General features: G+C 43.7%; 49 protein-coding genes, 6 tRNA genes and 1 pseudogene (2 of these 56 only partly in view). 51 read left to right on the top strand and 5 right to left on the bottom strand.

Annotation, left to right across the window (positions count from 1 at the left end; all coding sequences use genetic code 11):
- The 5 genes in view from HXT33_RS00755 to HXT33_RS00775 are tightly spaced (at most 55 nt apart) and all read left to right on the top strand, a layout consistent with a single transcriptional unit that may run on beyond the window.
- Window positions 1-842: the 3' portion of an ABC transporter substrate-binding protein gene (locus HXT33_RS00755; protein ID WP_004135811.1), read on the top strand. 439 nt of this gene lie to the left of the window's left edge; 842 of the gene's 1281 nt are visible here — the last part of the coding sequence; its start codon lies beyond the left edge, outside the window; its stop codon occupies window positions 840-842.
- A gap of 2 nt (window positions 843-844) precedes the next feature.
- Window positions 845-1810 carry a carbohydrate ABC transporter permease gene (locus HXT33_RS00760; RefSeq protein WP_116794367.1) on the top strand — a complete coding sequence of 322 codons (966 nt, stop codon included), beginning with the start codon at window positions 845-847 and terminating at the stop codon, window positions 1808-1810.
- Window positions 1794-2636 carry a carbohydrate ABC transporter permease gene (locus HXT33_RS00765; protein ID WP_004135807.1) on the top strand — a complete coding sequence of 281 codons (843 nt, stop codon included), beginning with the start codon at window positions 1794-1796 and terminating at the stop codon, window positions 2634-2636. The genes HXT33_RS00760 and HXT33_RS00765 overlap by 17 nt, the downstream gene beginning before the upstream one ends.
- Window positions 2637-2691: 55 nt before the next feature.
- On the top strand, window positions 2692-4086 hold the full coding sequence (locus HXT33_RS00770) for a glycoside hydrolase family 13 protein (protein ID WP_419389003.1): 1395 nt from the start codon (window positions 2692-2694) through the stop codon (window positions 4084-4086).
- Entirely contained in the window at window positions 4083-5147 is a 1065-nt protein-coding gene (locus HXT33_RS00775) for a LacI family DNA-binding transcriptional regulator (protein ID WP_004134179.1), read from the top strand. Before HXT33_RS00770 ends, HXT33_RS00775 begins: the two co-directional genes overlap by 4 nt.
- Window positions 5148-5176: 29 nt before the next feature.
- On the opposite strand, the gene HXT33_RS00780 is transcribed toward HXT33_RS00775, so the two are convergent.
- Window positions 5177-5524: a phenylpyruvate tautomerase MIF-related protein gene (locus tag HXT33_RS00780; protein WP_419389004.1), complete on the bottom strand. Its 348-nt coding sequence runs from the start codon at window positions 5522-5524 to the stop codon at window positions 5177-5179.
- Window positions 5525-5608: 84 nt separating this feature from the next.
- Here HXT33_RS00780 and HXT33_RS00785 point away from each other — a divergent pair, with 84 nt between their 5' ends.
- The 10 genes from HXT33_RS00785 (at window position 5609) to HXT33_RS00830 (ending at window position 17709) form a co-directional block, all read left to right on the top strand.
- On the top strand, window positions 5609-6118 hold the full coding sequence (locus HXT33_RS00785) for a GtrA family protein (RefSeq protein WP_419389024.1): 510 nt from the start codon (window positions 5609-5611) through the stop codon (window positions 6116-6118).
- A 15-nt stretch (window positions 6119-6133) separates the two neighbouring features.
- Window positions 6134-6850, top strand: coding sequence for a histidine phosphatase family protein (locus tag HXT33_RS00790; RefSeq protein WP_421787142.1), 717 nt, complete (start codon window positions 6134-6136; stop codon window positions 6848-6850).
- Between the two features lie 44 nt (window positions 6851-6894).
- Complete coding sequence (locus HXT33_RS00795) at window positions 6895-7875, top strand: hypothetical protein (RefSeq protein WP_421787144.1); 981 nt, start codon at window positions 6895-6897, stop codon at window positions 7873-7875.
- 27 nt (window positions 7876-7902) lie between these two features.
- Entirely contained in the window at window positions 7903-9465 is a 1563-nt protein-coding gene (gene gltX / locus HXT33_RS00800; protein ID WP_004135799.1) for a glutamate--tRNA ligase, read from the top strand.
- 185 nt (window positions 9466-9650) lie between these two features.
- Window positions 9651-9723: transfer RNA gene (locus HXT33_RS00805), tRNA-Glu, on the top strand.
- A gap of 40 nt (window positions 9724-9763) precedes the next feature.
- Window positions 9764-9835: transfer RNA gene (locus HXT33_RS00810), tRNA-Gln, on the top strand.
- Window positions 9836-10338: 503 nt separating this feature from the next.
- Window positions 10339-11631, top strand: a complete 1293-nt coding sequence (locus tag HXT33_RS00815) for a metallophosphoesterase (RefSeq protein ID WP_004129597.1) — start codon at window positions 10339-10341, stop codon at window positions 11629-11631.
- Between the two features lie 110 nt (window positions 11632-11741).
- On the top strand, window positions 11742-13103 hold the full coding sequence (gene murA, locus HXT33_RS00820; protein WP_050543282.1) for a UDP-N-acetylglucosamine 1-carboxyvinyltransferase: 1362 nt from the start codon (window positions 11742-11744) through the stop codon (window positions 13101-13103).
- A gap of 167 nt (window positions 13104-13270) precedes the next feature.
- Complete coding sequence (locus tag HXT33_RS00825; protein WP_421787146.1) at window positions 13271-15196, top strand: serine/threonine protein kinase; 1926 nt, start codon at window positions 13271-13273, stop codon at window positions 15194-15196.
- A 92-nt stretch (window positions 15197-15288) separates the two neighbouring features.
- Complete coding sequence (locus HXT33_RS00830) at window positions 15289-17709, top strand: hypothetical protein (RefSeq protein ID WP_421787148.1); 2421 nt, start codon at window positions 15289-15291, stop codon at window positions 17707-17709.
- A 63-nt stretch (window positions 17710-17772) separates the two neighbouring features.
- Here HXT33_RS00830 and HXT33_RS00835 read toward each other — a convergent pair.
- A tRNA-Ala gene (locus HXT33_RS00835) sits at window positions 17773-17845 on the bottom strand.
- A 106-nt stretch (window positions 17846-17951) separates the two neighbouring features.
- The gene (locus HXT33_RS00840; protein WP_308581913.1) at window positions 17952-18620 is read right to left on the bottom strand and encodes a DedA family protein; all 669 of its coding nucleotides are present in this window, start codon (window positions 18618-18620) and stop codon (window positions 17952-17954) included.
- A gap of 240 nt (window positions 18621-18860) precedes the next feature.
- On the opposite strand from HXT33_RS00840, the gene HXT33_RS00845 reads away from it, so the two are divergent.
- The 20 genes from HXT33_RS00845 to HXT33_RS00940 all read left to right on the top strand — a co-directional run bounded on the left by HXT33_RS00845 (window position 18861) and on the right by HXT33_RS00940 (window position 40991).
- Window positions 18861-19649 carry a hydrolase gene (locus HXT33_RS00845; RefSeq protein ID WP_165844179.1) on the top strand — a complete coding sequence of 263 codons (789 nt, stop codon included), beginning with the start codon at window positions 18861-18863 and terminating at the stop codon, window positions 19647-19649.
- Between the two features lie 259 nt (window positions 19650-19908).
- Window positions 19909-20349, top strand: a complete 441-nt coding sequence (locus HXT33_RS00850; protein ID WP_421787151.1) for a hypothetical protein — start codon at window positions 19909-19911, stop codon at window positions 20347-20349.
- A 132-nt stretch (window positions 20350-20481) separates the two neighbouring features.
- A complete protein-coding gene (gene rpsO / locus HXT33_RS00855; RefSeq protein ID WP_004135787.1) occupies window positions 20482-20751 on the top strand; it encodes a 30S ribosomal protein S15 in 270 nt (89 codons plus the stop codon).
- Between the two features lie 288 nt (window positions 20752-21039).
- Window positions 21040-23832, top strand: a complete 2793-nt coding sequence (locus HXT33_RS00860) for a polyribonucleotide nucleotidyltransferase (protein WP_421787153.1) — start codon at window positions 21040-21042, stop codon at window positions 23830-23832.
- A gap of 122 nt (window positions 23833-23954) precedes the next feature.
- Window positions 23955-24818: an aldo/keto reductase gene (locus tag HXT33_RS00865; RefSeq protein ID WP_421787155.1), complete on the top strand. Its 864-nt coding sequence runs from the start codon at window positions 23955-23957 to the stop codon at window positions 24816-24818.
- Window positions 24819-24831: 13 nt separating this feature from the next.
- Window positions 24832-25797, top strand: coding sequence for a polyphenol oxidase family protein (locus HXT33_RS00870; protein WP_421787157.1), 966 nt, complete (start codon window positions 24832-24834; stop codon window positions 25795-25797).
- Between the two features lie 29 nt (window positions 25798-25826).
- Complete coding sequence (locus HXT33_RS00875; RefSeq protein ID WP_116794354.1) at window positions 25827-26498, top strand: pyroglutamyl-peptidase I; 672 nt, start codon at window positions 25827-25829, stop codon at window positions 26496-26498.
- A 169-nt stretch (window positions 26499-26667) separates the two neighbouring features.
- Window positions 26668-28101: a cell division protein gene (locus HXT33_RS00880; RefSeq protein ID WP_421787159.1), complete on the top strand. Its 1434-nt coding sequence runs from the start codon at window positions 26668-26670 to the stop codon at window positions 28099-28101.
- A 69-nt stretch (window positions 28102-28170) separates the two neighbouring features.
- Window positions 28171-29505: a C1 family peptidase gene (locus tag HXT33_RS00885; RefSeq protein ID WP_375169115.1), complete on the top strand. Its 1335-nt coding sequence runs from the start codon at window positions 28171-28173 to the stop codon at window positions 29503-29505.
- Between the two features lie 148 nt (window positions 29506-29653).
- Complete coding sequence (locus tag HXT33_RS00890) at window positions 29654-30835, top strand: 3-deoxy-7-phosphoheptulonate synthase (protein WP_421787161.1); 1182 nt, start codon at window positions 29654-29656, stop codon at window positions 30833-30835.
- Window positions 30836-30968: 133 nt separating this feature from the next.
- On the top strand, window positions 30969-31466 hold the full coding sequence (locus HXT33_RS00895; RefSeq protein WP_421787163.1) for a hypothetical protein: 498 nt from the start codon (window positions 30969-30971) through the stop codon (window positions 31464-31466).
- The gene (mtnN, locus tag HXT33_RS00900; protein WP_116794349.1) at window positions 31459-32184 is read left to right on the top strand and encodes a 5'-methylthioadenosine/S-adenosylhomocysteine nucleosidase; all 726 of its coding nucleotides are present in this window, start codon (window positions 31459-31461) and stop codon (window positions 32182-32184) included. The genes HXT33_RS00895 and mtnN overlap by 8 nt, the downstream gene beginning before the upstream one ends.
- Before the next feature lie 207 nt (window positions 32185-32391).
- Complete coding sequence (pstS, locus tag HXT33_RS00905; RefSeq protein ID WP_116794348.1) at window positions 32392-33618, top strand: phosphate ABC transporter substrate-binding protein PstS; 1227 nt, start codon at window positions 32392-32394, stop codon at window positions 33616-33618.
- A gap of 99 nt (window positions 33619-33717) precedes the next feature.
- A complete protein-coding gene (pstC, locus tag HXT33_RS00910) occupies window positions 33718-34722 on the top strand; it encodes a phosphate ABC transporter permease subunit PstC (RefSeq protein ID WP_116794347.1) in 1005 nt (334 codons plus the stop codon).
- Window positions 34723-35784, top strand: coding sequence for a phosphate ABC transporter permease PstA (pstA, locus tag HXT33_RS00915; RefSeq protein WP_116794346.1), 1062 nt, complete (start codon window positions 34723-34725; stop codon window positions 35782-35784).
- A gap of 51 nt (window positions 35785-35835) precedes the next feature.
- Window positions 35836-36615, top strand: a complete 780-nt coding sequence (gene pstB / locus HXT33_RS00920) for a phosphate ABC transporter ATP-binding protein PstB (protein WP_004129551.1) — start codon at window positions 35836-35838, stop codon at window positions 36613-36615.
- Between the two features lie 253 nt (window positions 36616-36868).
- Window positions 36869-38263, top strand: a complete 1395-nt coding sequence (locus HXT33_RS00925; RefSeq protein WP_308583281.1) for an NCS2 family permease — start codon at window positions 36869-36871, stop codon at window positions 38261-38263.
- A 380-nt stretch (window positions 38264-38643) separates the two neighbouring features.
- Window positions 38644-39165 (top strand): 50S ribosomal protein L10, encoded by a 522-nt coding sequence (rplJ, locus tag HXT33_RS00930; RefSeq protein ID WP_004129547.1) that lies wholly within the window; start codon window positions 38644-38646, stop codon window positions 39163-39165.
- A gap of 97 nt (window positions 39166-39262) precedes the next feature.
- Window positions 39263-39643, top strand: a complete 381-nt coding sequence (rplL, locus tag HXT33_RS00935) for a 50S ribosomal protein L7/L12 (protein WP_004134236.1) — start codon at window positions 39263-39265, stop codon at window positions 39641-39643.
- A gap of 589 nt (window positions 39644-40232) precedes the next feature.
- Complete coding sequence (locus tag HXT33_RS00940) at window positions 40233-40991, top strand: hypothetical protein (protein ID WP_421787167.1); 759 nt, start codon at window positions 40233-40235, stop codon at window positions 40989-40991.
- A gap of 338 nt (window positions 40992-41329) precedes the next feature.
- Here the strand turns inward: HXT33_RS00940 and HXT33_RS00945 are convergent.
- Window positions 41330-41494, bottom strand: a pseudogene (locus tag HXT33_RS00945) (ATPase); the annotation flags it as partial.
- Window positions 41495-41868: 374 nt separating this feature from the next.
- On the opposite strand from HXT33_RS00945, the gene HXT33_RS00950 reads away from it, so the two are divergent.
- The 15 genes from HXT33_RS00950 (at window position 41869) to fdxA (ending at window position 55892) form a co-directional block, all read left to right on the top strand.
- Window positions 41869-43299, top strand: coding sequence for an FHA domain-containing protein (locus HXT33_RS00950; protein WP_421787169.1), 1431 nt, complete (start codon window positions 41869-41871; stop codon window positions 43297-43299).
- A gap of 16 nt (window positions 43300-43315) precedes the next feature.
- On the top strand, window positions 43316-47065 hold the full coding sequence (locus tag HXT33_RS00955; protein ID WP_421787171.1) for a helicase: 3750 nt from the start codon (window positions 43316-43318) through the stop codon (window positions 47063-47065).
- Window positions 47062-47268, top strand: coding sequence for a hypothetical protein (locus HXT33_RS00960; protein WP_004127727.1), 207 nt, complete (start codon window positions 47062-47064; stop codon window positions 47266-47268). Before HXT33_RS00955 ends, HXT33_RS00960 begins: the two co-directional genes overlap by 4 nt.
- A gap of 120 nt (window positions 47269-47388) precedes the next feature.
- Window positions 47389-47565: an FmdB family zinc ribbon protein gene (locus HXT33_RS00965; protein WP_029600038.1), complete on the top strand. Its 177-nt coding sequence runs from the start codon at window positions 47389-47391 to the stop codon at window positions 47563-47565.
- A gap of 197 nt (window positions 47566-47762) precedes the next feature.
- Window positions 47763-48521, top strand: a complete 759-nt coding sequence (locus HXT33_RS00970; RefSeq protein WP_419389096.1) for a hypothetical protein — start codon at window positions 47763-47765, stop codon at window positions 48519-48521.
- Between the two features lie 316 nt (window positions 48522-48837).
- On the top strand, window positions 48838-49809 hold the full coding sequence (locus HXT33_RS00975; RefSeq protein ID WP_419389126.1) for a hypothetical protein: 972 nt from the start codon (window positions 48838-48840) through the stop codon (window positions 49807-49809).
- Between the two features lie 175 nt (window positions 49810-49984).
- Window positions 49985-50278, top strand: a complete 294-nt coding sequence (gene groES / locus HXT33_RS00980; RefSeq protein WP_004127748.1) for a co-chaperone GroES — start codon at window positions 49985-49987, stop codon at window positions 50276-50278.
- Between the two features lie 134 nt (window positions 50279-50412).
- Window positions 50413-51510 carry a histidinol-phosphate transaminase gene (gene hisC, locus HXT33_RS00985; protein ID WP_004135754.1) on the top strand — a complete coding sequence of 366 codons (1098 nt, stop codon included), beginning with the start codon at window positions 50413-50415 and terminating at the stop codon, window positions 51508-51510.
- A 111-nt stretch (window positions 51511-51621) separates the two neighbouring features.
- Window positions 51622-51703 (top strand) — tRNA-Tyr (locus tag HXT33_RS00990).
- A gap of 1 nt (window position 51704) precedes the next feature.
- A tRNA-Thr gene (locus HXT33_RS00995) sits at window positions 51705-51776 on the top strand.
- 4 nt (window positions 51777-51780) lie between these two features.
- Window positions 51781-51854, top strand: a tRNA-Met gene (locus HXT33_RS01000).
- A 53-nt stretch (window positions 51855-51907) separates the two neighbouring features.
- Window positions 51908-52078, top strand: a complete 171-nt coding sequence (gene rpmG, locus HXT33_RS01005; protein ID WP_004105548.1) for a 50S ribosomal protein L33 — start codon at window positions 51908-51910, stop codon at window positions 52076-52078.
- Window positions 52079-52202: 124 nt separating this feature from the next.
- Window positions 52203-53483 carry an FAD-binding protein gene (locus tag HXT33_RS01010; protein WP_421787174.1) on the top strand — a complete coding sequence of 427 codons (1281 nt, stop codon included), beginning with the start codon at window positions 52203-52205 and terminating at the stop codon, window positions 53481-53483.
- Between the two features lie 279 nt (window positions 53484-53762).
- Entirely contained in the window at window positions 53763-55391 is a 1629-nt protein-coding gene (locus HXT33_RS01015; RefSeq protein WP_421787176.1) for an APC family permease, read from the top strand.
- Between the two features lie 168 nt (window positions 55392-55559).
- Window positions 55560-55892, top strand: a complete 333-nt coding sequence (fdxA, locus tag HXT33_RS01020; RefSeq protein WP_116794334.1) for a ferredoxin — start codon at window positions 55560-55562, stop codon at window positions 55890-55892.
- A 51-nt stretch (window positions 55893-55943) separates the two neighbouring features.
- Here fdxA and dinB read toward each other — a convergent pair whose 3' ends face one another.
- Entirely contained in the window at window positions 55944-57254 is a 1311-nt protein-coding gene (dinB, locus tag HXT33_RS01025) for a DNA polymerase IV (protein WP_421787178.1), read from the bottom strand.
- Between the two features lie 97 nt (window positions 57255-57351).
- On the opposite strand from dinB, the gene HXT33_RS01030 reads away from it, so the two are divergent.
- Window positions 57352-57671 carry the 5' portion of an EamA family transporter gene (locus tag HXT33_RS01030; RefSeq protein ID WP_421787181.1) on the top strand. Its footprint extends 613 nt past the window's final position, so the window shows 320 of its 933 coding nt (coding positions 1-320); the start codon lies at window positions 57352-57354; its stop codon lies beyond the right edge, outside the window.

Below are 57671 nucleotides of genomic sequence, written 5' to 3' on the forward strand. Positions count from 1 at the left end.
CAGCCAATAATCTTGCGTACATGTACAATCGCACAGTATTTAAGAAGGCTGGTTTAGATCCAGATAAGCCGCCAAAAACTTGGGATGAATTAAAGCAAATGGCCAAGCAGATTAAAGATAAGACTGGTCTTCCAGGTTACGATTTGCCAACTGAAGCAGGAGACAGCGGTGAGGCTCTTACCTGGAACTTCCAAGTCAATCTTTGGCAAGCTGGTGGCGAATTCTTAAAGAAAGATAACTCTGCTGCAGCATTTAACACTCCTGCAGGTAAGAAAGCTGCAAACTTCTGGATGGATCTTATTAAAAGTGGAGTGAGCCCATATGCTGGATGGGGCAAGTTTGAAAAAGGTCAAGGTGGTTCTGCGCAGGAAGGTTCATGGATGGTAGGTATTTGGGCTGCTGATCCGCCGTTTGATTTTGCTGCAGCGCCATTGCCAACCCCTGAAGGTGGTAAGCCATCTACCAACCTTGGCGGAGAACAGGCAATGCTATTTAATAATGATGATGCAAAAGTAAAAGCCGCTGCTGAATTTGTGACTTGGTTCTTGCAAGATAAACAAGTTCTTGATTGGTGTGAATCTACCGGCTTCCTGCCTGCAACAAAGAGTGCAGCTAGCAACGCAGAGTATCGTTCTTGGGTTGAGAAGAAAGAGCCTCGCTTGCTGCCATACATTGAACAAATGGCAACTGCTCATACTCGCCCGAACACCAAACTATATCCACAGATTTCGTTGGCATTCGCAAAGGAAATGGAAAAAGCATTTTCTGGCGAAGTAAATGTTGATACTGCATTAAAGAATGCAGAAAAAGCAGTCAACGACGTAATAGCGCAAGGTAAGTAATCATGCGTAACCCGATAACACAGCTAAAAAATAAGCAGACAGATGCTATTGACAACGTAAAAAGTGGCAGTAGTAAGCTGATGCGAAATGGTCGTAAAACTGTAGGAAAATGGGAGCAAATTCTCACAGCATGGGGATTGTTGCTTCCGGGATTAGTGATTCTCGTCATCTTCACTTTTTATCCAATTGTTTCTGCAGCGTACACGAGCTTAACGAACTGGAACGGTTTTTCTGCAAATCCAGATTTTATTGGATTGAAGAATTATGTAAAACTATCTCAAGATCCAGAATTTTGGAATAGTCTAACTGTGACTGTTATATATGCGTTTGGCGTAGCTGTGTTATCGGTTGTTTCCGGCTTGATTTTTGCGGTATTACTAGATGCGCCAATTCGCGCTCGCGGATTGTATCGCACCATATATTTCCTTCCTGTCGTTACCTCCTCGGTGGCTGTAGCAATTGTGTGGAAATATATGTTGGATCCATCGGGTCTTGTAAATTCTGTACTCTCATCCCTAGGCATTGCAGGACCCGACTGGCTCCACGATAAGTGGCTAGCATTATTTGCTACTATATTTCTTACGGTTTGGAAGAACCTCGGTTTTAATATCATTCTATATTTGACTGCTTTGCAATCTCTTTCTAAGTCAACTTATGAAGCTGCAAGTCTTGATGGTGCTACGAGCTGGCAACAGCTGCGTTATATTACAGTTCCTCTGTTAAGACCAATGACATTCTTCGTGGTTGTGCAAGCGCTGATTAGTAGTTTCCAATCATTTGATTTAATTTACGTGTTTACTGAAGGTGGTCCTCGAGGGGGCACTGACGTACTAGGAATGTTTATGTATCGTCAAGCATTTAGGTTAGGCAATTTTGGTTATGGCACAGCAATCGCAATAGCGTCGCTGGTATTGGTACTTATCGTAACTCTTGTGCAATGGAAGGTAAGCAATGCAGAAAATAAGTAAAGTCTTTACGAGATTGCGTTCATTGCATCTTGCTCGACATATTGTGCTCATTATTGGTGCAGCTTCGGTACTTATTCCATTTATGTGGATGTTTACAACCTCGTTGCAAACAAAAGCCGAAACGTATGCTGTTCAATCAGTAATTCCAACATCATGGCATTGGGAAAATTATTTGCATGCTTGGCAAAGCGCTCCATTTGCAAACTATTATATTAATAGCTTGATTATGTCGGCAATTATTGTAATTGGTCACCTTGCGTTTGATGCTATGGCAGCTTTTGCTTTTGCGCGATTAGAGTTTCCTGGAAAGAAAATATTATTCGTGCTGCTACTTTCTGCTTTCATGGTTCCAGCCTTCGTAACAGTTATACCTATGTACGGTATTATCGCTCAGTTGCGTTGGATTGATACTATGGCAGCCTTAACAGTTCCACGTTTGGCTGATGTATTCGGCATTATTTTGCTGCGACAGCATTTTACTACTATCCCGCGTGAGTTGGATGAAGCTGCACGAATTGATGGATGTTCAAGTCTTGGTATTTTTATTAAAGTTATTCTGCCGCTTTCTAAGCCTGCTCTTGCAACTCTTGGTGTATTCTCATTCCTATTTGCATGGAATGATTTCTTGTGGCCTCTGCTGGTTACAAATGCAGAAGAAATGCGTACTATTCAAATCGGATTAAGCGGTTTTGTTGGACGTTATGGTACTTCATGGAACTATTTAATGGCTGGAACTTTGACGTCAACTTTGCCATCAATTATTATTTTCTTCTTCTTCCAAAAAGCTCTTGAACGAGGAATAGCTTCTACGGGTCTTAAAGATTGAAGAAGTGATAAAACTTTCGTAATTTGTAAAATTAATTATTTGTTAGGAACAAGTCATGCAACCTGAGTGGGTAAAATCAAGTGTATTTTATCAGATTTTTCCGGAGCGTTTCGCAAATGCAAATGCTTCTATCAACCCTAATCCTGTAGAATCATGGGATAAATCTCCAACTAGAGATAATTTTTTCGGTGGTGATTTGAAAGGGATTGGGGAGCATCTGTCATATCTTGCGGATATGGGTGTCAATGCTTTATACCTCACTCCAATTTTCCAAGCAGATACGAATCATCGCTATGACGCTACTGATTATTTCAAAATTGATTCTCGACTTGGGAATGACGCAGATTTTGATGAATTTATTAAGCGCGCTCATGAATTGCAGATTCGTGTAGTTTTAGATGGTGTATTCAATCATTGTGGAATAGGCCACTGGGCTTTCCAAGATGTTGTGCGTAATGGCGAACAATCGCAATATGTTAATTGGTTTTCGGTAGAGGGATTTCCTGTAGTGTCTCATCCGGAACCGAATTATAAAACATGTTCAGGTTGCTACTATTTGCCAAAATGGAATGTATATAATCCAGAAGTTCGTAGACATCACTATAACGTTGCTAAATATTGGTTGAATCGTGGTATTGATGGTTGGCGTTTAGATGTTCCATATTTCGTAAATAAAACATTTTGGAAAGGTTTCCATAATATAGTGAAATCTTTTGGAGATGATAAATACTTAGTAGCTGAAGAATGGCGTAACCCTTCTCAATGGCTTACTCCTGAACTTATGGATGGAACCATGAATTATACTGTTCGTGATTTAGTCCTAGGTTTTTGCGCTGATGAAACTTTGGATGCTTATGATTTTGCAGATGGCATGAATGCTTTGTATAACGATATTCCGGAAGAGCATCGCTCTTGTATGTTGAATTTGCTTGGTAGTCATGATACTGAGCGCTTGCTTACGCGCACAAAGGCTCATGAATATGCTTGGGATACACCTGCTGAAGACGCTGAGAATTTAGCTTACGTTCTGCTATTTGCTGCTGATGGAGCTCCTATGGTGTATTACGGCGATGAAAATGGCATGGAAGGAGAAAATGATCCGGGTTGTCGTGCTCCTATGATTTGGGATGAGAATGCTTGGAATTTATCTGTTCGTAAAACAGTTTGCAAATTAATGCGTCTGCGTAGAGAAAATGCTGCTCTCCAATATGGCAGGCAGCATGTAGCTGCTTTAGGTAAACATACTGTGTGTGTTACGCGTACTTTGCCTTCAGGGCGTGCGTGCTTATGCTTAGTGCATCGCGGATCTGGAGCTTACATCAATTGTGATGATTTGCCAGTGCGTATGGATCGTGCGCTATTTGGTGTGCCAAGTATAATAGGTAATCAATACCGTATGGGAGAAAAATCCATCATAATGTATGAAGGTGAAGCAGTGGGGAAGCTATGAATGTTCGTAGAGTGACTATTAAAGATGTTGCAAAGAAAGCTAATGTTTCCAAGTCTGCAGTATCTTTTGCATATAATGATCCGTCAAAACTGTCTGAGGCGACGGTTGAGCATATTATGCAAACTGCTGAAGAAATGGGATATGTGCGAAGTGCAACAGCTAGAGCGTTGCGTACAAATTCTTCGAATGCTTTGGGCTTGTTGCTTCCGCAAGGTATTGATACGATTTTGCAAAATCCTTATTATTCACTTTTGATTCAAGGCATTGGGCAGGTTTGCCAGTCGGAAGGCTACACTTTGATGCTTGTCCCTCCATTAAGAGGTTCAATGTTAAAAGCTATTCCTACAGCTGCAGTAAGCGGTTTTATAATTTGCGGCTTGGAAGCTGAGCGTGCAGAAGTTGTTGAAATTTTGAATAAGCATGTTCCTGTAGTGATTGTTGATCCTGCTCAACCTATTAACGTTCCAACTGTAGAAGTCGACGACGAGCATGATTTTGAAGATTTAGTAGATCGACTTATTGATTTAGGTCATAGGAATATTGGTATTGCAGCAATTGAAACGAAATCGCATACTGATTATCCGGGATGGCAAGGAATAGTTGGTAGACGCATGGCAAGTGTTGTGCGTGCGCTTAGAAAGCACAACTTATCGCCGGAAGATAAAGAGATTACCGTTATAGAAACGCCTTGCACATATCAGGGTGGGGCTGATGTTTTCAACAAAATGTGGAATGACATTGATATTGAATGTAGGCCTACTGCGATTGTGTCGTTTAGTGACATTATTGCGCTAGGCGTGCTTGGAGCAGCTCAAGCGCAAGGATTACGCGTTCCTGAAGATCTTTCTATTACTGGTTATGATGATTTGCCTTTGTCTACAATTTGCACGCCTAGATTAACTACGGTTCATCAGCCAATTACTTCGAAAGGACGTTTGGCTGCAGAAAGTTTGATTGATCAAATACGTTTTAATGAAGAAGCTTTGCCTGTTTCGCATAAAAAACTAGGAACTGCCCTCATCGTGCGTGAATCTGTTGGGGCAGCTCCTACTAAGAAGTAATTGGCTTTAATATATTTTGCAGTTTTTACCTAGAAGTTGCCGCCGTTCCAACCCCAGTCGGTGGTTGCAGTGTAACGAATGTAAGTGCGGTCTTGTGGCACTCCAAGCTCGCTCTCCAAAGCCGCCATAATTTGCTCAGTTAACTTTTCCCAAGCCGAACCAGGCACGCTAGAGCCAAAAACGTTCACTTCAACGTAAGCTGCAGGTTTGGAATCGTCTCCTGCAAAATAAATCGGCATATTATCTTCGAACGGGCACATAAGCCAATGCTCACTTTTGCCTGGAACTGCGTTAATCGCCTTGCCGTAAGCAGCTTTTAATGCGTCGCGCTGGGCAGGTGTTGTGCTTACGGAAACATGAGTATGAATAACTGGCATAATTGCTCCCTTGCTAAATTTAGTAAGTTTTATTACGTAACAATTATATGTTAATTGTTAGCCGTCGCGTGTTTAATGGAATATATGAAAAAGCTTATTGAACAGGTTGTTAAATTCGGAATTGTAGGAATTATCGCGCTTATTATTGATGTTGCGCTTCTGAATTTGTTGCTTCTTGTGCACTTAAATAATGTTGCTGCAGGCACTATTTCGTTTATTATTTCGCTTATTTTTAACTACATTGCCAGCATGAAATACGTGTTTAAGCACCGCGAAGACATGGCTCGTTGGCTGGAATTGCTGATTTTCGTTATTTCCGCGGTTATTGGCTTGCTTATTAACGACGCGATTATTTGGGCTAGCACTTTTGGAATGGCACAAACTTTGCGCGGCACTGCAATTTACATGCTTCGCACAAACATTGGCAAGCTTATTGCAACAGTAGTTGTAGCTATATGGAATTTTGTTATTAGAAAGTGGCTTTTAGACGATACAAAGTCGCAAAAACCTGGTTATGATGCCGCTAAAGACAATACTTTTGCGCATAAGTTGGGTGAGTGGTCGCTGAATCATACGCCAAAAGGTTGGAAGTAAAAGTAGGAGTTAGTAATGCCGGCTACAACAATTCATTTTGTGCGTCACGGGGAAGTTGATAATCCGAATCATGTGCTGTACGAGCGTCTGCCGGGATTCCATCTTTCTGTGCGAGGCGTGCGAATGGCAAGAGCTACTGCGCAATATATTGCAACTGTGCCGCAAATGCGTGGGATTAGCGCAATCTACTCGTCTCCTCTTGATCGCACTCGCGAAACAGCGCGCGAAATCGAGGATGCTTTGCGTGCTGTTCCTGATTCTTGCTATGTAAAAGCGCACTGCGGTGAGGATTCTGCGCAATCTTCTGTGCAATCTTCTGTGCAATCTCATGAAAGCGACATTATTTTAGATAAGCGCTTGATTGAAGCTGGTAATAATTTCCGCGGAAAACGCATCGGCTATGGTGAAGGTGCATTGTGGAAAAACAATAATTGGAAGCTTGTTGCGAATTTGTGGAAGCCAAGTTGGGGAGAAAGCTACCGCAGTATTGCTACTCGTGTTGGTGATTTTGCGCGCGAGCAGGTTCGTAAGCATCCTGGCGAGCAAATTGTGGCTGTAACGCATGAGTCGCCGATTTGGTCTTACCGCCATCTGCTGGAAACTGGCCATGCTGAGCACAATATGCTTCTTCGCCACACGGCGTTGGCGTCAATTACTTCTATTACTTACGATTGCAAGACTTTGCGCGTACTTTCTATTACGTATGTAGATCCTGCAGCAAACGTTAAGTAATATAAAGGAATTGTAAGTAAGCGATGAAGGTAAAGGGACGTTCGATGGTAGATTCTTTTGAAAGCGCGGAAGTTGAAACCGCAAAAAATGAAAGCGCGGAAAATCTAAAGAACGCAGCTCAATCTGCCGCAAATTTGACCGCATTGTGGCCGTTAACAGAAGCGCGACACTTAGATAACGACGCAAAATACGCGGAAAATCTGGAAGTGCGCTCAATGCGAGCAATAGCGCGAATGCTTACGAATCTTGACGTTACTGTGCCGGATGCTGAATTTGTGTACGAAGGTGCGGATGAAATTCCGGGCAGACCTCAAGAAATTGTTGACGCTTTGCTCGCGGCTGCGGACGCCTACGATGAAATGGATTCGTGCTACGAGCCTAATTACGATGAAGCGGAAGCGGAAATTTTAGAAAACGACGTCAATAATAACGTCAATAATATAGAAACTATTTTTAATAAACTTGCCTCTCACTCTTCTGCGGATGCTGATGCAATTAATAGCGCTGCAGATACGCTGGGAGTGCAAGGAAATTGGGTTGCTGAAGATTTGCAAAACGCTATCGAATACGCAAAAAAGCAATCTTCTGAATACATGGAATCTGTAGAGTCGCAAAAAATTATTCTGGTTTTGTGTATTCTTATCAAGCTAGTTTCAAAAACTAGTGATATTAAAGAAACTTTACCGATTTTCCTTTATATTAACGAAGTATGCGAGTGTGCTGGAGTGCCTCGCATGATGTTTAAAGATACTCAGTGGTGCGAGCTTGTTGATTACGTGCGCAATTCGCAAGTAGATTGCAACGAAAGTAACGAAAGTAACGAAAATAGTATTAGCGCTTTAATTAATTTTGCGTCGCCTTTGTTAGCTGCTGAATGGCAAAAGCATCGTGAAGATGTGTTGTGGGATCCAGAAGTTGCGAAGAAGCTTGCAAAAGAAGAGGACGATAGAAAGTCTCGCGAAGCGTTAGCAGCAAAATTTGCGCATGTAGAAGGAAATAAGGAATCTACGCAAGCTTTGGACTGATGTAATCCGTCCGTAACGCGCGGCACAATGGAACTTATGACTGATACAGAGGAAACTCAAAACGCTGCGCAAGTTGCAGCAAAATCCGAAAAGCCTGAACTTCCAAAGAATGTTCGTGTGCGTTTTTGCCCTTCGCCAACCGGCACACCTCACGTTGGTATGGTTCGTACCGCGCTGTTTAATTGGGCAGAGGCTCGCCATACTCACGGCAAATTGCTGTTCCGTATTGAAGATACCGATAATGAGCGCGATAGTGAGGAAAGCTACCAGCAGATTATTGAGGCTCTTCGTTGGCTAAATATTGATTGGGACGAGGGTATTGATGTTGGTGGAGATAACGGCCCATACCGCCAGTCCCAGCGCATGGAGATTTATAAAGACGTAGCAAAAAAGCTTTTTGAAGCAGGATACGCTTACGAATCCTTCTCTACTCCTGAAGAAATTAAGGAGCGTAATATTGCTGCTGGTCGTCCAGCTGAGTTTGGCTACGATGGCTACGATCGCAATCTTACTGAAGAGCAGAAGCAAGCTTTCCGCGACGAAGGCCGTAAGCCTGCGCTTCGTTTGAAGATGCCAAATGAAGACATTACTTTTAACGATTTAATTCGTGGCGAAATCACTTTTAAGGCTGGTTCTGTTCCAGATTATGTGATTGTGCGCCCGAATGGCGATCCGCTTTACACGCTTACGAACCCTGTTGACGACGCGTTAATGGACGTGAACGTGGTTTTGCGCGGTGAGGATATTCTTAGCTCCACACCTCGCCAGATTGTGCTTTACCGTTACCTTATGGAAATGGGTATTGCTAAGGAAACTCCGCTTTACGGACACATGCCTTACGTTATGGGCGAAGGTAAGAAGAAGCTTTCTAAGCGAGATCCAGAGTCCAACTTGTTCTTGCATAGAGATAACGGCTTTATTCCAGAAGGCTTGCTGAACTACTTGGCTTTGCTTGGCTGGTCGATTGCGCCTGATCGTGACGTGTTCACTATGGACGAAATGATTGAAAAGTTTGATGTGCGAGACGTTAAAGCAAATCCTGCACACTTTGACTTGGATAAAGCAATTTCGATTAACGCTGAGCATATTCGTATGCTCGATCCGCAAGATTTCTTGAACCGTTCCGTGCCATACTTGCATAAGGATGGCGTAGTTAGTGCGGATAATTGGGATGCCTTAACTGACCGCGAACGTGAAGTGCTAACTGCTGCAGCTCCACTCGTGCAGCCTCGCGTGCGTTTGCTTGGTGAGGTTGCTGGAATGGTTGGAAGCCTTCTTAGTGAAGATGGCTACATTGCTCCAGATGACGACGCTCGTAAGCAGTTGAAGGAATCTGCAGGCGAGGTTCTTGACGCTGCGCTCGCTGCCTTGAAGGACGTTGATGCTTCTGATTGGCATACTGATTCCTTGCATGAGCTTTTGAACAAGAAGCTTGTTGAGGAAGCTGATTACAAGCCGCGCTTGGCGTTTGGCCCTGTGCGAGTTGCTCTTTCTGGCCGTCGCGTTTCGCCTCCACTGTTTGAGTCCATGGAAATTGTGGGCAAAGACGTGACTCTGGCGCGTTTGGCTGGATTGCGTGAGCATTTGTAAATCACAAATAATTTATAATCGCAAATAAAATTTTAATAAGGCGGGAGTGTGGCACTATTGCTACGTTTCCGCCTTTTTATTTGTTTTATGTTTTAATATATTTTCGACACGCCGCGGTTGCATGTATTTGCTTTATGTTGTAAAGTCGCTATTTGTTGCGTCAAGAGGCGTAGCGATAAATGAAAGCCCCCGTCGTCTAGCGGCCTAGGACTACGCCCTCTCACGGCGCCAACACCGGTTCAAATCCGGTCGGGGGTACGAAGACGGAACGGTTCCAAGAGCCGCGAAGCCTGCCAATTGGGGTATGGTGTAATTGGCAACACAGGTGATTCTGGTTCATCCATTCTTGGTTCGAGTCCAGGTACCCCAGCGAATAGCTCTCGTAGAACGAGGGCTTTTTTGTTATCTATCTGCATCTCTGCGTATTTTGTCATCGCGCGGCATAAACTACTCACGATTGAGTAGTTTTGGTCGATTACCACGATTGTATTGCTTTTGGCAGTCCAAAAATCAAAAACCCCGGCGCGTGACCGGGGTTAGAGAAAAGAGAAGAAGAGAGGTTAAGTTCTTTAAGGTTTCGTAACTACTTGTTTGTAGTTCGTTTTCCTTTTGATGTATCTATAATAAACACATTATGCTGAGTGCAATAATGCGATTGCCTGTAAGTTTCCTGTGAATTTGTAACTATTTTGCTGATTTTTGCTGATTTCTACCCATTCTTCACCAGTTTGCACCTGTTTTTTCGTTGGATCAACGAGTTTTGCGAATCTCAATCATTTTGCAAGCAAACAGATTTTTACAAGAATTAGCGAATTTTTGAAAACACTGCAAAAAATTTAGTGAGTCGTTTCGTATCTGCCGTATGCTTAAAGTATGAGTGATTCTGCACAATCTGAAGTTACTGCAAACGCAGAGCTTCCTTTATCAATTTCAGCGCGATTGGGACGCTTACAGTTCCATCTTTCTGGTAAGTTTCGCGTACTTCAATGTGCAGATGTTCAAGATGTTCCTAAAGTGTCGTCGGATACTATTCGACTAATTGAATCTGCTTGCAGCGCCGTGCGTCCCGATTTGGTTGTGTTTACAGGTAATCAGATTGCTGGCTACGAAAAAGTTTTTTCAAGCACTTTTACGCGCAGACGTTGGCAGAAGTCTGAAAATATGCCTGACTGTGATAGGAAGCAGCTACTTCAGCAGGTTAAAAACGGAATATCTCGCTTAGTTGAACCATTAGAAAAGCGCAAAATTCCATGGGTTGTAACATATGGTAATCATGATTTTCAGTGTGGATTAAGTAACGAGGAGCTTGACTCACTGTATCGTGAATTTTCTTGCTGCATGAATCGTGTTTCTAACTATACGTCTTCATCAAGCGCAATGCAGTCAACGAATTGTATTTTACACAAGCAGATTATATTGCCTTGTGAGCCTGGTACTTTCGCTCTTCCAGTTATGGACGAAAGTCAAGAAAATGTTGTTTTTTCAATTGTTTTAATAGATTCAGGAGATTATTCTCAATCGGGCGGCTACGGCCAGCCTTCTAAAAAGGCTCTTAATTTTGTAGAAAAGCTTCCGGATTCTTTGCCGCCTCGTTTCTGCGTGTTTCAGCATTTTCCGTTGCAACAGTATTATCGTGTTCTTCGTGAGGTTTCTAAAGATTCTGCTGCACAAGAAAGCGCAATTGAAGGGTATCGTACTTTTTCTGGACGTTACTACGCTCTTGACGAGAATCGTGTTCTTCCGGACGGCTATTTGGGCGAGGGTATTAGTTGCCCAGATGTTGACAGCGGCGAGTTTGCGCTTTTAGCTAAAGTTGGCGCGTTTGCTGTTGTTGCTGGTCACGATCATCTAAATGCTTTTGCTGGTAAAGAGCCTGAAAAGAATATGCTTCTTATTGCAACTCCTACTTGTGGATTTAGTTCATACGGCCCGGAGCCTGCAAAGCGTGGTGTGCGTTTGCTTGAATTTGATATTCGTCACCCATTTGAACCGCGCACGCAAATGCTAGAATTTGGCAATCTTGTTGGCAAACCATCAACTAAAAAGGCTTATACGTATGGTCTTACCGCAGAATCTGAGCATGATTTACCTGAGGTTGATTTATTGCGAAAACCATCATTGCTAACTAAGTTAATTCGCAGATGGCGTCAGCATCAAACCCATTAAAATGCGAGTTTAGCGGAGTTAGTATTTTATTAAGCAATATATCTGAGCGCGTTGGCAAGTATGCCGGTATGATAGTTAATAGTTTTTTAGCGCGAACGAAAGAGGTAAACGTGTCCGCACATAATACGGCTGAACAGAACAACAATAGTGGCATTGATGCTGCAGACGTGTTGCATGTAGAAGGTGGTAAGCCGCTTAATGGCACTATTAAAGTGCGTGGTGCGAAGAATTTTGTAAGCAAGGCAATGGTTGCTGCTCTTTTAGCACCTGGAAAGTCTGTGCTTAAAAATGTTCCAGAAATTCGTGACGTGCATGTTGTTTCAGATTTATTGCGTTTGCATGGTGTTTCTGTAGACGTAAATGGTCCGGAAGGAATCGTTACAATCGACGCAACAAAAGTGCAGCTCGCAGATGTTGCAGACGTCGATACTCTTTCCGGCTCTTCGCGTATTCCTATTCTTTTCTCTGGTCCTCTTCTTCATCGTCTTGGAGAAGCGTTTATTCCAGCGCTTGGAGGCTGTAATATTGGCGGTCGCCCAATTGATTTCCATCTTGAAACCTTGCGAAAGCTTGGTGCAAATGTAGATAAAGATCATGAGGATGGCATTCATATTACTGCGCCTAACGGTTTGCACGGCACTAAAATTCATCTGCCGTATCCTTCTGTTGGAGCAACGGAGCAGACTTTACTTGCAGCAGTTCTTGCAGAAGGTCGAACTGAGCTTTCGGGTGCTGCAATTGAGCCTGAAATTATGGATTTGGTAGCTGTTTTGCAAAAAATGGGTGCGATTATTTCTGTAGACGTTGACCGTACTTTCCGAATTGAAGGCGTAAAAGAATTACAAGGCTATACGCATACTTCACTAACCGATCGAATTGAAGCTGCTTCTTGGGCTTCGGCGGCTCTTGCTACTCACGGAGACGTGTTTATTAAGGGCGCAACTCAGCCGGAAATGATGACTTTCTTAAACGTGTTCCGTAAAGTTGGCGGACAATTCGACGTTACGGATAAAGGTATTAGATTCTGGCATCCGGGTGGAGATTTGCATCCTGTTGCTATTGAAACCGACGTGCATCCTGGTTTTATGACGGATTGGCAGCAGCCGCTTGTTGTTGCGCTTACTCAGGCGAAGGGCTTGAGTATTGTGCATGAAACGGTTTACGAGAATCGTTTTGGTTTCACTAAGCCTCTTGTTCAAATGGGTGCTATGGTTCAGCTGTATCGTGAGTGCCTGGGTTCTCTTCCTTGCCGCTTCCAGCAGCGCAATTACAAGCATTCTGCCGTGATTTTTGGACCTACTCCTTTAACCGGTCAAGATATTGACGTTCCGGATTTGCGAGGCGGTTTTAGTCATTTGATTGCAGCTCTTACTGCTAAAGGTCCATCTAATGTTCGTGGTATTTCGCTAATTGATCGTGGTTACGCTGATTTTCGCGGAAAACTTCTTGCACTTGGCGCGGATATTGACTAATTAATCCAAGTATTTTGTAGGATTCTAAGCTTTTAACCACAATAGGTAAAAAAGCTTTTTTATGCACGAAATTATCGATACAGTAGTCGCAATTGTAATTTAATTGCTCAGTAAATTAACCAAATTTTGCCGAGCAATTTACATTATTTAGATTGCGAGGCTTAACGATGGTTTGTGTAGGAGGGCGATACCAGTTACTAGGAGAGCTGGGTTGCGGTGGTACTTCAACCGTATTTCTTGCGGTTGATACCGTGCTGCACAAACAGTGGGCTGTAAAAGAAACCTTGCTTCAAGGTGACGAATCGTATCGCAAAAATATAGTCCAATCTTTACGTGCTGAAGTTGATGTATTAAAAGAGTGCGATCACCCTGCAATACCTAGAATCGTCGATTTTTTTGAAGAAAATGGTCGAGCTTATGCCGTACGAGATTATGTAAAAGGACGTTCTCTTAAATCAATTGTTGACGAAGAAGGTTTACAAAACCCTGCAACGGTTAAAAACTGGGGAGTGCAATTATGCTCGGTTTTAGCTTACTTGCACTCGCATTATCCTCCAATTATTTATGGTGATCTTAAACCTTCAAACGTTATTATTTCGCAAGACGGAACAGTTCGTCTAATTGACTTTGGTGCCGCAAGCAAATTGTATACTCGCGAAGGAGCTGTTGATTTTCAATCTGCTAGTATGAGAGGTTTTGAGAAATCAGATTTGCGTTTTGCAACTCCACGTTTTTCAGCGCCTGAAGTTTTAGATGGTAGTGAGGAAATAACTCCTGCTAGTGACGTTTATTCTCTTGGAATGACATTGAGATACGCGTTATTTCCTAGCGATGCTTCTAAAGCAGGTCTGCAAGCTGTAACTGTAAGTAGCGAAAATCGCGAATTGTTTGAGAATCTAGTATCTGTTATTGCACTGGCAACTACTTCTAACCCTTCGCACAGGTATAAAGATTGCGAAGAGATGCTTTCTGCGCTAGAGTCATGCGGATTAAGCAGCAGTAGAAGTTCATTAAATAATAAAAATTCTGTTATTAGCAGGCGAAAAAGTCGAGAATCTTCTATAAAGAGACGAAAGCGTAGCCTGCAGATTAGCACTCCTGTAAAAACTGCAGGCTTATCTGCATTGCTGCTATTTTTTGTGGTCGTATTATTCAACTGCCTGCCTATTTTTAGCAGCAATGCAGCGGTTAAGCCTACGAACAAAACTTTAAGCGCAGAAGCGAAAATAAGTCGCCTGAAATTAATAAAGAAAAATAAAGCAGATTACGATTCTCTTATACGTATGTCGGAACGTGAAAGTAGCTCCGATTTTGCTAAACGCTATATTTCGCGCGCTATGAAAATCCAAAATAGTATGTTGCAAAAGCATTACGTTCGGCAAATGTCTTTTAGACCTTTGCGCGTTTTGCTGCGCTCGCAACTTGCAGATCAGCAGTGGAGTGCGGTTGAGGAGCGCGATTTTATGAGCTTAATAAGTAAGTATGATCATCAGCTGCGTTCAAATAGCAACGATTGGGCAAGTATTTCTGGCGATATTGGTAAAGCGTATTGGTACTATTTTGCAGGATTTTCTGGAAAAGTTGTGAATACGGAAAGGCTTTCGCGCATGCGAGTGGCGAGGGCTTGGTTTGTTGACGCATTGACAACTTTCAAATCCGATTTAGTGAAAAATCAAGTGCACGAAGCACACAAGGAAGCAAGTAATAAAGCAAGTATGTTTAAGGCTTATGTTGCTATTTCTGATTGCTACGCTCGTCTTGTTGATGTTAGTACAGATGCTCCAAATGAAGAAACGTATAAACAGTATGTGAACTATTTGCTGAATCTTATAAAAATATCGAAGCAGAATAATGTGAACATACTTCGCATTGATACTGGTGAATTGGTGCTGCAATCCTTACATTCTTGGATGCGGATGTTGCGCGGAAGTGGTTTTAGTAAGCAAGAAGTTCAACAGTTATGTGATGATGCGAAAAATCTTCTTGATCAGGCACATGCTTCGAATGATGATGTTGCAAAAAGGCAAAAAGCTGCGCTTGATAGTGTGCGTCAAATTCAAGATGAAATCAACTCAATTTTTTCAGAAAAATAATTTAAGTAATAAAAGGTAATAAAAGTAGAACAAAGTAACAGCAAAGTAATAACAAAATAAAACAAATAAGGGATTAACAAAAGGGGGAATATATGAAACAGCAAAATCGAGAAGGGTTTGCTAAGGCGAAACATTCTTTGTGGGTGAAGGCAGAGATGTCTTTTAATAAACTTATTAAAAGACCTTTAGCAAGATTTATTGCAGGTGTTTGCATCTCTGCATTTTTCTTTATGAGCATTGTTGCAGTATTGCTGCCGATTAATGCTTCCTACGCTCAAACAAAGAATATTAGTGTAACAACAGAAAACCATGTAAAAACGCAGAATATCAACACTGATCGAAATTTGCACATACGACATATTTCTGTTATGCCAAACCAGCGAACAGTTCGCTCTAAAGCTAAGTACATGTTTACTAAGCGTCCAGTTTTGCTAGTTGTTACGGTTGACGGAATGGATGCGTCAACAATAAAGCGTATTCACAAAGTTTATGTAAATATTGGACGGTACAAAGTTGCTAATTCTAAAGCTGAGCTGGCTAAAACAGAAGTGTTGTCGTCTTTAGTTAATTTCCGCTACCAACTACGCCCTATCCCGGTAGGAGTAGTAAAAGTTGAGTTGAAAAGTCGCGGAATTTACGATTTGCGCGACGTTTCAGTGCGAATTGCGTCCGTGGCAATTGCGCCGCATCGCATATGGGGTGGTAGTAATGCAAATAAAAAGAACGAAAATAAGGCATCTAGTATTACTCGTGTAGCAAAATCTTCTACCAGTAAAATGAATTTTCAAGAGCCAATACTAAATATTCCTGCTTTAGCTGTAAATATTTCGGATTCAACGCAAAGTAGCAATATGCTAGATTCTTCACGTTTCGTGGTTATTGATTATACTGAGCCGCGGCTAAAGGTTATTTACGACAACAATACCGTTTACGGAGGTAAATATTTTAAGGCAAATCGTTCAGCTAGGGTAATAGTAGACGATGAGTCTTTTGCTTTTTCTTATCTTCTTGGAGACTCTTTGCCAATAGCAACTGTTAAAGCAAACGGAAAACAAGTTATTAATCTAACTGCTCAACAGTTTAAAAACGACAGTTTGCATCCAAACATTTGGTATGCAGATATTTCGTTTAATAAAGATGCTTCTTGGGAAGCCAAATATGTTGCACAAGATTTGTCTGGCAATTTCAGTTCTTCCCGTAGTGACAATTTTGTTATTGATACTCACATTCCAACTGTTTCGATTACCGGTGTTAGTAATGGTGGAGCTTATTCTCGTGAAGTAAAACCAACTGTTGTTATTAGTGATAATTACTTGAATCCAAAAAGTGTAAAGTGCTGGTTGCGTCGCATTCGTGGTGGTCAGAACGTAAATCCAGCTTCTGCAAAATTTAGTAATAACAGTGCAAAAGTCCAGTACGAAGCTTTTTATAGTGGTCCAAGCGATGACGATATTTATCAGTTGCAGTGGAGCGCAAAAGATGTGGTAAATCATGAGATTCACGGAAGTATGCAATTTTCTATTAACAGCTCCGGATCAACGTTTAGCTTAGATAGTTCAACTGCTGCAATGAACAACAAACAGTTGCAGCATGCGAAAGATGTTCGTATTGAAGAAGTTAATGCCAGTGCTTTGGCGCATCCTGCAAAAGTCAGCGTTGTGCAAGACGGTGTTGAAAGAAACCTAAGTAAAAACGATTTTTCTGTAGCCGTAAGTACAGATCGCGGTTGGCCTCGTTTAACATACACTATTTTCCAACGTAATTTTGCGGATAATGCGAATTACAGAGTGTTAATTAATTCTGTAGATAAAGCAGGTAATCATTCATCTAACGAGCGAGTAGTAGGTGAATCTAACGGAGTGCTACGTGCGTCTTCTGCGTCTTTGCGATTTACTGTAGACCATCTTGCTCCTCTTGCAACAGCATTTGATATTCGTAAAAATTCAGTTTACAAAACTGAAAAAGATGGAAAATTAGTGAGAATTAGTGCAAAAGATAATATGGCTTTGAAATTAGTGTCATTTAATGTTGACGGCAAAGCTAAGCATATTTGGCGAGGAAAGTCGGCGAATAAGCCAGTACTGTCTTTGAAAATGAAGCCTGATGGTGAGGCACACGATGTTCTTGTAAAAGCTGTGGATTATGCAGGAAATATAACAGAGTTAAGATACAACAATGTGAAAGTTGTGCAGATTTCGCACAGTCTAAAAAAGATTTCTGCATTAGAAAAGAAGAAAAATGGTGGTAAAAAAGACGATAAAAATGATGATGTAGCAAGCTCTCAAGTGCAAGATTCGAATAATACAAATAATGCAAATAAAGCGGATTCTAATGGAGTATCTAATGATGATTTGAGCAGCGATTTGAATGATAAAAACACAAGTGGAAGAAGCTCGTCAAATCTGCTAGTAGTGCTTGCGTATGTTGGAATAATCGTTGTGGCATTGTTATGCGTGGCGCTTGGAGCTGGAATAATCTACAAAAAGCATAAAAGTAGTAAGGAAGATGATTAAGTGCGCAATAGGGCTAAGCGAATAAAAAAGCCCACTGCGGTGGAATGAATGCAGTGGGCTTCGTGGAGCTAATGGTAATCGAAACCACGACCTCTTCGATGCGAACGAAGCGCTCTACCAACTGAGCTATAGCCCCAAAATTAAAAAATATATTGTCTTACGACTCTGCACACTGTACTACAAATCTTGTATAAAAACAATATTTCTTATAGTGCAGTGTGCATGAGTGTCGTAAGTACAGTCTATTTAGATGCCTTTTTTGCCTTGTGTGCCTTGTATAAGCCAATAAAAGTTGGAACAAGTGAAATAAGTAAAATGGCAACAATCACTAATTCAAAATTCTTCTGTACGAAATCAATCTTTCCAAAGAAGTATCCAAGAAGCGTGAAAAGTGAGGACCATATAATTCCGCCAAGAATAGAAAATGGTGTAAAACGAACCCAGCGCATTCCAGATACTCCGGAAATAAACGGCATGAACGTGCGAATAAATGGGAAGAATCTGCCCAAAAATACAGCTAAAGGACCCCATTTTTCAATCATTGCTTCGGTTTTAGCAACTCGCTCTGGAGTAAGCGCCTTAACTTTACCGGATTCTACAATCTTGCGGCCGAAGAAATGGCCAATAAAGTAGTTGCACTGATCGCCAATAATAGGCGCTAGCCAAACAACCGCAAGCAACAGTGGAAGAGGCAGTGGGCTGTGACCGGTTTGAGCATCGGGAGCTGCAAAGAAACCAGCCGCAAAAAGCAAGGAATCTCCCGGCAAAAATGGGAAGAATACTACGCCTGTTTCAATAAAAATAATTAGAAAAATAAGACCTAATGCTGGAGCTGTACCCATCGCAATCCAACTTGCAATAGCGGAGCGTGGATCCTTAAGTAAGTTGACAATAAAATGAATAAATCCCATGATATCCTGTCGTATTTTTTGCGACTAAACGCCGCTTTTTAAGCAAAACGCATGCAAAACATGCCTTTACAATGAGACTAGCAGTCGGTATAAACGGCAAACATGTTAAGTGCACTACTTCTTGCGCGAGTTATTGAATACAATAATAAAGTATTGATAAAGTATTATTACTGTTACGCAGGTGTGCTTAAACTTGCGAAGGATTGGGCGAATGCTAAAGATTGGCAGGAGAATTATCTTATGACATTGAACGATGAACATAGTGAGAGTCCTAAAAGCTTTACGCCAATAAAAGTAAGACGACGTCCAACATCTTCTAAAAGTGCTGCGCCGGCAGAAGGTGCTGCGCCTGCAAAAAGTGCTGCGCCTGCAAAAAATGATGTGTCCGCAAAAAATGACGCGCCTGTAAAAGAAGTATCAGATGAGTATTTAAGCTCAGATTTGCCTGAAACAGAATTATCAATTGCCGATTTTTCGCGTAAGCATGCGAATCCTAAGCGTTGGTGGATATATTTAGGAATATTATTGCTCGCAATTGTTCTACCGTATTGGGTTGGGCGCACTCTTGCTGTTCAATATACGTCGTGGGTTGTTTCGCATTGTGCAGGATTGTCTGCTCAAGGAGTAGTTTTTATTTCCTGGGTTATTACAGTTGCTGCTTTTACAAGTCTTGCAATGGCTTTAATTGAATCAAGTAGCTGGGTTTGGAGATTTATTTTTGTGGTATTCCTAGCTTTTGAACAGCTTATTGCGGGATTGTGTATGTTAAGTATGAGTTTTTGGTATTCAACTTACGTAGTTTATGGTCCTGCTTCCGGGCTTGCTAACGCAGCTAATCTTGGCATTATTTCTGCAGGATTTGCTGTGGCTGTTTTTGCTGTATTATTCGTTGGTTTGCTTGTTATTATTCCTAAAAAATCGCGTCTAAATGTACTAACTCGCAGCTGGGCATCTTTTATTATGTTTTACGCTGTTGAAGTTTTGGCAATTATAGTTGTGATATTTGGTGGCTTTATGACCGCAATGTAATATTTGCACGGCAAATTTTGATTAACAATAACAACTTGTTGACGATAATTGTATCTAGTGCTATACCAAGTGATGTATATGCTCTTCTTTAAAAGAAAGTGGCTTTATTATGAAGCGATATAGCAAAAGCATTGTTTGTGAATAGGCATGATTGGCCTTTTTCAACTTCAGTAAAAATGGCTAATAAAAATTACGGTGGGAAGACTCGTTGGGTTGGTTTGCAGAGTCTTTACTAAAAGATTTTTAGATATAGGTGTATATGAAATTACATATTGGTTTATTTCACAGTAATCGAGACAATAAGCGCTGGTATATCGTATTGCGATGCGTGGCAGTGTACATCATTGTATGGCTATGCGTTTTTAATATGTTAAATGGCGCAAAAGAATCGTACTATCAACAATATTACGATTTGGATTATGCTCTTGATATTGATGGGTCAATTACAGAATCGTTGGAAATTGCTCATAAAAAATCTCCTGGCCATGAACCTAATATACAAGAATCTGCTCCACTTTCATGTAATGATTGTCAAGATAAGCTGTCGGACGAAGGCGTACCGCTGATAACCACAATGCTTTTTGATTATTTTAAATTTAAGAACGCGACGAGCGACATTGAAAAAGCAAAATATGAATTGCTTAATCACTCACTGTCTATATCTGATATGTATGTGACGCATAATTATGAATATGATTAAAAGATGTCATATGTGTAGTTCAACTTGTTGACGAGTGGTTGTATTATAGAAATTCGGCGTGTAACGCCCGCGGATTCACAAGCGCTACAACAGAAGGTTGTGGCACCGCGCAGTGATATTAAGGAGGACGCCGTGGCATTAACGGCTGAAGATAAGAAGAACATTATCAACGAATACGCGACGCACGAGGGTGACACGGGTTCCCCAGAAGTGCAGGTTGCTTTGCTTAGCAAGCGCATTTCTGACCTCACTGAGCACTTGAAGGAGCATAAGCACGATCATCATTCTCGTCGCGGCTTGTTGCTCATGGTTGGTGACCGTCGCCGTCTTCTTGATTACTTGAAGCGAGTTGACATCAATCGCTATCGTTCTTTGATTGATCGACTCGGCTTGCGCCGATAGTCTTTTAGCCCGGGCTTAGCTCGGGCTTTTGTATATATTTATATATACATAATTGAAAGCATAATTTAAAATTGAATCATAACTAAAGATTGAAGAATAATTTAAGATTAAAATAATTTAAGATTGAAGCATAACTAAATACGGATGATTGAAGTAACCGAAACAAAAAACACTACGAAATATTGGCGTGAAGGATTGCGAAAAATCGTTAGGGATAATAACAACGCGAAGTCGCCAATGTTATTACGCATGTTGGTTGATTAGGTAAGTTAAGAAAAGGAGGAACCCGTGGAGGGTCCCGAAATTAAGGCTGTAGAAGCCGTTATTGATAATGGTTCATTTGGTAAGCGCACGCTGCGCTTTGAAACTGGTCGACTCGCACAACAGGCAGACGGTGCTGTTGCTGCCTACTTGGATGACGATTCCATGATTTTGTCGACGACGACTGCAGGATCTAGTCCGAAGGAAAATTACGACTTCTTCCCACTTACTGTTGATGTGGAAGAGAAGATGTATGCCGCTGGAAAGATTCCAGGTTCGTTCTTCCGCCGTGAAGGACGTCCTTCTAACGAAGCAACATTGGCATGCCGAATTATCGACCGCCCATTGCGCCCACTGTTCCCACACACTCTTCGTAACGAAGTGCAGGTTGTGGAAACTATTTTGTCTATTAATCCTGACGATGCTTACGATGTAATCGCTTTGAACGCGGCTTCTGCATCTACTATGATTTCTGGTTTGCCATTTGAAGGCCCAGTTTCTGGTGTTCGTTTGGCTTTGATTGACGGCCAGTGGGTTGCTTTCCCACGCTGGAGTGAGCGCGAACGTGCAGTGTTCGAAATTGTTGTGGCTGGCCGAGTGATTGAAAACGGCGATGTTGCTATTGCAATGATTGAGGCTGGCGCCGGCAAGAACGCTTGGAATTTGATTTATAATGAAGGCCAAACTAAGCCGGATGAGGAAGTTGTAGCCGGTGGTTTGGAAGCTGCAAAGCCATTTATTAAGGTTATTTGCGACGCTCAAAATGAGTTGAAGCGCATTGCAGCTAAGGAAACCAAGGAATTCCAGCTCTTCCCAGAATATACGGACGAACTTTACGCGCGTATTGACGAAATCGCACACAAAGACTTGGATGAGGCTCTTTCTATTGCAGAAAAGCTTCCTCGTCAAGATCGCATCGCTGAAATTAAGGAAGGCGTGCGTGCTGCAATCGCAGAAGAATTCACTGATATGGACGAAGCTGAGAAAGAAAAGGAACTCGGCAACGCGTTTAAAGAATTGCAGCGTCAAATTGTTCGTCGCCGTATTTTGACGGAAGATTACCGAATTGATGGACGTGGTTTGCGCGATATTCGTACACTTTCTGCAGAAGTTGATGTTGTGCCTCGCGTTCACGGTTCTGCGCTCTTCCAGCGCGGTGAAACCCAGATTTTGGGCGTAACAACTTTGAACATGCTTAAGATGGAGCAGCAGGTGGATGCGCTTTCTGGCCCACAGACTAAGCGCTACATGCACAACTACGAAATGCCTCCATACTCCACTGGTGAAACTGGCCGCGTTGGCTCTCCAAAGCGTCGCGAAATTGGCCACGGTGCTTTGGCAGAGAAGGCTTTGGTTCCAGTTTTGCCAGGCCGCGAAGAGTTCCCATATGCTATTCGTCAGGTTTCTGAAGCTATTGGTTCTAACGGTTCCACTTCTATGGGTTCCGTTTGTGCTTCTACGCTTTCACTTCTTGCTGCTGGCGTTCCTTTGAAGGCTCCAGTTGCTGGCATTGCTATGGGCTTGGTTTCTGGAGATGTTGATGGAAAGCATATCTTCAAGACTTTGACTGATATTCTCGGTGCTGAAGATGCATTTGGTGATATGGACTTTAAGGTTGCTGGTACTTCCGAGTTCATTACTGCTTTGCAGCTCGACACTAAGCTCGATGGTATTCCTGCAGACATTTTGGCTGCCGCTTTGCAGCAGGCTCACGAAGCTCGTGCAACTATTCTTGAAGTTATTAACGAGTGCATCGATTGCCCAGCAGAAATGAGCCCATTCGCTCCACGCATTATTACAACCACAATTCCTGTTGATAAGATTGGCGAAGTCATTGGCCCTAAGGGCAAGATGATTAACCAAATTCAGGAGGAAACTGGTGCTGAGATTGCTATTGAAGATGATGGTACCGTTTATATTGCTTCCGAAGGCGGCGAAGCTGCTCAGAAGGCAAAGGAAATCATTGATTCTATTGCAAATCCTCGCGTTCCAAAGGCTGGTGAAACTTTCACAGGTAAGGTTGTGAAGACTACGAGCTTTGGTGCTTTCGTTAATTTGACTCCTGGAACTGACGGTTTGCTTCACATTTCGCAAATTCGTAACTTGGCTAATGGTGAGCGAATTGACACTGTGGAAGATGTGCTTAAGGAAGGCGATAATGTTGAGGTTATCGTTCAAAGCGTAGATGAGCGCGGCAAGATTTCCTTGGCAATACCAGGTTTTGAAGATCAAGAATCTTCTGCTCCAGCTCCTCGCGAAAATCGTGGCCGCGGTTCTCGTGACGATCGCGATTCTCGTAATGATTACCGCGGTGGACGTGGCCGTCGAGATGATCGCGACAGCCGTGATCGTTCGGATAGAGATGATCGTCCACGTCGTCGCATGCGTGATGATCGCGATGATCGTGACGACCGTGACAGCCGTGACAGCCGCTATTCCGATCGTGACAACCGTTACGAAGATCGCAATTCTCGTCGAGATGATCGTCGTTCGGATCGTGCAGATCGTTCGGAGCGCGACGATCGTTACGATGACGGCGATTTTGATGACCGTCCGCGCAGATCTTCTCATCGCGATGACCGTTACGAGGAGCGTGACGAGCGCGACAATCGCGACAATCGCGCAGATCGTGACGATCGTGCAGAGCGAGACGATCGCAATAGCCGACGCAATTCGGAAACTCGCCGTGGCTCCGATCGCAATCTTCGCTACGCTGCAGATGACGATCACTATGATGAGTATCGTTCTGCTCGCGAAGAGCGTACCGAGCGTCCTCGTCGTCGCGTGCGCCGCGATTTTGACCCATTTGAGGAAGATTAATCGCATAAAATTATCGAAAAGTTAATGCTAATCGGTAATAAATAAATAAATAACTTACGAAATGCCTTCAAATTGCGCTTGCATTTGGAGGCATTTTAAAACTGTTTAGATAAGAGGTAAATATGGTTATGCATCGTACACTGGGGTCGTTTGACACAACAGCCATTGGCTTTGGTGAAATGCCGCTTACAATCGAAAACAATCTTGGACACAGCATGGGCATTGAAACCATTCATGCAGCTCTTGATGCTGGCTGTACGCATATTGATACCGCATGGGCGTATTACTGCTCTGGTGGTGAGGAGCAAACTGGAGAAAAGCTTGTTCGTGAGGCTTTAGAAAGCTGGAAGGGCAATAAATCTTCTATTTTAGTTGCAACAAAAGTAGGTCATTTCCGTAACTTTACGGATTGCCGCCCAACGTGGGGTAAGGATGGCAAGCCGGAGCACTTAATTCGTCACGCAAAAGAGTCAGCTATGGCACTTGGCGTAGATACTATTGACTTGCTTTACTTCCACAGGCCAGATCCAGAAGTTCCATACAATGAATCCATTGAAGCAATGCAACAGCTGCTTGATGAAGGAGTTGCTCGAGAAATCGGAATTTCTAACGCTTCTGTGGAACAAATCGATATTGCGCGCAATATTTTAGGAGAAAAGCTAGTAGCAGTGCAAAATCAATATTCTCCAGTTCATTTAGAGAATGAGGATACTTTGCAATATTGCGAAAAGCTTGGAATTGCTTTTGTTTGCTGGAGTCCTCTTGGTGGATTCCGTCATCCGTATGACGAGCATCTTTTCGATCCATTCCGCAAAGTTGCCGAGAATCATGGCGTAAGCTACCAGCAGGTAGTTTTGGCTTGGGAGCTTGCAAAAGGTGAGCACGTATTTGTGATTCCAGGAGCGCACAGGCCTGCAACTATTCTCGACAGCTTAAAAGCTTCAGATTTGAACTTAAGCGATGAAGAATTGGCTTATTTAGGGTGAAAGAAAGTAACATATGCAACAAACAAGCGTAACTGGCATGCCGCTGCCGCATGAAGATAACGAAGGCAAGCCAATTCCTGTAACTATTCCAGTTGCATTAGGAACTCGCGCTCATGCAGTTTTTACTACTAGATTGGGTGGCATTTCTGAAGGTTCATTTGCTTCGCTTAATTTAGGTGGTCGTGCAGGAGATAGTGAGGAAGCTGTTACAAGCAATCGCGCAGCATTACAGCGTGCGTTACAAGCGGACTTATCTTTAGTTGCTCAAGTGCACGGAAATGAAGTTTTTGACGCGGATACTGTAGTTGATTCATGGAATACGCCTTACGGATTCGACGCAACTGGTTTTGCGGATTCCAAATTGCGTATTGAATCAGATGCGCAAGTTTCTACAGCCCACTCGCTTGCTTTGGGAATGTTTGCAGCCGACTGCTTGCCTGTTCTACTTGCGGACGACGAAGCTGGCGTAATTGCAGCAGCGCATTGCGGAAGAAAAGGATTAATGGCTGGAGTTCTTGATTCTGCTATTGAAGCAATGTGTAAAAAAGGTGCTGAACGCTCGCGAATAAACGCTGTTTTAGGCCCATGCATTTGCGGAAACTGCTACGAAGTCGGCGAAAGTATTGCGCTCGATTTTGAAAAACGCTACCCGCAAACCGTAACAAAAACTCGTTTCGGCGGAATCGGCATTGATATTGCTGAGGCTGCTCGAATTGACTTAGCTCTCGCAGGAGTTGCAAATATTGTTGACGCAATGCCTCGAGTTTATGCAGCAACGCAATATTTGCGTGAAGATGAGGAATTGCACACAATTTGCGAAGTAGACAGTGAAGGAGAATCTTTGCCGGAACGTTTACAAAATTTGCAAAACCCAATGTGCACTTTGGAAAATCCTCTGTGGTATTCGCATAGGCGCGCTCAACTTGCTGGAAAATCGCATGAAGGCAGACTTCTTGCGCTTGTAATACTAGACAAGTAGCTAAAATCTTCAGAAAGTAGGCTAATATTATGAATCAAATTAACGTTGTAATTTCAGGATTTGGTCCATATGCAGATTTAGAAGTCAACCCTTCTTACGAAGTGCCATCTGCACTAGAATCTGCGGAAAATCTTGCTAAAATGCAGCCTTCTGAAGATATTTGTGTAAAAGTAACGTCTGTTATGCTTCCGATTAGTTTTGCGAATGCTTGGCCTAAATTATTAGAAACAATTGAGCGCGAGCAGGCAAATATTGTAATCGCCACCGGCACAAAGCACACTGCGCGAGGTGTGCAGCTTGAAAGATGCGCAACTAATGTTATTGATGCTAAAAAGCCGGATGTAGATAATAGTCGCCCGCAAAAAATGCCGATTGTTGAAGATGGTCCTGCAGCTTACTGGACGAGGCTGCCTTTGCGAATGATTTTGCAGCGTTTTGCTCACGACTCAATTGCATCTAATTTAAGCTCCGACGCAGGAACGTACGTGTGCAATTCTTTGTTTTATCAGCTTTTGCACTGGGCGGCTAAAGATAATAAGCGTGTTCTTGCCGGTTTTGTGAGTTTTCCTCCGGTCGTAAGTTTGCACGATGCTAGAAACGGTTTGCCATTAAAACAGCAGATTGAAGCAGGGCAAGATATTGTGCGTGAAGCAGTCAGATATTATATGCAACCTTCTGCAGAAGGAATGTTATTAAAGTAGTTGTTACTAAATTATTTGTTACTAAATAGGTGATGATAAATTAGTTGTGTGAGCTTAGCAAAAACGTGCGCAACACACGAGTATTTTGCGCTCTTAAGTGATAGCGTTGATGCTGATGGCGTAGGCACACAGTCGGTGCAGCTTACTGGGGGCTTGTGAAAGGAATATTATGGCAACGGATTTATTCCCAACCGCGTTGCGTGGTTACGATAAAGACAAGGTAAATGAGGCCTTTGCTAACTATGAGCGTACAATTTCGCGTTTGCGTGAACAAGTGCGTTCCAGTGACGAATCAATTTTGCAATTGCAAGCTCAATTGCAAGAAGAAAAAAATAATGTAAAGCGCGCCAAAAGCGGAAATACTTTCGCATCTTTGGGTGCAAATGCGCAACAATTACTAGCATCTGCAGAACAAACAAGTGCACAATTACTTGAGCGAGCAAAGCAGGATGCTGCGTCAATCAAAAAGAATGCACAAGCTCAGGCTGGAACATTACTTAATAACGCTAAATTAGATGCAGCTCACTTAATGCAGGAGGCACAAACTAAAGCCGACACAATGCTTTCAAACGCTACGCAAAAGTCGACTCAAATGATGCAAGCTGCTCAAGAAGATTCTGCACGTTTGCGAGATACTACAGCAAAAGACGTTCAAGCGCAAAAAGATGCTGCAGAATTAGCTTTGCAAAATGCTCAAGAGGAGCACACTAAGCGCATGGCTTCTGAGCGCGCTAAGCAAGAAAGCAATATTTCCCAGCTTAAGTCGGAAGCTGCTCAAAAAATTGCAGAACAGCGTGCGGCTGCAAACGAAGAAATTGCACGCGCAAAGGCTGAAACTAATGATCAAATCGAATCTGCGTTGGCAGAGGCGAATAAAAAGTTGGCAGATATGCGCGAACATGCTTCTAAGATGATGGCGGATGCTCAGCGTAAGGCTGGCGAAATTACGGATGCTGCCGCGGCAAAAGCTCAGGAAATTGCGGATGATGCTCAAGTTGAGCGCACGCGTACGTTAAGCCAAGTTAGTGCAGAAGTTGAGCAGATTCGTGCAGATATTGCTGCCCAGCAGGAAGAAGCAACTAAGAAGGTTGACGCTTTGCTTTCTGGCTTGAAGGAAAAGGAGAGTGCAGCTCAAGAAGAAGCCGATGCTTTGGTGGCTCGCGCGAAAACTGTGCATCAAGAAGCTGACGAATATGCGGCGCAAACGCATCAGGCTGCAGATAATCAGGCTGCTGATATTGTGCGCAAAGCTATGCAGGAAGCGACTGCTCAGGTTGAAGAGCGTAGGGCTGCAGCACAGCAGGAATTAGATGGTATGACTGCGCGCTTGAGCCAATTGCAGCATCGCGAGGCAACTATTACGCAGCGAGTTACAGAATTACGTTCGCTGTTTGCAAACGCGTTCTCTGGTTTTGATTTTGGAGATGCTCAGCAGGATCAGCATGTTCAGCAGGCTTCTGACGATGTTGACGATTCTGCGGATGCGAAATCTTCTGCCGAAGCAAAGCAGGCTCAGCGAGATGTTCAGGCTGCGCTTGCGGAATCTGAAGAATCTAACGAATCTGACGAATACAGTGAATATGACGAATCTCAAGAAAATTAGTAAAATAAGTTTTCTAAACAAATTTTCTAAATAAATTTAACTAAATAATTAATAGGAAAGGTAAGAATAGTGACTGAGATCACCGCTTTAACTGATGAAGCATTGCAAGGTTTGCGTGAGGATTTTGACGCGAATCCGTTAAACCGTTTAGCCATGAATGGTGTGACTGCTGCTGGTATTGATAAGGTTGCGCGTAATTATGACCGCGCTCGCTTGTTGCAGCGTCGTTTTTCCACGATTGTTGACAACGGTGATGCTACGCATCAGGATCGTTCTGGACGCTGCTGGCTGTTTAGCTCGTTGAACGTGGCTCGTTTCATTGCTAAAAAGTCGCTTGGTTTGAAGGAATTTGAGTTTTCTCAGAACTACGCAATGTATTACGACAAGCTTGAGCGAATTAACTACTTCTTGAAGGATGTTGCGGCTTTGGTTCGCGCGGGCGAGCCTTCAGATTCTCGTTTGATTCAGCATTTGTTGCACGACGTTATGGGCGATGGCGGTCAGTGGACCATGGCTATGAACGTTTACAAGAAGTATGGTGCTGTTCCTAAAGATTTGTTCCCAGAAACCGCTTCTTCTAAGAATACTGGCGCTATGAATACACAGTTGCGTGCGCTTTTGCATACTGCTGTGGCTCATATGTATGCTAATGCTACTGAAATTGATGAGATTATTGCAGACGCTACTGCTGCAGGTCATAGGATTTTGACAATTCACTTGGGCGAGCCGCCTAAGAGCTTCGATTGGGAGTGGACTGATAGCGACGGCAAGTTCCATCGCGATGGTGAGATTACGCCAGTTGAGTTCTGGAAGAAGTATGTGAACGCTGGTCTTGAGGATTATGTGTGCTTGGTTGACGATCCTCGCGCTGAGCATCCTAAGGGCAAGAAGATTGCTATTGAGCATTTGGGTAATGTTGCCGGCGGAGACGCAACCGAGTATTTGAACGTGCCAAACCAGTTTATGAAGGATTGCGTGCGTAAGATTTTGGTTGAGAAGGGCATTCCAGTTTGGTTTGGTGCCGACTGCCATCCTATGATGGATCGCGAAAATGGCGCTTGGGCTACGGATTTGTTCGAGTACGGACGAGTTTATGGCGTTGATTTCGATTTGGATAAGGAAGAGCGCGTGCGCTTTGCTGATTCTGCGATGAATCACGCTATGGCTTTTGCTGGTGTGGATGTTGCTGACGACGGCACAACTACTCGTCGCTGGCGCGTAGAGAACTCTTGGGGCACTGACATTGCGGATAAGGGTTACTTTACGATGAGTGACGATTGGTTTACTGAGTATGTGTATGAGGTTGCAGTGCCGAAGAATCTGCTTCCGGAAGAATATCGCAAAGCACTAGAAGAGCCAGCAATCGTTTTGCCGGCGTGGGATCCAATGGGCGCATTAGCATAGCTTGAAATCATTAGGATTTCAAGCTATGCTAATGCGCCGAACTCGCTATTGCAGAGAGTCCAGTGGACTCTCTGCGCGAGTTCGGCGGTGCGCGTTCTAAAAACGCGCACCGACCGCACCAAGCATTGTTTTATAGGATGGTGAACAAATGTCTTCTACGGCTGAGCAGCGTACTTCTCGCGCGGTAAAGAAGGAAGTTGAGGAGGGGCGCAACCCTCTTAACTCTGCGAAGTTCCAGCGATGGGAGGACCAGGTTGGTGTGGATCGCATTATCAACCGCCGCGTGCTTGAGCTGGAGCCGCTGCCGACTCCTGCTCAGGTGCTTGGTGAGTTGCCGTTGTCGCCGTATGCGCAGGATATTGTTGCTGAGTCTCGCGATGAGATTCGTGGATGTTTGAATGGCGACGACGACCGTTTGCTGGTTATTGTTGGCCCGTGTTCTGTGCATGATCCTAAGGCTGCTCTTGATTATGCGAGTCGTTTAGCTAAGTTGCGTTCGGAGCTTGAAGATGAGCTTCTTATTGTTATGCGCGTGTATTTTGAAAAGCCGCGCACGGCTCTTGGCTGGAAGGGTTTGATTAACGACCCAGATATTGACGGAACGCATGATATTCATAAGGGTTTGCTTCTTGCGCGTAAGACTTTGCTTGGTGTGTTGGATGCTGGTTTGGCTGCTGCTACTGAGTTTTTGGAGCCGACTAGCCCGCAGTTTATTGCGGATGCTGTGAGTTGGGGCGCGATTGGTGCGCGTAATACGGAGTCTCAGATTCACCGTCAGCTTGCTAGTGGTCTTTCTATGCCGGTTGGTTTTAAGAATGCTACTGATGGTTCTGTTTCTGCTGCTGTGAATGGTTGCTTGGCTGCGAGCCAGCATCATACGTTCTTTGGTATTGATCATCTTGGTCGCGCTTGCGCTGTCCAGACTCTTGGTAACCCGGATTGTCACGTGGTTTTGCGTGGTTCTAGTAATGGCCCGAATTATGATGCTGCGTCGGTTGCTTCTGCTGTGGCTTCAATTCGTTTGCGTTTGGGCACTGGTTGTGTGGCTTCCCATGGCGTTGTTGTGGATTGTTCTCATGGTAATTCTGGCAAGGATGAGCATCGTCAGATTGAGGTTGTGCGCGAGATTGCGGATCGTTTGGCTGCTGGCGAGCAGGGCATTAAGGGCGTTATGATGGAGAGCTTCTTGCAGGGCGGTAATCAAGATCCTGCTCCTTTGAGTGAGCTTGAATACGGCAAGTCTATTACGGATCGTTGTATTTCTTGGGAAGATACTGCCGATTTGCTAAGAACTTTAGCTAAATCTGTTGCAACACGCCGTAGAGATTAGAGACTAGAGATTAGAGATTAGAGATTAGAGATTGTAGTAAGATAATCTCAATTTACTTCTACTAGGCTTATATTTTACTGTATTTGCCAGTTAAGTTTTGCACTATATTTTGCGTACAAAGGAGTGTGTTGAAATGTATAACAAAGACTTGAATAAAGCGAATAAAGCGAATAAAGGTTTTGCGTGTAAAGCGTTTCCGATTGTGAAATATGTGCTGTTTGCTTTGATTGCAACTGGTGTTATTCTGCTTGCTTTTGCGTGGTATCGTGGCACTCATAGCGCAGGGTACACGCTTGTTACTGATTCTGCATTGTGGTTTAGCGTTTTTATGCCGTTTGTAACTGGAATCGTTTTGCTTATTTTTGCTCGCGGATGGCGTCGCATTGTTGGCACTTTAGTTTGTGTGTTGCTTATAGCTGGATTTTTCGCTTTTCTTGCCCTGCATGATCAGATTATTGCGTTTTTCAACGTTCCTATTACGAATCCGTGGTTTGATTTTACGTGTGGCGCATTGCTGAAGATTGCGACTTTGACTTTTGTTATTATGACTTTAGTCTGCGTGTTTTTGGTTAAGAATAACGATAAATGCGTAAGTAGTGAAGTAAAAAAGGATGATTCTGTTAATGTCTAATACTGAAAAACTTACGAAAGTTGATATTACTAAAGTTGCTATTGTTGGCGCTTTGGATGAGGAAGTTGCGCATATTTCTAGTGCGCTTGAAAACGTAAGCCACAAGAAGGCTGCGAGTCTTGATGTATCTTGCGGCACTCTCGACTCTGCGGATGGTAGAAAAATCGAAGTCGCGGCTACGGTTGGTGGAATGGGCTTAGTAAATGCTGCTGCAACTGTGCAGTATCTTATTGACGCATACAATCCTCAAGCCGTAATTTTTTCGGGTATTGCTGGAAATCTTAATAAAAATTTGCATACGAACGATGTTGTTCTTGGAAAAACTGTAAAATATCTCGATACTGATATGCGCTTAATTGGCCAGTGGAAGCCGTTTGCAAGCGAGTTTCATTCGGATGATTATCTTCTTAAAGTAGCTAGCAAAGTGCTCACCGATATGAAAATCACACATATTGCTGGAACGATTGCGTCCGGCGGATATTTCGTTGATTCTCCAGAAAAAGTTGCGGAAGTAATAGAAGCTACTAAAGCCGATGCTGTGGAAATGGAAGGCGCAGCAGTCTTACATGTTGCTGCTCGTAACGACGTTCCTGCGCTTGTTGTGCGCGCAATGAGCGATAATGCAGACACAAAATACGAGGATTTTCACACTTTTGACATTTCCGAATATGCAGACACTGCTGCAAGAATTACGGTAAATATTCTTCGCAATTTGTGACATTTCGACACGCCGAGGCGGTCGCCGACCTTCATTTTGCTTATCTCGCGTTAAATATAGCGCCAAATACCGCCATTTTTGATACCCACTTTGTTTTTGCCGGTGCGGTTTAACCCACCTATTTATGATGGTTGCGTTAATAAAAAAAGATAGGGATTAATTAAAAGAATGCGCCCAATTCGCAAATATGGCTATAGGAACGCGAAAATGTGGTGGGGCGCAAGGCAATTCTTCGCGAAAGGAAAGAAGAATATGCGTAACAATATGAATAAGTCAAATATGAACAAATTGAATATGAATAAAAGCGCACTTAAGTTCCGTAGTATTGCTGCGGCGGCGCTCACTTTCGGCTTGTGCGCGACTTGCGCTGCTTGCGGCGACAATAGTCCAGCAGACAACAACAACGCAACCGGCGCGCAGAATGCAAAAATTTCCGGCAATTTCCAAGGCTCTGGCGCTTCTTCACAGCAGGTTGCAGTAGAAGCATGGATTGCAGGATTCCAAGCCAAAAATAGCGGTGTAAAAATTGCATACAATCCAACAGGCTCCGGCGCAGGAGTTACAACTTTTATGACTGGTGCTACGGCTTGGGCTGGTTCAGACAAGCCGCTAAGCGACGACGAGGTAGAAAAGTCAAAGTCGGTTTGCGCAAATGGTACTACAGCTTTTGACGTGCCTGTGTATGTTTCACCAATTGCGATTATTTTTAATCTGAAAGGCGTTTCGGATGCTGGCAAGCATATTAATTTGGACGCTTCGACGATTGCTAAAATTTTCGACGGCAAAATCACGCGCTGGGATGACGATGCGATTAAATCGCAAAATCCTAAGCTAAAACTTCCTAGCACTCCAATTACGGTTGTTCACCGCTCCGATAAGTCTGGCACAACGCAGAATTTCTTAAGCTATGTGAAGGATGCAGCTCCAGACGATTGGTCGCACGATCTTTCTGAAAACTGGCCAAATAGCGTCGGTCAAGGCGCGAAAGGCACTTCTGGTGTTGTGTCAACAGTTCGCATGGCTGACGGTGCTATTGGCTACGCTGATTTTTCGCAAGTTGGTAAGCTTGGCACAGTTGCTGTGAAGGTGGGAGATACTTATAATGAGATTTCTCCGGATGCAGCGTCGAAAACTTTAGCTGATTCCGAGATTGATTCTGATGCTTCGGCAAAGTATCCTAATCGCGTTGTTATGAAAATTAATCATAATACGCAAACTAAGGGTGCGTACCCGATTGTGTTGGTTTCTTACGATATTTCTTGCCCGGTTTATAAGGATTCTTCAACTGCTCAGTTTGTGAAGTCTTGGCTGAGCTATGTGACTAGCGCGGAAGGTCAGAATGCTGCTTCTTCTGCTGCTGGAACAGCACCACTTCCGCAAAATTTGGTTGGCAAAATTAACAAGTCAATTCAAGAGATTAAAACCGGAAAGTAAAAACTGGAAAATAAAAAATAAAAATCGAAAAGTAAAACTGTAAAGTAAAAACTTTTCGTAACTGATATTATGAAAAATATCAGTTAAAAAGGAGAATGATTGAGTTCTACGAAAAATGCAGCAGCAGTTGCGGATAGCGCAAGCGAAGCTACTCAAGTTTCTGAGAGTAATAGCAAAAATTGTGCAGGCACTCATTTTGCAGACCGTCTTTTTAAAGGCGTGGCTGCAAGCTGTGGAATGCTGATTTTGCTTGTGCTGACTGCAGTTGCAGTATTCCTGCTGTTTCGCGCGTGGCCGCTAATAAGCGGGAATCATGCGCAGGTAAGTCGCGTATTTTCCGACTTTACTGGCGGTAAAGCGCACGATTTTATAAGCTACGTAGCTCCGCTTATTTTTGGTACGGTGCTTATGTCTGCGCTCGCGCTGCTGTTCGCATTTTTTGTGGCACTCGGCATTGCTCTGTTTATTTCGTATTATGCTCCTAAAAAAATTGTTCCGCTTTTAAGCGGAGTTGTTGATTTGCTTGCTGCAATTCCGTCCGTAATTTATGGTTTGTGGGGCGGATTAGTTTTGGTTCCAGCAATGTATCCGTTCTGGGATTGGGTTTCTAAACTTTTTGGCTGGATTCCGCTATTTTCTGGTCCTGCGGCGAATCCTTCCAGAAGTTCTGCAACAGTTAGCTTAGTTTTAGCTGTTATGATTTTGCCTATTATTACTTCTATGGCTAGAGATATTTTCCAGCAGGCTCCGCGCTTGCAACAGGAAGGTGCGCTTGCTCTTGGCGCTACAAAGTGGGAAATGATTAAGTTAGCTGTTTTGCCGTTTGCAAAGTCTGGTATTGTATCTGCTTCTATGCTTGGCCTTGGTCGCGCTCTTGGTGAAACAATGGCAGTTTTGATGATTTTGTCTCCTGGATTTACTTTTGGAATCAATATTTTCAAGGCTTCCCAAAATCAAACTATTGCCGCAAATATTGCAGCGCAGTATCCGGAAGCGAACGGTCTTGGAGTAAGTGCGCTTATTGCAACCGGCTTAGTTTTGTTTGTTATTTCTTTTGCAGTCAACTTTATTGCTCGCAAAATTACCGGAAAGGCGGGCGCATAAATGGAGAATCAAATTAATAAATCTGCCGCAAGTGCTGTAGATTTTGCTGAAAATAGCGCCGAAAAATCCACTGAAAATCGCGCCGAAAAGTCCGTCGAAAATTCCGCAGCTCCGGTTATTGACTTCAACAAATTCCGTCCAACTAGATCTTCTATAGCCGCGCGTAAACGCAAAGATATGCTTATGCGTGTGCTGATTTTTTTGTCTTTTGTTGTGGCGCTTATTCCGCTTGTTTCTTTGCTTTTAACAACAATTATTAACGGTATTAAGCGCTTAAATCTTGACTTTTTAACGCATAACATGACTTACGTTGTGGGCGGAAATGCTACTGGAACTGGCGGTTACGGTGGCATTTTGCACGCAATTATTGGAACGCTCGAAATAACTTTAGGAGCTATGGTTATTTCGATTCCAATTGGCCTAATGTGTGCTGTTTATTTGGTTGAGTATGCTAGCGGAAATAAAATTTCGCGCATAATTAATCTACTTGTTGACGTTATGAGTGGTATTCCGTCTATTGTCGCCGGTCTGTTTGCTTTTTCTATGTTTGCTCTTCTTGCAGGTCCTGGCACAATCAATGGTTTTGAAGGATCTGTAGCTCTTTCTCTACTTATGATTCCAACGGTTGTTAAATCTTCTCAAGAAATGCTAAAAATTGTGCCGAACGATTTGCGCGAGGCTGCCTTAGCTCTGGGCGTAACCAAGCAGCGCACAATTACGAAAATTGTTTTGCGCACTGCTCTTCCGGGAATTGTGTCTGGCTGTATTCTTGCAGTTGCGCGAGTTATTGGCGAAACTGCGCCACTTCTTATGGCTTCAGGCTTTATTGCTTCCACGAATTTCAACTTATTCGACGGGCAAATGACTACTTTGCCTGTGTACGTTTACCAGGAATATTCCAAACTTTCTGCAAATTGCCCAGCTAATGCTCCGGCTTCTTGCGTTACAACAATTCCAATGGAGCGCGCTTGGGCTGCGGCTTTAACGCTTATTGTGTTGGTGTTGTTGCTAAATATTTTGGGGCGAGTTGTAGCTCGAGTGTTTTCTGTAAAAGCGAAATAAGGCGAAATAAGGCGAAATAAGGCGAAATAGATTTTAGAAAGCGAGCATAAAATGGGTCAACGAATTGATGTTAAGAACTTAAATATTTACTATGGTGATTTTCTTGCCGTAGAAGACGTAAATATTAATATTGAGCCAAATAAAGTGACGGCTTTTATTGGACCTTCTGGTTGCGGAAAGTCAACAGTTTTGCGCACTTTAGACCGTATGCACGAGATTACGCCGGGAGCGCGCGTAGAAGGCCATGTGCTTCTTGAAGGCCGCGATTTATACGGAAAAGACGTTGACCCTGTGGCAGTTCGCCGAGATGTTGGCATGGTTTTTCAGCGCCCAAATCCTTTCCCAACAATGTCTATTCGAGAAAACGTGCTTGCTGGAGTTCGCCTAAATAATCGAAAAATTGCTAAGCAGGATGCTGACGATTTAGTCGAGTGGGCATTGCGAGGTGCAAACTTGTGGAATGAAGTTAAGGACCGCTTAGATAAGCCTGGAATTGGTCTTTCGGGCGGTCAGCAGCAGCGACTTTGCATCGCTAGAGCTGTGGCCGTGCATCCGCAAGTTTTGCTTATGGATGAGCCTTGCTCGGCGCTGGATCCTATTTCTACGTTGGCTGTAGAAGATTTGATTAACGAGCTTAAAAACGATTACACGATTGTGATTGTGACGCATAATATGCAGCAGGCTGCACGTGTTGCGGATTATACGGCATTCTTTAATTTGAAGGCTGTAGGGCAGCCGGGGCATTTGGAATACTTTGCAGACACGACTACTATGTTCAACAATCCGCGCAATGCCGAAGCTGAGCGTTATATTTCCGGCCGTTTTGGCTGATTTGTTATATACTTTTTTGATTTAAGTGTATTTCCTTGGTCAGCACGTGCGCGTAAGGTCAGAGCTGTTCGGTTGTTCAAAGGTTTCGCAATTTTCATAATTTTATGTGAGATTTTGTGATGCCTTCGTTCTTCCGACGAGTCGCAGTAACCTCTGCGTGAATGCCCAAATGTAATTGCGTACGCGATTGCTCAAGTGCTTTCGCCGCGCTTTTCTGGTCTTTTGCGCTTGTAAACCAAGGAACAGAGAGTATATGGAAAAGTTCTTCCATCTCAAAGAAAACGGCACGAATGTATCAACGGAGATCACTGCAGGTCTCACTACATTCTTCGCAATGTCATATATTATCGTTGTAAATCCAATGATTTTAAGCCAAACTGGAATGCCTAAAGGTGGCGTTTTCCTCGCTACAATCATCGCAGCAATCATTGGTACCCTTGTTATGGGCTTGTTTGCTAACGTGCCTTACGCACAGGCTGCCGGCATGGGTCTTAACGCATTCTTTACTTACACAGTTTGCTTCGGATTGCACTTTACATGGCAAGAGGCCATGTGCATGGTGTTCTTGTGCGGTTTAATTAACATTATTATTACCGTTACAAAAATTCGTAAAATGATTATTCGTGCCATCCCGACTTCGCTTCAGCAAGCAATCGGTGGTGGCATTGGTTTATTTGTGGCCTATGTGGGCATGATGAGCGTTGGTTTGATTACTTTTACTTCCAAGGATCCTGCCGCTGCTGCAAAGAGTAAACCAACTGCTGCTATTCCAGGTCTTGCTGTTATGAATAACCCTGTGCTTTGGTTATTCCTTATTGGACTTCTTTTTGCTATTGTTCTTACAGTTCTTAAAGTTCGCGCAAGCTTGCTTATTACAATTATTGCAACTTCTTTAATTGGTATTCCTTTAGGCTTGACTTCTTTGAACAATGCAGTGTCTGTTACTGACGCTTTTGCTCAGCTCCCAACTACTTTCGGCGCTATTTTTAGCGATAAGGGTTTTGCGTCATTGTTTGCTGATCCTGCTCGTTTGCCGCTTGTGTTGGTAACTATTTTCGCATTCTCAATGTCGGATACTTTTGACACTCTCGGCACCTTTATTGGTACCGGCCGTCGCACTGGTATTTTCTCCGAGGAAGACGAGAAGGCTTTGGAAAACGGCTCCGGCTTTAGCTCCAAGATGGATCGCGCATTGTTTGCTGATTCTATTGCTACTTCCGTTGGCGCAATTTGCGGTACTTCTAACACCACTACTTATGTAGAATCTGCTGCTGGTATTGGTGCAGGTGGTCGTACTGGTTTGACTTCCGTGGTTGTGTCCGTGTGCTTCGCGCTTTCTATTGTTCTTGCGCCTTTTGCTTCTGCTGTTCCTGCAGCAGCAACCGCTGGCGTGCTTGTGGTAGTTGGCTGCATGATGGCAAGCTCTTTGAAGGAAATTGCTTGGGATGATATTTCCGAAGCAATTCCTGCATTCTTTGCTGCTGTATTTATGGCGTTCTCTTACTCCATTTCTTACGGCATCGCTGCAGGCTTCATCATGTACTGCTTAGTTATGACTTGCAAGAAGCGTGCTAAGGAAGTTCATCCAATGCTTTGGATTGTTTCCTTGCTGTTCTTGCTTGATTTCGTTGCTAACGCTGTGCTGTAAAAGTTGCTGATATGTAAGCAATAAACTTAGGTAGCATAAGCTTACATAGCAGTGAAAATAATGTATTTGAGGGTGTGCAATTGCGCGCCCTCTTTTTATTTATAGTTTCCGCATAAATTTTTATTGACATTGTCTTGATTTTGTATTAAACTTGCCCAACGTAAACCACAGACCGTTGGTGGAATCGCAAGATTCCTGAAATTGATGCGTCAGGCCAGCACAGGTTGAGCAAGATTTACAGCGAGTATGTTGTAAGTTTTATTTAGCACTTAGTGTGCTTCGTATGTTGCTCTGCCAGTGCGCAGGGCTTTTTTATTGCCCTGTTTAATTAAGCTTGATGTGTTTCTTTCGAACTGACGGCCGATTTAGGAAGGAACGCCATGAAGAGGCCCGAAAAGGAAGCGGTAGTTGCCGATCTTACGGAACTTTTCCGTAATGCAGACGCTGTCTACCTTACCGAGTACCGCGGGCTTACCGTTCCGCAGATTTCTTCTCTGCGTGAAAAGCTAGGCCGCGATACTTCCTACTCTGTGGCGAAGAACACGCTTGCTCGTATTGCTGCTAAGGAAGCGGGCATTGAAGGTCTTGACGAGCTTCTCGCCGGCCCAACTGCAATCACCTTTGTTAAGGGTGATTTCATTGAGGCTGCTAAGACCTTGCGTGATTTTGCCAAAGAGAATAAGACTCTCGTCATCAAGGGCGGTTTCGCAGATGGAACTGTTTACGATGCCGAAGGTGCAAAGCAGCTTGCAGACTTGAAGTCTCGCCCACAGTTGCTTTCCGAAATGGCCGGCGCGCTCAAGGGCACCATGTCCAAGGCCGCCTACCTGTTCAACGCATTGCCAACCAAGACTGTGCGTACTATCGACGCTTTGCGCGAGAAGCAGGAAAAGGCCGCTTGATTCCCTTGCAGCTTGCTGCATGAGACCAACCAATAATAAAAATGTTATGGTCGTAAGGCACACCGTGTGCCTGGCCAAGTAAGAAAGGAAGCCAATTATGGCTAAGCTCACTAGTGAAGAGCTTCTTGAAGCTTTTGGTGAAATGACCCTCGTTGAGCTCTCTGAGTTCGTCAAGGCCTTTGAAGAGAAGTTCGACGTCGAGGCTGCTGCCCCTGTCGCCGCTGTTGCCGCTGCTCCAGCTGCTGCTGGCGCTGCTGAGGAAGAGAAGGACGAGTTCGACGTCATTCTTACCGCTGCTGGCGACAAGAAGATTGCAGTCATCAAGGCTGTTCGCGCTTTGACCAACCTCGGCTTGGCTGAAGCTAAGGCTCTCGTTGACGGCGCTCCAAAGCCAGTTCTCGAGAAGGCTAAGAAGGAAGATGCTGAGAAGGCTAAGGCTGCCCTCGAAGAGGCCGGCGCTTCCGTGGAACTTAAGTAGTTCTAGCTTTTTATTGCTTTGCGCGTAACGCAGTTTTGTGCGTGTGTGCATAGTGAATATGGCGGTAGGTTTTGTACCTGCCGCCTTTTTTGTTGCGCGTTTGCTGCTTGTGTGTGTGGGGGGGGGCAGCTTGTGTGGGTGCTGCTTGCTGGTGTGATGTGACCTAAACTGCTCAGCGGTGAGTAGTTTGGGTCGTGTGTGAAGGCGACCTCCGCGCGTGTCGCGGGGAAAGTGGTGGTTTTTCAAGGGTTTGCGGGTGGCGAGGGGGAGCTGCCGCGAGTTTTCTGAGAGTTTTCTGAGAAAAATCTTTGAAAATCGTGAAATAGTATTTTTTACGATTAAACAGTGCTGTTTGGCGTATTTTTTGTGGTTTTACGCGCTTTTACTTGAATATTTTTGTAATTTTGTTGATATTTTCTGTGTTGGACGCTTATTTTTGCTCTTGACTTTTTCGAACGGGGGGGGGGTATGTTAATAACAGCTTTCAGCTAGATGCTCTATCTGAAAGTTATCCACAAGAGATTGATTTTGTGGGTTTATGTTTTTCACTGCGTTTTAAGCGTGGTGGAGAAGAAGAAAGGAAAATATTATGTTTAACAAGAAGGCTATCGCCGCACTCGCTGCTGGCGCCACCCTCGTTTCCGGCTTGGCTTTCGCCGCCCCAGCTTTCGCTGCAGGTTTTTCTGGCTATGGTTCCGGCACTAATGGTGACGTTACTAAGCACGGCACTACTGAACAGCTCGGTGATACTACTCAGACTGATTCTCCAAAAACTCCTACTAAGGCTAGCGACATGCGTTTTGGTGAAGCTTCCAAGTTCGATGAAAAGGGCATTAAGGCTACAGATTATCCAGCATACGAGAACCCAGTTTACAACGAGGGTTACAATCCTGAGTATTCCAAGCATGCTGGTGCTGTAGAAGCTAAGAACAATGAGCTTGTTCGCTTGTACAACAAGAAGATTGAAAAGATTTACGCATGTGGCACTGCAGATGCGCTTATTGAAGATAAGGCTAAGTGCGTTGCTGAGATGGAGAAGGAGAAGGAGAACTTCGTTAACAACCGTCTCCCAAGCCTTTCTACTGAGGATGTTTACGGCCCACGCGATTCCAAGAACCGCACCGTAATGAAGTCTCATCGTCCAATCGATGGAGATAAGGCTCCAGCTAAGGCTCCAGCTAAGGCTGCTGCTCCAGCTGCTGCCGCTCCAGCTAAGGCTGCTGCTAAGGCTGAAGCTAAGAAGGCTGCTGCTCCATTGGCTAAGACCGGTGCTGCTGTAGCTTTGGCTGCTGTTGCTGCTTCCGTGCTTGCTGGCATGGGTGCTGCTCTTCGCAAGATCCGTCACTAAGCTTTTAACACGTTAATCGTGTTGATTGTTTAATGATTTGTGAGCGTGCCGTATGTGAGTATGGTGCGCTCACTTGTTAAATCTTTCACTCAACGTGCTGTAAGGGCTTTATGTTCTTGCAGCGGGTTTGCTTTCGGGCTTTTGCATGATTCTACTGTTTTGCCAAATCTCTTTCTTCACGGTAGTGTTGTGCGCTGGCTTTCGGGGGCGTGACTGTTGAGTGTTTGGCTGGCTTGTTTGTTAGGGAAACGAGTCGGTTTTGTTAAAGGGCTTGGGTTTGGTGCTACTAGGGGCATCAGGCTCCAAGCCCTTTCTTCGTATGCGTTCCACTGTTTGGCTCAATTTGTTTCGAGAAGCCATTGCGCTATGTCTATTACGCGGATTCCTTCAATGTCGTAAGCATCATGACGCGTATTTGCAAGCAGGATTTTAGGGTAAGAGTCTTTTATTGCTTTTAGTGGCGAAAGTTCGCGCTCCAATGTGGAATCATCGCTAATATTATTTTCGGAATAGTAGTATTTTTCACTTTTGAAAGTAGATACGTATTTTCACTTTCAAAACTGTAATATTTTTTAAGTTTTGAAAGTGGTGTTTGTTATAGCGCCAACTTAAACTTACGAAAAATCAAAGTTTAAGACATAGTATTTATAAGTTTAGGTCGCTTTTGCGGAAGATTTCGACCTAAACAGCACGCGCGCGAGTAGTTTATGTCGCCTACGCAAGAAAATCCGACCAAAACAGCGCAGCGGTGAGTAGTTTATGCCTCTCGCGTAAATATGTAATATTTTTATGCGAAAAATCAATAAAAACTAGCGCAATATACACAAAGCATGACACAATAGAAGGTAGTGTGTGTTTTCTGAAGGGAGCAGATCACGTGAGTGAGCGACAAGTCGTGCAGCGCTGGATGATTACAGTAGGTGGTGTTGAGCAGGCGCGCGTTGGAGCAGGTCAGTCGGTTGAGATTGGTCGAAAGCCTATACGCCCATTGCGTGAAGATGGATTTAAGCGCATTGACATAGTAGATAATAAGCGTTCTATGTCTAAGCGCCACGCGCTACTCATTGTTGATCCTAAAGGCGTGGCAACAATACGCGATTTACATTCAACAAACGGAACTTACTTAGTTGGCTCAAATGGTGATTTGTTGCGACTTGACCCAGATGTTGATTTCCAGCTTCCAGACAGTTTAATGCGAATGCAGTTTGGTGATGTTCCTGTTGATTTTGTGCGCGTAGAAGATGAAGTTCAGGAAGAAGAGACTAGTAATGTGCGTGACTTGTTCTCTTATGCCACTGATGATGAAAAGCATGAAGAACCTGCCGCGTCTGGTTTGTCGGTAGATCAGATTCTTGATTTGCGCGCGGGCGAGCCGACTGGAATTTTCCACGCACAGTCAGTGTCGGAACCTGGATTGTCTTGGCAAAAAGGCAAATCTATTAAGGATGCGCTTGAGGGTAGTGCATCGGTTGATAATGCGTCTGTTGATTCTGCGTCGGTTGATTCAGATTCGATCAATGCTGCACCAATTAATCACGATGTAACAGTTCCTGTTGTTTTGGAGCAGCAGGAAGCGCCTGTTGAGCCGCGTAATTTGTTTGCGGATGCTCGAGCGGAAAGTGAAAATGCTCAAGCAGAGAGCGAAAATGCTCAAGTTGCGCAATCTCAAGCAGAACTGCTTCAAGCAGAACCGCTTAATGTAGAGCCTCTTCAGGCAGAGCAATCTCAAGCAGAATCTGCTCAAGCTGAGTCCTATGAAGTCGAATCAGATAAAGTTGAATCAGCTGAAGTCGAATCATCTGAAATTGAATCGACTGAAACAGAACCAGCTGAAGTCGAGCCTTCCCAAACCGCATCAAATCCATTAGAAGGTAATCGATATTACTTAACTCACGAAGACTCTAATAAAGCGTACGAAAATTACACAAATATAGGTCCGCTTGATTCGCGCTTCACAGCCACAAGTATTGATATTAGCGATATTAGTGGTATTGATTCCGACGCATCTTATACTCCTGCTTTTGAACCAGGATCCGTATTTGAGAAAGTATCAAAAGGTGAATTTGACGCTCAGCAAAATATTGTAGAAGCTGGCGGATTCACTTCTAAAGAAGCAGAAGAAAGCACAGATTTTTCAAAGCAATTTGAGATGGCTCAACATTCCGAATTGCTGCCATACTTAGCGTCAAATCCTGGATTGTACGACGACTTATACGCTTGGCTTGCAGCACAAGGCAATGCGGATGTAGATGCAGCACTTGCGCGTAACAGCGGTTATAGTGCATACCGTAAAGCTATTGAACAGTAAGTGAGTAGGTGGGAAAATGAGTGAGGCAAACAGCGAGCAGAATGGCGAGCAAAACGTTGAGCAAAGAAGTGAGCTGAACGTTGATCAAAATGTTGAGAACAGCGTTGATCAAAACAATGCACGAGTAAGTGCTCGAAGCAGCGCAATCAAAAATATTGTTGCTTGGAAGCAGCAGTATCAGTCTCAGCTATCTCCTTCTCCGCTAGAAGATATTACGCAACTTGCAGCGCAATTAGAGCTTACTCACGCGCATCCTTCTGGAATAGCGCAACTTTTTGCAAGTGGAAAAGTAACGTTAAAAGCTTTATTCCGCGATGCTGGAATGTTGCGTGCTGCTGGGCGTAGATTGGATCGCGTTTTTGAGGATCGCGACGCAAAAGCGCACGAAAGCGGCGTATCTGAGCTTTCTTTGGTTGTTGGAGTTGCATCGTGGAATGGTAATCATGTTCCAGTTCTCACATACCCGGTGCATGTAGTTCGTGATACTAATCAAGACGAAACTGCAGCAACTATTTACTTCTCCGGTAGCGTTGGGCTAAACCATGCGCTTGTTCAGCGTTTGAGTGCTCGCGGAGTTGAGCTTCGTGAGGACGTGCTGTTTGACGGTTCTCAATACGAAAGCGGAACTCCAGAAACTTCTGTTGTTTTTGATGCTATTTGCAAGAAAGCACGCACTTCTTTCCCAGATTTCGACATTGAGCGAGATATTGTACTTGGATGCTTTACGGATGCAGGATCTCGTTTTGTGGCAGAAAGTGAGCAAATTCTTAACGCTTTACAGTCCGGCAATGTTGGGAATACGCTTATTGACGCTATGGCAGGAGATGAGCGTTCAATACAAGCGATTAATGCTGATAATAAGCCGGAATATAGTCCTTTTGATGCAGACCCACATGGTGAGTGCGAAGTTGGAGATGTTGACAACACCGTTCGCTATGCTGCAGATCTTGTTTCTTCCGGAAACTCGTTATTCGTTAATATTGATTCCGGTTCGGATTCGGCCGCTATTGCTGCCGCAATCGCTTCACGCTCGGTTCTTGCAGGACGCTCAGTTTTGTATGTGCCAAATGTGATTGAACAACAGCGTAGATTCCGTTATACGCTTAATACGCATGAAATTTCTTCACTAGCATTAGACGTTGCAGATGGGCACATTGCTAAGCATGTTGATTCGCAGCTTATTTCTGCAGTTGGAGCGCGTCAAAGCGTTGCAACATCGCGTTTTGAGCAGGTTGCCGACGAATTAGTTGGTGTGCGCTCGCGTCTTACTCGCTATTTAGGTGACCTTCACGGAGTTAATGAAACTTGGGGAGTGTCGGCGTATCAAACAATACAAAATCTTGCTGCAATTGCTATGCTACCAACGCATCCTTCTACGCACGTGCGTTTAGACGTTGCTGCAGCACATGCAATTACTGGTCAAATCGATACTTGGTTGCAAAAATTCCATCAAGCGGACGAGCTTGGTGAATTTAATATTAATCCTGAAGATACTCCGTGGTTTGGCGCTTCTATTTACGACGAAAACGAAGCTGTATCGGTGTATCAGCGAATAGTAGACGTTCTTCTTAAGCTACTTCCTGCTACTCGCGAGCAGGTTAAAAGCACTGTTCAAAGCTGCGGTTTCCCTGTTCCAACAACTGCGCGCGAATGGAGCAGACAAGTTACTGTTTTGAAGAATTTGCGACGCGTACTCGATGTGTTCCAACCTGAAATTTTTGAGCGTGATTTGGACGCAATGATTGAAGCTAGTAAGCCGAAAGCTGTTAGAAAAGCTGAAGGCACGATTATGGGCTTCTGGGAGCGTCGCCGTCACGTGCGTGAAGCGCGTAGTTTGCTTAGAGTTGGAGCTAAGGTTGACGACTTGCATGAAGCTTTGAAGATTGTTTCTCAGCAGGCTGCTCAGTGGCGTACTTTTGTGCCTCACGGCGGATGGCCTGTTTTGCCGCCAAAATTAGACGAATTGGTAAATACTCAAGAAGTATTATCTAGGAATCTGGTGGCTCTTGACGCAGTATTATCTACGACTCGTCAAGGTGCAGATCTTGAAAATATTGAGTTTGCGCAGCTTGAGTCACGTTTGCAGGATTTGCACGACGATCGCGCATCTCTTGATACTCTTCCAGGTCGCTGCAAGTTGGAAAGTGAATTCAGCAAGGCTGGTTTGCTTGATTTAGTAAGCGATTTGCGTCATCGTCATGTTACAGGAGATGCTCTTGACGGCGAATTGCAGCTTGCTTGGTGGACTACAGTTTTTGAAGATATTGTTAATTCTTCTGCGATTATTTCGCATCAAGATGGTTCTGCTATGCAGGATGCTTCGGATCGTTTTGTACAAGTAGATACTGAGCATGTGCGTTCTATTGGCCCAATGGTTCAGCAAGAAGCTATGAGGCATTTGTGCGAATTGCTGTTCTCGCATACTCAGGAAGCAAATCAACTGCACACTATGCTTGCAAGCAACCGTTCCGGAATAACATTTAATAAGCTTTTGCGCAATTATGCCGAGATTCTGCTTGCTGCAAAGCCAATCTTAGTGGCTATGCCATCAACGCTTACTATGATGACTCCGCTTAGCACCATTGCAGACACTGTAATTATTGATTCTGCAGAGCATATATCAAATATTGAACTATTCTCTATTTTGGCTCGCGCTTCGCAAGTAGTTGTTCTTGCGCATAAGCAGACTGTAAGCTCCGAAAGCTTGCGTAAGCTTATTTCTATTCTGCCGTCTGTTACAGTTGTTTCTCGCGCTACAAGGCGTTCCTTGCGCTTGGCTCGATTCTTGGAAGAACACGGTTACGGAAAGTTGCGTCACGATGTTCCTATTGAACGCTTGCAAGGAAAGGTGCGTTTGCACCAGGTTGATGCTACGGGAGTTCCAGTGCTGTCTTCCGGACTGATTGAAAGCAGTCAGCGCGAAATTGACGAAGTAGTTGAGCTTATTCGTCAGCGCGCGAAGACTTTCACTGTTGTTCCTTCAAGCTACATGCTTGTGGTTGTGACTTTAACAAACGTATTCCGCAGTCGTTTGGGTGCGGAATTGAAGTCTTTGTCTATTAAAGATGAAAATATGGCTCGATTCTTGCGTCATGTGCGTTTAATGAGTGTTCACGAAGCTTCCGGAGCTATTGCTACGGATGTTATTCTGTCTCTGTGCTACGCAAAAACTTCTCACGGACGTTTGCTCCAGCAATTTGGTTTGTTGGAAGAAGAAGGCGGCAAGGGTATGCTTTTGGATTCGCTTGCTTTGGCTCGTAGGCATCTTGATATTGTTAGCGCATTTACTTCCAAAGATATGGATGATGAGCGTTTGCATCAGGATGGTCCAAAGCTGCTTAAGACTTTGTTGCAGTGGGCTGAGCAGTTAAGCGATAAGCCTTTGCGTCCGGAAGATGCTCATGATATTGAAGCGCAAGTTGCTGCTGAATCTGCTCAAAATAATGTGCTATTTACTGATTTAGCTGAGCGTATTCGTTCGCGCGGATTAAATGTAGCGGTTAATTATGGTTTCGATAACGGCGTTCGTATTCCGCTTGTTGTCGGTCTTGCAGATAAGCCGTTTGCTTTGGCTGTGCTTACTGACGATGCTCAATTTATGAGTGTTCAGTCCACTCGTGAACGTCATCGTATGATGATTCAAGATTTGGAAGCTCTTGGATGGTCTGTTATGACTGTTTGGAGCGTTGGTGCATTCGTTAATCCAGAAAAAGAAGTTGACCGCGTTGTTTCAAGGCTCGGCGAATTGTATGGTGACAACGAATGAGCGATTATGATCCTAATCGACGCTCTCCGCGCAAATCTGTAAGAGTAGTGCGTGAAGGCTCTGAGCTTTTTGATGCCGATGGCGTAAAACTAGAGCCTTCTGATGAACTTACGAAAGAGCAGCGTGCTTTGGATGACGATAATCGCATTTTAAGCGAGCTTCCTCCGCATTGGGCTGTGTTTTCTGAGCGCGGGCGAAACTAGTTGTGCTCGCTAATTTGCAAATAAACTTATGTGTTTGCCTCGGCTGTCACGGCGTATAATAGGATATTTGAAGGAACAGTAAGTTTTTTGTCTTATATTTGTGAAACTTCGGAGGAACTTTTGCCTACTTATCATTACCGTTGTAAAGAATGCGGATACGATTTTTCTGAACATCAATCATTTTCGGATGAACCTATTACCATTTGCCCTCAGTGCGGCAAAAACACTGTTCGCAAAGTGTATTCTGCTCCTCCAATCAATTTTAAAGGCAAAGGCTTTTACAGAACTGATAAGTAAATAAAAGCATTTTATTTGCGTTTTGCTTGCACTTTAGTTGCGCGTTGATAGGTTTTATCCACAACGCGCAATTTTTATTGCGTGACTCTTTTGCTTACGTAAAAATGCATGTTATGAGTACAAGTTTTTCTTTATTCTCGGGGTTTCAACGTTCCGATAGCTCTAGCGCATTGATTAAGAGGCGCCAACACGATTTTGTGCGGAAAATTATTGTTATTTTATGCGCGGCAATTGTGTCTTTGCTAGTTGTATCTACAATTATTGATTCCCAAGCTACGCAAGTAATACCAGTAGCTGCTCGTAATATTCATCAAGGATCTAAGATCCGCGAAACGGATGTTAATTACATTCGAGTTCCGCAACATTCTGTGTTTCGTTATGCGCTTGCTGGGCGAGTAAACTCGCGCAATCTGCTTATTGCAACTTGCGAAATCAAAACTGGTATGCCAATTTTGCAAAATGCTGTAAGTCATTTGCCGAATATTCCTGAAGGTTTTACTTCGATTTCAGTGCATTTATCTAGCGCAGATCACACGATAATACCCGGAGAAGAGGTAGATCTTGCTTTTAGTAAGCCTTTGCAAGACGAGGGCGAAAAGTCGGATGATTCTACGAAAAATGATGAAAATACGCAGGAAGCCGGCGGTTCTGCAAGTAAAAGTAGTAAAAGTAGTAAAAATAGCGAGAATGTCGAAAATAGTAAAAATAGCGAAAGTAGCGACGAAGAATCTGAAGAAACTGAAGAAACTGATATTACGCAGATTGATAGAAGGTATGTAGATGTTGTTAATCACGTTATTGTAATGCGAATAGCTAAAAGTCAACAATCTTCTCAAGATCAGCAGAATACTACGACTCTTGCCATGCCTGCTGCAGATGCTTTACGTTTGTTGCAAGCTCAGTCTGTGAATCCTTCACTTGCGATTGTTGCTATGAAGCACGTTAATAACCGTTAGTGTTAACACAGCATATTGTGTGAAGAAAGATGGCATATTCCCACATTTTGGCGACACGCCGACGCGTTTATATTGCTACACATCCTTAGACGTCTTTATATTAATAGATATGGGTTATGAATCGGTTAGCGCACTAATTGTGTTAATCATCCTCGTAGCCTTATGGTTCGGGTGGTTGCCTAAACGCACGGTTAATGGCATGAAGACCATGCTTGAGCATCGCGAGGATAGGTTTTCACCAACACTACATCTTGTAGGTGAGTGGAGTGCTGCACGCATTTGTGACGGCACAGGTATGTTGGCAAAAGGGGCTTGTATGCAACCGACTCAACGAAAACGAACATTAACTCCTGAACGTATTGCGCGTATTCGTGCTGCAAGACGAGCCGCTATTCGTCGCCGTTGCGTATTGGTTGGCGCTCTTGCTGTTTTAACAGTTCTTGTGTTTATAGTTGGGTGCTCTGGAGCATTTTCGCCAGCTTTCGTGCTTATTCCAGGAGCTATGCTGGCTGCAGTTCTTTATTTTGGTTCTCGTGCCGCTAAGCATGCTCGCGAATGGGAAGCTCGCGTAGCTAAGATGCGTGCTGGATCTTTGGAATCTGTAGATTTGGCAAATGATTCTTTGCGCAACAAGTCTTTGAATGGTGAATCTTTGAAACTTGAATCTTCAAAGGAGCAATCTTCAAAGGAACAATCTTTGAAGAGTGAACCTTCAGAATCAGTTGAGCAACATTCTTCTCGCGACGATACCGCAACTTCTGTTATGGAAAAGGGCGAAATTAAAGTCGCGTTAATGCGCGCTCAAGAGGAGCGTAATGCGGCTCTTCTTGCAAGAAGTGAAGCAACTGAAAATGCTGAAAACGTTGCTGAAGATATTGCTGAAAACGAGTACGAAGAAGACTCTAAAGAAGCTAATTTAGCTGTTAAAGAAGATTCTAAAGATTCCGCGGCTATCAAAAATAATCAAGATTTGATTTCATTCTCTCTTGGAAGCGACGTCAAGTATGATTTGGGCAATTCTGTTGCTGCAGCAAAAGCTCCAGAAAGTTTGGAAATCAAGTCAACTAAGCAGGTTGCTAAAGCAATACCTGTGGTTAAGCCTGCTGAATCTAAAGCTGCTAAAAGTGCGAAGACTTCTGAATCTAAGTATGCTAAAAATTTGCAAAAGTCAACTTCTTCGCAATTCCATGCAGAAGAGCAGAAAAGTCAAGTAGAAGCTCCGGCAAGTTCCGCAGACTCACTCGGAGTGGCAAATTTGCGCGAAGTTTTAGCTCGTCGCAATGCCTAATTTAAGAATTTTCTAAAAATTTTCTTAAAAGATTAGCACTCGAGTTGTTAGAGTGCTAATTTCGCGCTACTATGAAACACAGAACGTAAGTGCGATTGCAAACGTGATCGTCAGCCTCGTATGTAAAACGCTTGCGTACAAAATTAGTATCTCTCTTAAGAAAGAGGTGGCGACAGTGTCGATTAAGCTCACACCGTTGGAAGATAAGATTATTGTAAAGCAGGCTCAGGCAGAAACTCAGACTGCTTCTGGCTTGTATATTCCAGATAATGCAAAGGAAAAGCCACAGCAGGGCGAAGTTCTTGCGGTTGGTCCTGGTCGTCGTGATGACAAGGGCGAGCGTATTCCTATGGATGTTAAGGTTGGAGACAAGGTTTTGTACTCCAAGTACGGTGGCACTGAAGTGCATTACGATGGCGAGGATTACTTAATCGTGTCTTCTCGCGACGTGCTTGCTATTCTTGGCTAGTCTTTAGCCGGTTGAAACAATAAAGCTTACGCTGGAAATGATGCAAATGTCATTCCCAGCGTTTTTTATTGCTGCACGTAAGATGTGATGCGCTATCGCACAGTTAAGTCGTGCGTGGAGTATTATGGAGAAGTATGACATACAAACACCGTAACATTGTAGATACGATTCCTAGCTACAAACAGGGAAAACCAGCTCCTAAATTGGATGGCATTCGCGCGTATAAGATTTCCAGCAATGAGAACCCTTATGAGCCTTTAGAAAGTGTAAAAGAAGCTATTTCAACTCGCGCGCTTAATGTAATCAACCGTTACCCAAATATGCGCGGTACGCAAGTTGTTGAAGAGCTCGCTAAGCGTTTTGGCGTTACGCCAGACGAAGTGGTGCTTGGCTGCGGTTCGACGGAAGTTATTACGCAGCTTGTTGACTTTGTTGCAGGACCTGGTGATGAAGTTGTGTACCCTTGGCGAAGCTTTGAAGCTTATCCGATTATTGTCACTGGCGCTGGAGCTAAAAGCGTGCAAGTTCCAAATCGTGCCGATGGCTCTCACGACGTAGATGGAATTATTAACGCAATTAATGAGCGTACGCGCTTAGTTATTTTGAACAATCCTAATAACCCAACTTCTGCGTCTCTTAGCGAAACTGACGCGCGCAGAGTTTTGGACGCTGTTCCAAGCGATGTACTTGTGCTTATTGACGAAGCTTATGTGCAGTTCAATACCGCAAAAGGCACGGCAGATGGCATGAAGTTGTATCGTGAGTATCCAAATGTGGTTGTTGCACAAACCTTCTCGAAAGCGTATGGCTTAGCTGGTTTGCGTATTGGCTACGGTATTGCTCCTGCAGAGGTTGTAGAGGGCATGCGAAAGGTTGCTGTTCCGTTTGGAGTTTCTCAAATAGCACAGGTTGCAGCTTTGGCATCTTTGGAAGATTTAGCAGTTAAGGAGATGAATGAGCGCGTTGCGGCTCTTGTTTCTGAGCGTGAGCGCATTATTTTGGCTTTGCGCAATCAAGGCTGGAATATTGAGGATGCGTATGCAAACTTCTTCTGGATGCCGTTTGGTGCAGATACTGAGCGTGTAACTGAGCGATTTGTGGCAGTCGGGTTATCGGTTCGTGCTTTTGCTGGCGAAGGTATTCGTATTAGCATTGGTGAGCGCGAGGCGAATGATCGCGTTCTAACAGTTTGCGAAGATTTAAAAAAAGATGGTTTTTCGCTAAATAACTAGCTTTTTTGCATAAAATTTTGTTTTCGGCGTGTCTTAGACTTGCATTCGTCTTGCACTCGTGGCAAAATAGCAAAGTTGCCGTTTGAAGTTCACTTCTTACGACAGACTGCTGGCGGGTTTCCCAAGTGGTCAAAGGGAGCTGACTGTAAATCAGCCGCTTCGTGCTTCAGTGGTTCGAATCCACTACCCGCCACGCCTCGATAGCTCAGTGGTAGAGCACTTCCTTGGTAAGGAAGAGGTCGTGAGTCCGATTCTCACTCGAGGCTCTCTGGCGGGGTAGCTCAGCTGGCTAGAGCGTACGACTCATAATCGTAAGGTCAAGAGTTCGAGTCTCTTCCTCGCTACAACGGCCAGTAGGAGACTGGCTGGCCAACAATGAATTGTAGAGGTGAACGAAATGGCAAGCAAGAGCGCCGACATCCGTCCGGGCATCACAATGGCATGCACGGAGTGCAAGGAGCGTAACTACATCACGACGAAGAATCGTCGTAACACGCCTGATCGTCTTGAGTTGAACAAGTTCTGCCCACGCTGCGGCAAGCACACGCTTCATCGCGAGACTCGCTGAAAATATTCAGCTTGCTGCGTTAATATAGCGTCTTTTTTAGACCTATTTAGATTGCGCAGATTTTATACTTATTACCCCGCTTTTTGCGGGGTTTTTGTTATTTAGTGTTGTTAAGATTAAAACTATGACTATGCAAGCATCATCTACTACGTCTACAGCAAATCCAACTTTCGCAGATATTACAACAATTGGTGTTGGTGGCAAAATTACTCGCTTCGTAGAGCCAAAAACGCGCGTTGCTGTTATTGAAGCCGTTGAAGATGCAGATGAGGCTAATCTTCCGCTATGTGTAATCGGCGGCGGATCTAATATGCTGGTTTCGGATCTTGACTTTAATGGTGTGGTTGTGCGCGATGCTCGTCGCGCTATTAACGTTCTCGATGAAGCAGCGCCAGCAGAAGATGGCGTTGACGCCAAAACTGGTGCAAATATTGTACATGTGAATGCAGAGGCTGGCTGCAATTGGGATGATTTTGTAACTTACGCTATTAATCTTGGTTTAGAGGGTGTAGAAGGACTTTCTGGAATACCTGGCACTGTTGGTGCTTCTGTTGTACAAAATATTGGTGCGTATGGCCAGGAAGTTTCTCAAAGCGTTACTTCTGTAGAAGTTTGGGATCGCAAAAATAAAGTAACGCTTGAATTGTCAAAAGATCAGTTGCATTTTGGGTATCGTACTTCTGCTCTTAAACAAAGCATGTACGCTTCTGCAGGAGTTCCAAGCGATTCGTATTTTCCTACTCCTCGTTACGTTGTTTTGTCTGTTACTTTTTGTTTGAAGCATAGTGATACAGGCGTTGTTGCTCATTCGCAGTTGGCTCGTGCTTTGAAAGTTGAAGTAGGCGAGCGTATGAAAACTTCGGTAATTCGTCGCGAAGTTTTGCGTGTTAGAGCTTCTAAAGGCATGCTCGAAGATGCTTCGAGATACAAAAATCAGTGGATGTGTGGCACAAAAAGCGCTCAAGGCGTCGATATTGCTTTGAAATTACAAAGTGAAGATTATATTACCGGCGAATTTTTGCAGGGAGATAATCTTTACAGTGATCGTCATAGTTGTGGAAGTTTCTTTATGAATCCAGTAATGACAAAAGCTGAGGCTGATTTATTGCCGGAGGATGCTCCTCGTTTTGAAGCGCTTCTTCCGGACGGTTCTAAAGGTGTAAAAACTTCTGCGGCTTGGCTTATTGACCATGCTGGTTTCCATAAAGGATTTAGGCTTAGTGAGAATGGTGAAGTTTCTGCCGCAGGGCTTTCTTCCTTGCATACTTTAGCGTTGACTAATCGCAATAATGCTTCTTCTAACGACGTGCTTTCTTTAGCTAAAACTGTTATTGACGGTGTGCTAAATAAGTTTGGTGTGACGCTTATACCGGAACCTGTGCTTATAGGTCTTTCTGTAAACTAAAAATTTTACACTTATGCATGTGTTTACACAGAAATATATAAAGCTATTTCGTAAAATTTCGTAAATAGTAAGGTAACACACGGTAAAACTACCGTATAAGCAATGTTTTGTGTAATATTTACCTACATTATCCATATAAAAGTTTTGTTTAATCCCATTTATTGTGATTTGGCAGAATTTTATATAGATTAAGTCGCAACGGTTTCGCGCAATTCGTTGATGCGTTGCTAATTGCGTCTAATACCTTTATACCTATACATCAACGAAAGTGCGTTTATTATGCAAATATGGAGAAAAAAGTCTGTTGAACAGACTATCGCAGAGACGATGGATGGTGATCGCCATCTTAAACGTACGTTAAATGCGTGGGATCTGGCAGTTATGGGTGTTGCCGTTGCCGTTGGCGCCGGTATTTTCTCTGTTGGCGCTCAGGCTGCAGCATTTCACGCGGGCCCTGCTGTAATTATTAGCTTTATTATTGCAGGCGTTGTGTGCGGTTCTGCTGCAATGTGCTATGCAGAATTTGCTTCTATGATCCCTGTTGCTGGATCTGCTTATACATTCACATACACTACAGTAGGCGAGCTTGTTGCTTGGATTATTGGCTGGGATATGATCCTGGAAATGCTGATGGCCGGCTCGGTAATCGCAAAGTATTGGGGTGTGTATCTTAACGATTTAATGAAGCTTTTCGGTTTGAATATGACCACCAACTTTAAGTTAGGTGGTTTTACTGTTGATGTTGCTCCAATTATAATCGTTGCATTCTTTACAACTATGCTTGTTCTTGGAACCAAGCTTTCTGCACGCTTTGACGGCGCTTTAACAATCTTGAAGATTGGTATTGTTCTGTTCGTGGTAGTTGTGGGATTCTTCTACATTAAGGCTTCGAACTTTACGCCATTCGTGCCACCTGCAACCGATGTTGCTAACGTAAAGGGAATGGAAGTTTCTGGCGTTATGAGCCAGCCTTTGTGGCAGTGGGTAACTGGCATGCAGCCAGCCGTTTATGGTGTTACTGGCATTCTTTCCGGCGCGGCTCTCGTGTTCTTCGCATTCATCGGTTTTGACGTTGTGGCAACCACAGCAGAAGAAACTAAGGATCCTCATAAGAACATTCCACGAGGCATTGGTCTTGGTTTGCTTATTGTTACCACTCTTTACATTCTCGTTGCAGTCGTAACAACCGGTATGGTTTCCTACAAGGATTTGGCAAAGCAAGCCGCTCCTTCGCTTTCTACAAGCTTCGAACTCGTGGGAGCTACTTGGGCTGCAAAGATTATTTCCCTCGGTATTGTTATTGGCTTAACAACCGTTGTAATGGTTCTTTTGCTCGGTCTTACGCGAATTATCTTCGCTGTTAGCCGTGATGGCCTGCTTCCTCGTAGCTTCTCTAAGGTAAGTAAGCGTGGAATTCCTGCAAAGCTTCAGATTGTTTCCGGTATTGTTGTGGCAGTTGTTGCTTCCACTCTCGATATTGGTATTCTGTCCGACATGGTTAATATTGGTACGCTTTCTGCATTCCTGCTTGTTTCCGCAGGCGTTCCGATTATGCGTATGCGCAGACCAGATTTGCACCGTTCGTTCAGTGTTCCTGGCAATCCGTGGCTTCCTATGTTCGCAGCTCTTTCCACATTCTGGCTCATGCTCAACTTGTCTGTGCTTACGTGGATTCGTTTTGCAGTGTGGCTGGCAATCGGTTTTGCGGTGTACTTCGGCTACTCTTACCGCAACTCTCTACTTGGAAGGCAGTTGCGTAAAGCCAAGAAGCTCGGTGTACCGGTTGAAACCTTGTTTGCTCAAGATGCTGCAGCTGCAGAAAAGGTAGCTGAAGGAGAAACTGAAGAGCAAGCTCGCGCGGAGGCTGAAGCTGAGGTAGCTGCTGCACCTCAGTCTGCATCTGAGTAGTTTGCAACTTAACAGTCTGCATCTTAGTAAAATAATCAAAATTAATAGATTATTTAAGTAGCAAGAAGTCGGCATACGGTTAAATTCGCATGCCGACTTTTTGTGTTATAGACTTTTCAAAAATGTTCTATAATAGAAAAGTTGCATAAAAACAGAAAGGAGGGCATTATGCCATATGTAATTGCAGAACCTTGCGTAGATGTAAAAGATAAAGCATGCGTAGACGAATGTCCTGTGGACTGTATTTATGAGGGAGATCGCACGCTTTATATTAACCCGAACGAGTGTGTTGATTGCGGAGCTTGCGAGCCAGCTTGCCCGGTAGAGGCTATTTTCTACGAGGATGATTTGCCAGAAGGCTGGGAATGGTATCGAGATGCTGCAGTTGATTATTTCGACAAGCTTGGAGATTTAGGCGGAGCTACAGATGCTGGAGCTTCCGGATGGGACGAAGAGCATGTTGCGGCCTTACCTTCGCGCGCGGATAAAGCAAGTAGCTAACTACTTGCAAAGTATTGTTTGATATGGCGCGAGTTTATTTATGGTGCGAGTTTACAATCCAATGTGAGCTGCATCGTCGCCATATTTTTTACGAACGGCATCTAAAGCGTGCTCAGCATGACGCAATCTAGTATTTTTATTCATTGCAGATATGCTGTTTTGCGCAGAATTTTTAGATTCGCGCGTATTTTCTTCCAGAATATCGTTTAATGAAGGCTGCAGCGAAACTTTATTTGCTGGCACAAGATTATTCGCTGTAATGCCAGCTAAGCGAACCGGACTTAAAAGCTTTGTGTTGTTTCCTCCAAGAATGTAATTATGAACAGTTGGATTAGCTTTAGAAAGCAAGTCAATGGCGTGCTTGTAAAACTCGTGCGTTGAATCAGTGGCATTTTGCAAAGTAGAAGATCTAGTAACATAATGCAAGTCGCTAAATCGCAGTTTTAGCGTTATAGTTCGCGCCATAAGCTTACGATTTCGCAAATGCTGAGTTACTTCGCTGCAGCATTGTTGCAGTAATTGTTGAACAGTTTGCTCGCTAGTTGTGTCTGAATCTAAAGTTCGTTCGGTGCCAATAGATTTTTCTGGCGCTCGCGGTACTACAGTGCGCTCGTCTATGCCCCTAACAGACTGATATATCATTCTTGCCATGCTTTGCGAGCCTGTTATTCGAGCAAGCGTTTTTTCATCAACATTTTTAAGTGACGCAATAGTAGATAATCCCCAGTCTTCAAGCTTATGTATTAAAGAAGGTCCGATTCCTGGTATTGCGCGCAAAGGCATTATTGACACAAAATCTTCATTACATTTTTGCGGAATAAGAAGCATGCCATTAGGTTTTGCGTTAGTTGAAGCCATTTTTGCAATAAGTTTATTGCTGGCAATGCCAACAGAGCATGTAATATGATATTTTTCAAATACTTCTTTTCGTATCCAAGCTCCAATATTTACAGGTGACTTCCACTGTAATAAAGCCGATTTAACGTTCATGTAGCATTCGTCAACAGAAACTTTTTCGACTTGATTTGTAACATGCAAAAAAATTTCTTCAAAAATACTTTTAGAAACGCTTGAATAGTAAGGTATGTCAACTGGCAAGAAAACTCCCTGCGGGCAAAGACTTCTAGCTTTAACAACAGGAATTGCTGAATTAACACCATAAGCGCGAGCCTCGTAGCTCGCTGCAGAAACTACAGCACGATTTCCTGTGCCAATAACAAGAGGCTTTCCCTTAAGCTCCGGGTGTCTTGCAACTTCTAAAGAAGCATAAAACGCATCCATATCAACATGAAGTATGTTACAGCCGGAGGTGTCGTGCCCCCAATCTCGTTTTGCTGCCTGTACTCTCGGTGCTGTACTCATAAATTTATAATAGAACAAACGTTCGATTTTATAGAAAAAAGTAATGTTTTTTGCAAAAAAGCGAATGTCGCCTATATATTAATGTAGGGTTGTTGCTATGAAGCAATTTGTCGTAAATGTATTACATCGCATGCCAGTGCTGCTAATCATAGTTATTGAAGCTGCAATGGTGTATACGGCTACGTCTGTTGCAAAAGTTGCGTTTAGTCAGCTAGACCCACTTTATGCTGTGTGGTATCGCGTTGGTTTTATGACTTTGATGCTACTGGCTTGGCGAAGACCATTTTCGCGCACAAAACGTAGCTTGTTGCCAAAAACTTTGCGTGAATGGGCTATTGTTATTGCGGTCGGAATTTCTTTAGTTGCTATGAATACCATGTTTTATGTGGCAATTAGCTGCATGCCTGTAGGTGTGGC

Origin of the sequence: Gardnerella sp. DNF00753, assembly GCF_049244275.1 — a bacterium.
GTDB lineage: Bacteria > Actinomycetota > Actinomycetes > Actinomycetales > Bifidobacteriaceae > Bifidobacterium > Bifidobacterium greenwoodii.

Excerpts from the sequence above, each read along its gene's own strand:
- HXT33_RS00760 (WP_116794367.1), top strand. The coding sequence starts at position 845 with ATGCGTAACCCGATAACACAGCTAAAAAATAAGCAGACAGATGCTATT.
- HXT33_RS00765 (WP_004135807.1), top strand. The coding sequence starts at position 1,794 with ATGCAGAAAATAAGTAAAGTCTTTACGAGATTGCGTTCATTGCATCTT.
- HXT33_RS00770 (WP_419389003.1), top strand. The coding sequence starts at position 2,692 with ATGCAACCTGAGTGGGTAAAATCAAGTGTATTTTATCAGATTTTTCCG.
- HXT33_RS00775 (WP_004134179.1), top strand. The coding sequence starts at position 4,083 with ATGAATGTTCGTAGAGTGACTATTAAAGATGTTGCAAAGAAAGCTAAT.
- HXT33_RS00780 (WP_419389004.1), bottom strand. The coding sequence starts at position 5,524 with ATGCCAGTTATTCATACTCATGTTTCCGTAAGCACAACACCTGCCCAG.
- HXT33_RS00785 (WP_419389024.1), top strand. The coding sequence starts at position 5,609 with ATGAAAAAGCTTATTGAACAGGTTGTTAAATTCGGAATTGTAGGAATT.
- HXT33_RS00790 (WP_421787142.1), top strand. The coding sequence starts at position 6,134 with ATGCCGGCTACAACAATTCATTTTGTGCGTCACGGGGAAGTTGATAAT.
- HXT33_RS00795 (WP_421787144.1), top strand. The coding sequence starts at position 6,895 with ATGGTAGATTCTTTTGAAAGCGCGGAAGTTGAAACCGCAAAAAATGAA.
- gltX (WP_004135799.1), top strand. The coding sequence starts at position 7,903 with ATGGAACTTATGACTGATACAGAGGAAACTCAAAACGCTGCGCAAGTT.
- HXT33_RS00815 (WP_004129597.1), top strand. The coding sequence starts at position 10,339 with ATGAGTGATTCTGCACAATCTGAAGTTACTGCAAACGCAGAGCTTCCT.
- HXT33_RS00825 (WP_421787146.1), top strand. The coding sequence starts at position 13,271 with ATGGTTTGTGTAGGAGGGCGATACCAGTTACTAGGAGAGCTGGGTTGC.
- HXT33_RS00830 (WP_421787148.1), top strand. The coding sequence starts at position 15,289 with ATGAAACAGCAAAATCGAGAAGGGTTTGCTAAGGCGAAACATTCTTTG.
- HXT33_RS00840 (WP_308581913.1), bottom strand. The coding sequence starts at position 18,620 with ATGGGATTTATTCATTTTATTGTCAACTTACTTAAGGATCCACGCTCC.
- HXT33_RS00845 (WP_165844179.1), top strand. The coding sequence starts at position 18,861 with ATGACATTGAACGATGAACATAGTGAGAGTCCTAAAAGCTTTACGCCA.
- HXT33_RS00850 (WP_421787151.1), top strand. The coding sequence starts at position 19,909 with ATGAAATTACATATTGGTTTATTTCACAGTAATCGAGACAATAAGCGC.
- HXT33_RS00865 (WP_421787155.1), top strand. The coding sequence starts at position 23,955 with ATGGTTATGCATCGTACACTGGGGTCGTTTGACACAACAGCCATTGGC.
- HXT33_RS00870 (WP_421787157.1), top strand. The coding sequence starts at position 24,832 with ATGCAACAAACAAGCGTAACTGGCATGCCGCTGCCGCATGAAGATAAC.
- HXT33_RS00875 (WP_116794354.1), top strand. The coding sequence starts at position 25,827 with ATGAATCAAATTAACGTTGTAATTTCAGGATTTGGTCCATATGCAGAT.
- HXT33_RS00880 (WP_421787159.1), top strand. The coding sequence starts at position 26,668 with ATGGCAACGGATTTATTCCCAACCGCGTTGCGTGGTTACGATAAAGAC.
- HXT33_RS00890 (WP_421787161.1), top strand. The coding sequence starts at position 29,654 with ATGTCTTCTACGGCTGAGCAGCGTACTTCTCGCGCGGTAAAGAAGGAA.
- HXT33_RS00895 (WP_421787163.1), top strand. The coding sequence starts at position 30,969 with ATGTATAACAAAGACTTGAATAAAGCGAATAAAGCGAATAAAGGTTTT.
- mtnN (WP_116794349.1), top strand. The coding sequence starts at position 31,459 with ATGTCTAATACTGAAAAACTTACGAAAGTTGATATTACTAAAGTTGCT.
- pstS (WP_116794348.1), top strand. The coding sequence starts at position 32,392 with ATGTGGTGGGGCGCAAGGCAATTCTTCGCGAAAGGAAAGAAGAATATG.
- pstA (WP_116794346.1), top strand. The coding sequence starts at position 34,723 with ATGGAGAATCAAATTAATAAATCTGCCGCAAGTGCTGTAGATTTTGCT.
- pstB (WP_004129551.1), top strand. The coding sequence starts at position 35,836 with ATGGGTCAACGAATTGATGTTAAGAACTTAAATATTTACTATGGTGAT.
- HXT33_RS00925 (WP_308583281.1), top strand. The coding sequence starts at position 36,869 with ATGGAAAAGTTCTTCCATCTCAAAGAAAACGGCACGAATGTATCAACG.
- rplJ (WP_004129547.1), top strand. The coding sequence starts at position 38,644 with ATGAAGAGGCCCGAAAAGGAAGCGGTAGTTGCCGATCTTACGGAACTT.
- rplL (WP_004134236.1), top strand. The coding sequence starts at position 39,263 with ATGGCTAAGCTCACTAGTGAAGAGCTTCTTGAAGCTTTTGGTGAAATG.
- HXT33_RS00940 (WP_421787167.1), top strand. The coding sequence starts at position 40,233 with ATGTTTAACAAGAAGGCTATCGCCGCACTCGCTGCTGGCGCCACCCTC.
- HXT33_RS00955 (WP_421787171.1), top strand. The coding sequence starts at position 43,316 with ATGAGTGAGGCAAACAGCGAGCAGAATGGCGAGCAAAACGTTGAGCAA.
- HXT33_RS00960 (WP_004127727.1), top strand. The coding sequence starts at position 47,062 with ATGAGCGATTATGATCCTAATCGACGCTCTCCGCGCAAATCTGTAAGA.
- HXT33_RS00975 (WP_419389126.1), top strand. The coding sequence starts at position 48,838 with ATGCAACCGACTCAACGAAAACGAACATTAACTCCTGAACGTATTGCG.
- hisC (WP_004135754.1), top strand. The coding sequence starts at position 50,413 with ATGACATACAAACACCGTAACATTGTAGATACGATTCCTAGCTACAAA.
- rpmG (WP_004105548.1), top strand. The coding sequence starts at position 51,908 with ATGGCAAGCAAGAGCGCCGACATCCGTCCGGGCATCACAATGGCATGC.
- HXT33_RS01010 (WP_421787174.1), top strand. The coding sequence starts at position 52,203 with ATGACTATGCAAGCATCATCTACTACGTCTACAGCAAATCCAACTTTC.
- HXT33_RS01015 (WP_421787176.1), top strand. The coding sequence starts at position 53,763 with ATGCAAATATGGAGAAAAAAGTCTGTTGAACAGACTATCGCAGAGACG.
- fdxA (WP_116794334.1), top strand. The coding sequence starts at position 55,560 with ATGCCATATGTAATTGCAGAACCTTGCGTAGATGTAAAAGATAAAGCA.
- dinB (WP_421787178.1), bottom strand. The coding sequence starts at position 57,254 with ATGAGTACAGCACCGAGAGTACAGGCAGCAAAACGAGATTGGGGGCAC.